We start from the raw sequence: 57,671 nt of genomic DNA, 5'->3' as shown, positions 1-57,671 counted from the left end.
TTGCCCATGGGTTGGATGAAGAAAGAATCCGCAGGCAGATGGAAGAAATACGAAACGTCAGGGAAGAAGAAAAAGATATTCAAATATTTGCCGGTATTGAAATGGATATCCGGCCGGACGGAACGCTTGATATAGAGGATGAAATTCTCGAAGAGCTCGACGTCGTCATTGCTTCCATCCATTCCTCCTTCTCCCAGACGGAAGAAGAAATTATGAAACGGCTGGAGCAGGCGCTGGATCATCCGGAAGTAAACATTATTGCCCATCCGACGGGAAGACTTTTAGGGCGAAGGGACGGATACAAGGTAGATGTAGACCGGCTGATGAAGCGTGCGGGCGAAACAAACACTGCTCTGGAGCTGAACGCCAATCCCAACCGCCTTGATCTTTCGGCCGACTGGCTGAGAAAAGCCGCTGAGCATAATGTTCGTATTGCAATCAATACGGACGCCCATAATCCCGGTATGCTTGATCACATGGACGTGGGCATATCCATTGCCAAAAAAGCACTTCTGCAGCCGGAACAGGTTATAAATACGATGACGGCGGCGCAGCTGAAGGAATGGCTGAAGCGTAAGAAACAATAGAACAACCAAAGAGGTGAGCATTGTTGAATGATAGAACACTCCGTGTGCTGGAATACGAAAAAATGAAAGAGCAGCTGCAGGCTCATGCCGGCTCCACTCTTGCCAAAGAACGGATTGAACAGCTGCAGCCCTACCGGGAGCTCGGGGAAGCGAAGGAAGCACAGAACTTTACTGCGGAAGCGGCCAAAGTAATACGGCTTCGGGGACAGGCGCCTCTCGGCGGCATTCGCCAGATTCACGCCCACGTGCGCCGCGCCCAAATCGGCGGCATGCTGAACGCCGGCGAGCTCACAGAGGTTTCGGACACGCTGTATGCCGGCCGCCGGATACGGTCTTTTATTCTGGATATGACAGAAGAGACGGTTGATCTCCCGCTGCTTGAAGGGCTGGTGCGGCAGATAGTGGCGCTTCCGGAGATTGAAAAGCAGATCCGGGACTGTATAGATGAAAACGGAGCGGTGCTCGACAACGCAAGCTCCGCTCTGCGGGGACTCCGGCAGCAGATGAGAAGCCTCGAGTCCTCGGTGCGTTCGAAGCTTGAACAGTACACCAGGTCGCCGGACCAGCAAAAACGCCTGTCTGATTCCATCGTCACGATACGTAATGACCGGTATGTGCTTCCGGTAAAACAGGAATACCGTTCGTCTTTTGGCGGTATTGTCCACGACCAGTCTTCAACAGGGGCGACTCTTTTCATTGAGCCGCAGGCGGTCGTTTCGATGAATAACGAACTAAGAGAGGCAAGGCTGAAAGAACAGCGGGAAATTGAACGCATTCTCCAGGAGCTGTCTTCATATATTGCGGAAGACGGGGAGGGGATTCTGGTGAATATGAATACGCTGACCGAGCTCGATTTCACATTTGCCAAAGCCTACTATGCAAGAGAGCAGAAAGCGGTGCAGCCGGAGCTGAACAACGAAGGAAGATTCAGATTCATGGAGGCACGGCATCCGCTCATTGACCCGGAAGAAATGGTGCCGCTTGACCTGGAGCTTGGGGAAGAGTTTGGAACCCTTGTCATTACCGGACCCAATACCGGCGGTAAAACCGTGACACTTAAAACGGCCGGTCTGCTGACACTCATGGCCCAGTCAGGGCTGTTTGTTCTTGCAGAAGAAGAAGCAGAGGCCGCTGTATTTTCGAAAGTATTTGCCGATATTGGAGATGAACAGTCGATTGAACAGAGCTTAAGTACGTTTTCTTCCCATATGACGAATATTGTAGATATTGTTAAACAGGTGGACAATGAATCGTTTGTGCTTTTCGATGAGATAGGCGCCGGCACCGATCCGGAGGAAGGCTCGGCTCTTGCCGTCAGCATTCTGGACTATGTCCAGGATGCCGGGGGCAGATTGATTGCCACTACGCACTACAGTGAACTGAAGGGGTATGCGTACAACCGCGACGGGGTAATGAATGCAAGCGTCGAATTTGACGTGGAAACATTAAGGCCAACCTATCGGCTGCTCGTCGGTGTACCGGGTCGAAGCAATGCGTTTGCTATTTCAAGGCAGATCGGCCTGCCGGATTCTATTATTTCCAATGCGGAAAAAGAAATGAGCACAGATACAAAGCAGGTCGAAACAATGATTGCTTCTTTGGATGAACAAAGAAAAGAAACAGAATCGGCATGGCAGGAGGCAGATGAGCTCCGGCAGGAAGCGTCCAGACTCTGGCAGGAATTGAACGCTGCCTGGAATGAAGTGCTGCAAAAACGGGATCAGATTATCGCAAATGCGGAAGGTAAAGCAAAAAGCGAAGTTGATAAGGCGAAAGCCCAGGCGGAGGAAATTATTGCCGAGCTGAAGGAGATGCAGAAGGAAGGCGCGGAAATTAAAGAACACCGCCTGATAGAAGCCCGCCGGCAGATGGAACAGGCAGCTCCTGCGATGACTAAAAAGCAGAAGCAGGTGAAACAAAAAGCCCAGCAAGAACGTACCTTTGAAGTAGGAGATGAAGTAAAGGTGCTTCGCTTCGGGCAGCGCGGACACATCGTGGAAAAGGTAAATGACGGGGAATTTCAGGTACAGCTTGGCATTATGAAAATGACAGCGAAGCCCGAAGAAATGGAAAAGCTCAAATCAGAGCCTGTAAAAGAGCCTAAACGGCAGGTAGCCACGACTTCGACAGCCGCCCCGGCGAAGCCCGAGCTGGATTTACGCGGTGAAAGATACGAAGACGCCGTACAGCGCCTCGAAAAGTACCTCGATGAAGTAGTGCTCGCCGGCTACCGGGAAGTCCATATCATCCATGGAAAAGGCACCGGGGCTCTTCGCAAGGGTGTGAAAGAATATTTAAAAAATCATCCCAGCGTAAAATCCACCAGGGATGGCGGAATGAATGAAGGCGGCATCGGTAACACGGTGGCAGAACTTAAGTAAGCGGAGGGATGCACGTGGATGCGTGGATGGATAATGCTTTTATAAATACAGCTGGCAACTTCAGCGTTGCTGTGCTCTCCCTGGTAATTTTTCTATGGATATTTGAAATTATCACTCCTTACCGTAACTGGGAGGAAATCAAGAAAGGAAATATTGCTGTCGCCCTGGCGACGGGCGGAAAACTGTTTGGGGTAGCCAACATTCTTCATTATTCCATCATGCATAACGACGGTATCCTGTTTATGCTTTTATGGGGTTTTTATGGTTTTGTGTTATTAATTTTAAGCTATTTAATTTTTGAATTTCTTACTCCTATGTTTAAGGTGGATGAGGAAATCAGCAAAGGTAACCGTGCAGTGGGAATCATTTCCTTTATTATTTCAGTGGGGGTTTCTTTTGTAATAGGTGCTGGAATTATCATTTAAATAGAAAAAAATGTAACTTAAAAGCCACAAATAGTTAATTAATTAGGACTATGTATGTGCATTATGGTTGACATCCCTTTACGGATTATGTACATTTATAACTAACTAAAATACTGTGCCAGTGTTACCCAAACGCAATGAAGCGCCTTACTCTGTTACGAGAGTGAGGCGTTTTTAAAGGCATTATATCGGTTGGGTGAAGCAGAAACCGGCATTATGGATGGTTTTGTTTGAAAGGGTGGCAGATATGTATGGGGAGAAATCCAAACAGGAAGCATGCACAGATTATTGAGGCGGGAATCAAAGTAATCGCTGAACATGGTTATCATCAGGCGAAGGTGTCGGATATTGCTAAAGAGGCAAAGGTGGCAGACGGCACGATTTATTTGTATTTTAATAATAAAGAGCACATACTAATTTCCATTTTCGAGGAAAAAATGCAGGAATTCATGCAGAAGCTTGAAATAATCATGCAAAAGGATATTTCTGTTAAAGAGCAGTTGTTTGAAATGGCCCAGCTGCAGCTTGAATTCATGGAAGGCCGTCCGGAGTTCGCTACGCTTGCCCATTTTGAACTTTTGCAGACAAAGGGTGAGATTCATGACAACATGCAGCGCATACTGTCCCCGTTTTTTCAGGCGGTTATCGATATTATAAAGAGAGGAAAAGAGGAACAGGTTTTTTCTCCCTCGCTTTCTATTGAAATCGGAAGAATTTGTTTTATCGGCATACTCAATGAAGCGATTACGACATGGGTAATGGAAAAAGGAAGCTATTCACTGGCAGCCCAGGGGCCGGCCCTTTCGGAAATAGTTTATCAGGCACTGCAGACGGAAATATAATCAGATAGAGCCTTTAAAAATTTTAAGCTAAACGTTAGCCAGTAAAGCACGGGAATGCTATAATAACGAAGAATAATTGCAAGGATAGAGATATAAAGGAGGAACCATTCATGGCTATTGTCAATGTATCGGACCAAAACTTTGCAGGTGAAACGTCTGATGGTGTAGTACTTGCGGACTTTTGGGCACCGTGGTGCGGACCTTGTAAAATGATAGCTCCGGTGCTCGAAGAAATCGACACCGAAATGGGCGAGCAGATTAAAATTGCTAAACTGGATGTTGATGAAAACCAGGAAACAGCCGGAAAATACGGCGTAATGAGCATTCCAACACTAATGATTTTTAAAGACGGCGAAGTCGTTGAGCAGGTTGTCGGCTTCCAGCCTAAGGAACAACTGGTAGAGCTTTTGAACAAACATTTGTAAAACACGAAACTGCTGGTCTCTGGGCCGGCAGTTTTTTGTTTCTCCTTCTTTAAAAAAAGGAAAAGAACACCATAGATATTACACGCCAAGAGGAGTTGGGCATATGACTCAATTAAAAGAAAAGCTGGCGATTCTGCCGGACCAGCCCGGCTGCTATTTAATGAAAAATAAACACGGCACCGTTATATATGTAGGTAAGGCAAAGGTATTGAAAAATCGGGTGAGATCCTATTTCACAGGGTCGCATGATGGAAAAACCCAGCGGCTCGTAATGGAAATTACCGATTTTGAATATATTATGACCTCTTCCAACCTGGAAGCATTAATCCTTGAAATGAATTTAATTAAAAAGTACGAACCAAAATACAACGTGCTTCTTAAAGATGATAAATCCTACCCGTATATTAAAATCACCAACGAAGAGCATCCCCGGCTGATCATTACGAGAAAAATTAAAAAGGATGGGGGAAAATACTTTGGTCCGTACCCAAACGCTGGGGCGGCAAATGAAACGAAGAAGCTGCTTGATCAATTATATCCACTGCGTAAATGCCGGACGATGCCTGACCGGGTCTGTTTGTATTATCATATCGGCCAGTGTCTGGCTCCGTGTGAATTTACGGTGACGAGAGATCAGTACGACGATATGATTCAGCAGATTGCACGGTTTTTAAACAACGGCCACCATGAAATCCGGGCGGAGCTCCAAACAAAAATGGAAGCTGCTTCCGAACAGCTGGAGTTTGAACGTGCCAAAGAGCTGAGGGATCAAATACAGCATATTGATTCCGTAATGGAAAAGCAGAAAATGTCTGTAAAGGATCAGGTGAACCGCGATGTGTTTGCCTACAGCTATGACAAAGGCTGGATGTGCGTGCAGGTATTTTTTGTGAGACAGGGAAAGTTGATCGAAAGGGACGTTTCCCTTTTTCCAATGTATCAGGAGCCCGAGGAGGATTTTCTTACCTTCTTAGGGCAGTTCTACATGCAGGAGCAGCATATGAAGCCGTCGGAAATATTCATTCCGGGCTCGGTGGATGCCTCTATGGCTGAACAGTTCGTAAACGTCCGGGTCCAGCAGCCAAAGCGCGGCCAAAAAAGAGAACTGCTTGAGCTGGCAGAAAAAAATGCCCGGCAGGCGCTCAGCGATCGCTTTGCATTGATTGAACGGGACGAAGAACGGACAATAAATGCGGTAGAACAGCTTGGTGAAGCGATGGGCATTGATACTCCTTACCGCATGGAGGCTTTTGATAACTCGAATATCCAGGGCACCGACCCGGTAGCGGCAATGGTTACTTTTGTGGACGGCAAGCCGTGGAAAAAAGGATACAGAAAGTATAAGGTCCGGGATGTAAAGGGGCCGGATGACTATGCGTCCATGCGTGAGGTTGTGCGAAGAAGATATATCCGCCTATTAAAAGACGAAGCGGCACTGCCGGATCTGATTCTTATTGATGGCGGAAAAGGCCAGTTGAGTGCAGCCGTCAGCGTTATCGAGGATGAGCTTGGTTTAAATATTCCGGTAGCGGGACTTGCCAAAGATGACAAGCACCGCACCTCGGAGCTTATAATGGGAGAAGAGGCTGTCAGAGTGCCCCTTGAACGGCACAGCTCCGCCTTTTATCTGCTGCAGCGTGTACAGGATGAAGTGCACCGTTTTGCAATTACCTTTCACCGCCAGACGCGCGGAAAAACGATGTTTTCTTCTCTTCTGGACGATATCAACGGGATCGGACAAAAGCGCAAGCAGATGCTTCTAAAGCATTTTGGTTCCGTGAAAAAAATGAAGGAGGCATCCTTTGAGGACTTTAAACAGCTTTCACTCCCGGATGACGTTATTACGGAGCTGATGAAAAAGCTGGAGGAGGACTCAACACTTTCGAAGTAAAAAACGTTCGCTGAGGCGCCTCAGCGAACGTTTTGCTATGCGGTCTGGTTTAGACTACTCCCATTTTATATGCATAGTCGTGGATTTTTTCTTTTCTTCTATGTAAGTTTCCGCGTATGTATCCTTCATTTTTGACCACTGTTCTGCCAAAAATCCGCCCTCTAAAGCTTTCGTGAACGAGTCTTCTTTTTCGTAAACAGACAGTTCAGCAATAACGTCTTTTTTTCTTTCTTTTTTCCATACAATCTCTCCCCAGCTGGCATCACGGAAAAAATCAGCGACCTCTTTAGGGGTGCTGCATGGGTAACGGCGGGCGAGCTGTTTGCCGGCCCAGTATAATATCGCATGCTCGTCAGAGCCTAAAATATCAGGAAGAACATTTTTCCGCAGTAATTCGTATCCGAAGGCAGCCGGTTTATTTGTTTCTTCTTCCATTTCCATCACCACTTTCTTCACCTAATATTATACATGCTGGAGTTGGAAATCTCTATAGATTCCCAAAATCATACATGATATACTAATGCACGATTATGACGGAGGGACCGATATGAAAAATATTTTTGCAGAAAAAATGACACCATTTCGCATGATCATCGGTGCCTACGTTTTTTCAATGCTATTGTTCAGCTTACTGCTCTGGCTCCCGATTTCGCATCAGCCGGGGCATGAATTAACATATATAGAAGCTTTGTTTACCTCAGTATCCGCCGTGAGTGTAACAGGTCTGACAGTCATCCAGGTATCTGATACCCTGAGCGCTGTCGGGATTACGTTTTTAGCACTGGCGATGCAGGTAGGCGGCATTGGAATTATGTCTCTGGGCACATTTGTGTGGATGGTTTTTGGAAGAAAAATTAATTTGTCCCAGCGGTTACTGATTATGGTGGACCAAAATCAGTACAAGTTTTCAGGCATGGTCAAGCTGATGAGAAACATATTGCTTCTTGCTTTAGGAATTGAAGCAATGGGTATGCTGATACTCGGTACATACTTTCTTCGTTATTTTGAGTCGACATGGGAAGCTTATTACCAGGGCGGCTTTGCTGCACTAAGTGCTTTTACCAATGCCGGCTTTGATGTAACGGGACAGTCGCTGATCCCATTTGCTGAGGACTACTATGTCCTGTTTGTTGTCATAACTCTGATCTTTGCCGGAGCAATTGGTTTTCCGGTTCTGATGGAGGTAAGGGAGTATTTGACAAACAGGGAGCGGTTTAATTTCAGCCTGTTTACGAAAGTGACGACTACGACGTATTTTCTCGTCTTTGTGCTCGGGGCCGTCAGCATATGGGCGCTTGAATTTGGCTTTTATTATGACGGTATGGCCTGGCATCAGCAGTTTTTCTTCTCGATGTTTAACTCAGCGACGACAAGGAGTGCCGGGTTATCGGTAATGGATGTTTCGGCGTTTTCTCTCCCAACTCTTTTGCTGATGTCCGGATTGATGGTTATTGGGGCGAGTCCGTCGAGTGTCGGAGGAGGTATCCGGACGACGACACTTGCTGTAATGTTTTTAACGATTCGGAGTTTTGCGCTTGGACGCTCGGATGTAAAAGTGTTTAACCGCCAGATTGACCCCGAGGATAAACAGCGGACATTTATTGTTATATCCTTTTTCATTGTAGGCTTATTGGCTGCGATTACTCTAATCAGTGCATTTGAACGTGGAAATGCGGAAGTGGAATTAATTGATATTATTTTTGAAACAAGCTCGGCCTTCGGAACCTGCGGGCTTTCGACCGGGCTGACGGATGATTTTTCCACACCAAGCCATGTCCTGCTCATGTGCCTGATGTTCATCGGACGGGTGGGAATACTGGTATTTTTATTCTCAGTGAAAAAGAAAGAAACGAAATCACATTATAGATATCCAACAGAACGCATAATTATTGGTTAGCCGGAGAGAGAATTATCCGGCTCTCTTAAATTGCCGGATAAAGGGACCGTATAAAGTATGAATAATATGCATTTAAGATGCTGTATACGTTTTCTTGACGGGTAATTTTAGGGGGAGTACAATTAACGTAACGTTTCGTACAATTCCTTGAATAATTCTTTTCCATTTTGTGACTAATTGGTTGTATCGTGCATGCATATGCATTTTGCAAAAGGGAAAAGAGGCAGGAGACACGGCTTGTACACAAGTACATATAAAACAGGAAGCTTTAATTCTGTTTATTGTGCGGGCGGTGGAAAGTTCAGCAGGGGGGTAATGAAGCCGGAAAAGAAAGCAACGCAGAAAACAGGATGGAGAGAATTTTTATGCTAATGGAGGAGGATGAATATGGCTTTAAATAAGGAATTTGCCGCCCGGAGGCTTCACTCGCTTCTTGGTATTATTCCAATTGGACTATTTTTGATGCAGCACTTCGTAGTAAACCATTTCGCGACCAGGAGTGCTGAAGCGTTCAACGGAGCGGCTCACTTTATGGAAAATTTACCGTTTCGTATCTTTTTAGAGATGTTTCTCATTTATATTCCTATACTGTTTCACGGAATTTATGGACTTTTTATCGTATTTCAGGGCAAGGCGAATGCGAAGCGCTTTGGCTACTTTCGTAACTGGATGTACATTTTCCAGCGTATCACCGGGGTATTCCTGTTAGTGTTTATTACCTGGCACGTCTGGGACACATGGGTGCAGGCACAGTTTTTCGGTGCTGATGTAAACTACCAGATGATGGCTGATATCGTAGCGAACCCATGGATGCTCGCATTTTACATTGTAGGTATACTGGCTGCTACATTCCACTTTTCAAACGGTTTATGGTCTTTTCTGGTTACTTGGGGTATTACGGTTACACCAAAAGCCCAGCTGGCTGCAACATACTTCACCCTGGCCGTTTTCGTGGCAATGTCTGTGATTGGCCTTCGTGCTATTTTCGCATTCGTATAAGATCGGTGTTTAAATAAACTAAAGGAGTGAAACATCCGCATGAGTAATGGAAAAGTTATTGTCGTAGGCGGCGGACTGGCAGGACTGATGGCAACAATCAAGGCCGCTGAAGCAGGTTCTCAAGTGGACTTGTTTTCAATTGTACCGGTAAAACGTTCTCACTCTGTCTGTGCTCAGGGCGGCATGAACGGTGCCGTCAATACAAAAGGGGAAGGGGATTCCCCGTGGGAGCACTTTGACGATACTGTATACGGAGGCGACTTTCTTGCAAACCAGCCTCCGGTAAAAGCTATGACCGAAGCAGCTCCGGGGATCATTCACCTGATGGACCGTATGGGCGTTATGTTCAACCGGACCCCTGAAGGACTACTCGACTTCCGCCGTTTTGGCGGGACCCAGTTCCACCGTACAGCTTACGCCGGAGCAACGACCGGCCAGCAGCTGTTGTATGCGCTCGATGAGCAGGTTCGCCGCTATGAAGTGGAAGGACTGGTTAACAAATATGAGGGATGGGAATTTCTTTCGGCCATTCTGGATGAAGAGCAGACCTGTAAAGGGATCGCCGCTCAAAACCTTCGTTCGATGGAAATTGAAACGTTCCGGGCTGACGCGATCATTATGGCTACTGGCGGCCCCGGCATCATTTTCGGTAAATCCACGAACTCTATGATCAACACCGGCTTTGCCGCCTCATCACTTTATCTGCAGGGCGTCAATTATGCCAACGGTGAATTTATCCAGATTCACCCGACTGCAATCCCTGGCGATGACAAACTCCGTCTGATGAGTGAATCTGCGCGCGGGGAAGGCGGACGTATCTGGACATACAAAGACGGTAAGCCATGGTACTTCCTGGAGGAAAAATATCCAGCCTACGGTAACCTGGTTCCGCGCGACATTGCAACACGTGAAATCTTTGATGTCTGTGTTAACCAAAAGCTTGGTATTAACGGAGAAAATATGGTTTACCTGGACCTTTCCCACAAAGATCCGCATGAACTCGACGTGAAGCTTGGCGGGATCATGGAGATCTATGAAAAATTCATGGGCGACGATCCGCGGAAAGTGCCAATGAAAATCTTCCCTGCCGTACACTATTCGATGGGCGGCATGTGGGTTGACTATAACCAAATGACAAACATTCCAGGTATTTTCGCTGCTGGCGAGTGTGACTATACCCAGCACGGCGGTAACCGTCTAGGAGCGAACTCTCTGCTTTCCTCTATATACGGGGGGATGGTTGCCGGGCCGAACGCAGTGGAGTATGCCAACAGTCTGGAAAAATCAGCGGAAGATCTTTCTTCTTCGCTTTTTGAAACAAAGAAACAGGAAGAGCAGCAGGAGTTCGAAAAAATTATGAACATGGACGGCACTGAGAATGCCTACGCACTTCATAACGAACTCGGTGAATGGATGACAAACAACATGACTGTGGTCCGGGAAAATGATAAGCTGCTCGAAACAGACGATAAACTCCAGGAGCTTCTCGAACGCTGGGAGAACATTAACATGCATGACAGCTCCAAATGGAATAACCATGCCGCAATGTTCACCCGTCAGCTTAAAGGAATGATCCACCTGGCCCGCGTGATGACTCTGGGAGCTTATCACCGTAATGAAAGCCGCGGTGCTCACTATAAGCCGGAGTTTCCGGAGCGTAATGATGAAGACTTCCTGAAAACAACGAAGGCCAAGTACAACCCACAAACCAATCATCCGGAATTTGAGTACGAAGAGGTTGACACTTCGCTGATCAAGCCGAGAAAACGGGATTATTCCCAAGGAAAAGCATCTTCTGAGAAGGGAGCAAGTAACTAATGAGTGATGCACAAGCGCAAGAAACGCGTAACGCAGAAGAAACCGATACTAAAAAAGTGAAGTTTATTATTACCCGGCAGGACGACCCGGACAGTCCTTCCTATGATCAGGAATTTGAAGTTCCTTACAGAGAAAATATGAACGTCATTTCCGCCCTGATGGAAATCCGCAGAAACCCTGTCGACAGCCAGGGTAACCAGGCCAACCCTGTCATCTGGGATATGAACTGTCTCGAGGAAGTATGCGGCGCATGCTCGATGATTGTAAATGGTACGGCCCGCCAGTCCTGTACGGCCTTGATTGATCAGCTTGAACAGCCGATCCGTCTGGAGCCGATGAAAACATTCCCGGTAATGAGAGACCTTCAGGTGGACAGAAGCCGGATGTTTGATTCTCTGAAAAAGGTTAAAGCATGGATTCCAATCGACGGTACGTATGATCTTGGTCCCGGACCGAGAATGGCGGAGAATAAACGCCAGTGGTCGTATGAGCTCTCCAAATGTATGACGTGCGGAGTGTGCCTCGAGGCCTGTCCGAACGTAAACGATGACTCTTCATTTATCGGTCCTGCGGCTATTTCCCAGGTTCGCTTGTTCAACTCCCATCCGACAGGGGAAATGAACAAATCCGAGCGTCTGGAAGCCTTGATGGGCGAGGGCGGTATCAGCGGCTGCAGTAACGCCCAAAACTGTGTGGAAGTTTGTCCGAAGGGCATTCCTTTAACGACTTCCATTGCAGCAATGAACCGCGAAACAAATATTCAGTCGTTTAAAAACTTTTTTGGCGGCGGGAACTAATTGATAAAAAGGCAGCCTCCGGGCTGTCTTTTTGTTTATGTTTTATGAAAATGACGTTTCTGGCAAGTCGGAAAAACCTGGCGTCTTTTTGAAGGAGGCGGCCACTGCGTCTATTCTTGTTTCCCTTAAATCAGAGTGGTACAATGTAGAAGTATTTACATACTGTAACCGCTGATAATAGCAGTGCGCTGTATGCTCTGGAGTTATGGAGCAGTTCGCAGTTGCGACTTTATTAAGGGTGAAGTACAATATAAAAAGCCTGCTTTCGAGAAAAACGCACATGGTGCGCATTTCTTAGTGAAAGCGATCTATATTGAAAAGGGGTATGAATCATGCAGGAAAAAACATTTACTATTACAAACGAAACAGGAATCCACGCGCGCCCAGCGACGCAGCTCGTAAACAAAGCCGGTCAGTTTTCTTCAGATATTTCTTTAGAATATAACGGCAAATCGGTAAACCTTAAATCCATCATGGGTGTTATGTCTCTTGGCGTTGGAAAAGGCTCCGAAGTCACGGTTAAAATCGAAGGCAACGACGAAGAAGACGCTATGGAAGCAGTGGATCAGGTGATTAAAGAAGGGCTTGGAGAATAATGAGTGCCAGCCTGACCGGAATTGCTGCCTCAAAAGGAATAGCGATTGCAAAAGCTTTCCTTTTGGAACAACCGGAATTGGATGTAAGTAAACAACCGGTGGATAACGCCCAGGACGAAATTGCAAGATTTAAAGAAGCAGTCCAGGAGTCCAAGCAGGAACTTCAGGTTATTAAAGAAAAAACACTTCAGGACATGGGAGAAGATCAGGCTGAGATTTTCTCTGCGCACCTGCTCGTACTGGAAGACCCTGAGATTATGGACGGCGTCTCCAGTAAAATTACGGAGGAAAGTGCCAATGCAGAATACGCTCTCAGCGAAGTAGCGAACATGTATGTAGATATGTTTGAGAACATGGATAATGAATACATGAAAGAGCGTGCTGCAGATATCCGGGATGTGTCAAAGCGTGTACTCATGCATTTGTTTGGTCTCGAAAATACCAGCCTGGCAACAATTGATCAGGAAGTAGTCGTTATTGCTGACGATCTGACCCCGTCGGATACTGCTCAATTGAATGAGTATGTGCAGGGTTTTGCTACAGATATCGGCGGCCGTACTTCCCACTCTGCGATTATGGCCAGATCGATGGAAATCCCGGCTGTAGTGGGAACGAAAGAAGCAACGGGCACGGTTAATCAGGGCGATCTTTTGATTGTTGACGGCCTTGAAGGCCGGGTAATTATCAACCCGGGCGACGATGAAGTGCAGGAATATAAAGAAAAGCTGGAGCAGTTTAACCGCCAGAAGGAAGAGTGGGCAAAACTGGTCAATGAACCGACAAAAACAGATGACGGACATACGGTGGAATTAGCAGCCAACATTGGCACCCCGAATGATCTCGACGGTGTCCTGGCTAACGGCGCTGAAGGTATTGGTTTGTACCGGACAGAGTTTTTGTATATGGGCAGAAATGAACTTCCTTCCGAAGAAGAGCAGTTTGAAGCCTACAAAGAAGTGCTTGAGCGTATGGAAGGAAAGCCAGTCGTTATCCGTACGCTTGATATCGGTGGTGACAAAGAGCTCCCTTATCTGGACCTGCCAAAAGAAATGAATCCGTTTCTCGGCTTTCGTGCAATCCGTCTCTGTCTCGAAGAGAAGGATATGTTCCGGACGCAGCTACGTGCTCTGCTGCGGGCCAGCTCTTATGGGAAATTAAAAATAATGTTCCCGATGGTGGCAACAGTAGAAGAAGTGCGTGAAGCAAAATCGATGCTTGCAGAAGCCAAAAAAGAGCTGCAGGATGAAAACATTGAAGTCTCGGGGGATATTGAAGTAGGTATTATGGTAGAAATTCCTTCCACAGCGGCAGCAGCAGAAATTTTTGCCAAGGAAGTGGATTTCTTCAGTATTGGGACAAACGACTTGATCCAATACACACTTGCTGCAGACCGGATGAGCGAAAAAGTAGCTCATTTGTATCAGCCTTATCACCCGGCGATTCTTCGTTTAGTTAAAAATGTGATCGATGCTGCTCATAAAGAAGGCAAATGGGCAGGTATGTGCGGCGAAATGGCCGGCGAGCCTGTAGCGGTTCCTCTTCTTTTAGGACTCGGATTGGATGAATTCAGTATGAGTGCGACCTCGGTTCTTCCAGCAAGAACCCAGCTCCGTTCATTGAAAAAATCGGACGCAGAGGGTCTCGTAGAGGAAGCAATGAAATGTTCTACAGCAGATGAAATTGCTGAACTTGTTGAGAGCAGAGGATTTGTCATTCAATAAGCTGAAATGAGAAAAATACAAAAAGCCTGGAACCGTTGGTAGGTTCCGGGCTTTTTTGTGGGTGATGAAACGTGCATTTTCTTGTATACTGAAAAAGTTGATGTTTTTCAGCTGAAAAAGCTGTTGAACAAAAATTATAAAATTGTCAGCAGCAGAGGATCCGCACAGGAAGGGTTAGAAAGCCTGTTTAATTCCAAGCCGGATAAACAAGGTCTGAAAATGGAGAGAAGCGAATATGAAACAACCTATTGGCGTTATTGATTCAGGTCTTGGGGGCCTGACTGTTGCCCGCGAAATTCTAAGGCAACTGCCGAAAGAAGAAATGATATACATAGGGGACACTGCCAGGTGTCCATACGGACCTCGTCCGATTGAAGAAGTAAGGGAGTTTACCTGGCAGATGATTGCACGGCTGCAGTCTGAAAATATCAAAATGCTTGTGATTGCGTGCAACACGGCCACGGCCGTGGTGCTTGAGGAAGTGAAACAAATATTGGATATTCCGGTCGTAGGTGTGATAACACCTGGGGCCATATCCGCGTTGAAGGTGACAAAAACAGATCAGGTAGCCGTGATTGGGACCAGCGGGACCATTCACAGCGGTGCTTACGAACGGGCGTTGAAATCTATTAATGAAGAGGTGGAAATTACCTCTCTTGCCTGCGTACCATTCGTACCGCTCGTAGAGCAGGGACAGTGCGAGGGGAGAGCCGTTCTCGATATTGTGAAGCAGACACTGCTGCCGTTAAAACAAGCTTCATATGATACGCTTATTTTAGGCTGTACTCATTATCCACTGCTCGAAGATGTAATTCAGGAAGCAGTGGGACCGGACATCCAGTTAATTTCCTCCGGTGATGAAACAGCCAGGGAAGTAAGCACACTGCTTAATTATCATGAAACGTTAAATGCGGGAGAAACCCCTCCGTTTCACAGGTTTTACACGACCGGACCCGAAAAGGAATTTCGGAGTATAGCAAACCAATGGATGGACCAGCACATAGAGAAGGTCGTGTCTATTCAACTCGATAATGATGACCGGTTTGCCGGAAGTGAAAAGAAAGGAAGATTGTATGAATCGATTGGACGGAAGGGAATGGAATGAGCTTCGTTCTATTCAAATTGAAACGGATTATTTAAAGCATCCGGAGGGTTCAGTACTTATATCCTTTGGCCAGACAAAGGTAATTTGCACAGCGAGTATTGAAGAACGGGTTCCTCCTTTTATGCGCGGAGAGAAGAGGGGGTGGATCGCAGCCGAATATTCGATGCTGCCAAGAGCGACAGAAACCCGTAATATCCGGGAAGCGGCCAGAGGCAAGCTTACCGGAAGGACGATGGAGATCCAGCGTTTAATCGGACGGGCTCTCCGGGCGGTCGTGGACCTGAAGCTTCTCGGAGAACGCACCGTCTGGATTGACTGTGACGTGATTCAGGCAGACGGGGGAACGCGTACCGCTTCGGTGACAGGAGCTTTTATTGCTCTCGCTATGGCTGTGCAGTCCTACCATGAACAGGGGAAATTTAAAGGCTTCCCTATTACAGATTATTTGGCAGCTGTTTCGGTAGGGCTTAACGCGGAACAGGAAACGATCCTTGACCTTGCCTATGCAGAAGATTCGCAGGCCAATGTAGATATGAACGTAGTAATGACGGGAAAAGGCGAGTACGTAGAAGTACAGGGCACAGGCGAAGAAGCCTCATACACAAGAAGACAGCTTAATAGTATGCTCGACTCTGCGGAGGCAGGAATGTATGAAATCATTCAGCTTCAAAAGCAGGTTATCGGGCCTGCGGCAGCTTCTATCCAGGAGAGCTTTTCAGACGCTGACAGCGGAAGGGAGTTATAAATGAACACGGTAGTAATAGCTACGAAAAATCCGGGAAAAGTCAAAGAGTTTGAACACATGTTTGGCAGCGGGTATAAAGTGGAATCGTTACTGGAGAAAAATATTGATGACATTCCAGAAACCGGATCCACCTTTGAAGAGAATGCGATTATTAAGGCAGAAGCTGTAAGAGATCATCTCAACTGCACGGTAGTTGCAGACGATTCCGGGCTGGAGATTGATGCCTTAGACGGGCGTCCGGGTGTTTACTCCGCACGTTTTGCGGGGGAAGAAAAAGATGATGAAGCGAATATAGAAAAAGTGCTGCATGAAATGAAGCAGGTGCCCCGCAGCGGGCGGAGTGCCCGTTTTGTGTGTGTGCTGGCTGTGGCGTTTCCGGACGGCAGCGTGCATACATTTACGGGGACATGTGAAGGGGAAATAGCAGAAGTGAAAGCCGGACACAACGGCTTTGGCTACGATCCTGTGTTTTACCTGCCGGACTACGGGAAAACGATGGCAGAACTGACTGCAGAAGAAAAGCACCGTATCAGCCACCGGGGCAAGGCACTTGAAAAGCTCCGGGTCCAGGGGAAAAATCTTCTGCAGGACGACTGAAAATAATTTTTACGAATCATAGAGAGCTGGAGGCGGAATGAATGGACATTTTAGTGGTGAGCGACAATCATGGAAGTGAAGAAGTATTAAAGCAGGTACTTGACCGTCATAGGGGTGAGGTAAGTGCTGTACTGCATTGCGGAGATTCGGAAGCATCGCCTGACAATAAGCTGTTAAGCGATGTGCATATCGTCCAGGGCAATGTGGACAGTCCGGGAAACTTTCCTGATGAGTTAACAGTAGATGTAGGCCATATTAAAACGTACCTTACCCACGGTCATTTGTACCAGGTGAAAACGTCTTATGCTTCGCTCTTTTCCAAGGCTGAGCAGATCAATGCCGATCTGGTTTGTTCCGGGCACACACATGTAGCGGGGGCGTTTGAGGAGGATGGAACGATTTTTGTGAATCCAGGCAGCCTGCTTCTTCCGCAGGAGCGTCCTGAGCAGACATATGCTATCGTAAATGTCTCTAACCAGGGGCAGTCGATCAATGTTCATTTCTATGAAAGAGAGTCAGGCAGCGAACTTCTTGAACTTTCGCAAAGCTTTCCGTTTCCAGAGGGAGAATAAAATCCTTCTGGAAACCTTTATTGACTTTTAAGGAAAAATATTTTAACATAATGAATGTCGCAAAAAACAGATGTCCCAGTAGCTCAGCTGGATAGAGCAACAGCCTTCTAAGCTGTAGGCCGCAGGTTCGAGTCCTGCCTGGGACACCATTTCCTAATTAATGATATGTTCAGAGACAGAAGGGACTTCCCTTTCTGTCTCTTTTTATTTATTCCCGTAAGCGGGAAAAGAAGCCGGAGAGATGCTTCAGGGTGCTTTTTCCCGGGTTTTAGAAAAGAAAAGTGTCAGATTATATTTCACGATCGTGGACGATAGAGCTTATATCTGATGCAGAAGTACAAATTATCTAAAAAGTTTATACAAAATGGTTGACCATAAACTGTATTCGGCGTAATATATACGTCAAACGTTAAAAATGTATTCAGAGAAAGAACATTTGCCTTTTGAGGGTGTACACGTTACCCTGTTCATTAAGAAGGCAGACGATAGATTGAAGGGACGCAGAGGTGATATCAGTGGAAGAACAATGGATATTTTTGGATGGAGAGTTCGTCAAAAAGGAAGATGCCAAAATCTCCGTATATGATCATGGTTTTTTATACGGCGACGGTGTCTTCGAGGGCATTCGCGTATATAACGGAAATATTTACAAACTGGATGAACACCTCTTGCGTTTATACCACTCTGCGAAATCGATTATGCTTGATATTCCTCAATCAAAAGAAGATATGACGGAAATTATCAGGCAGACGCTGCAGAAAAATAAACTTGAAGATGCTTATATCCGGCTTGTTGTTTCAAGAGGTGTAGGGAATCTTGGCCTGGATCCGGCATCGTGTGCAAACCCTTCTATTATAGTTATAGCAGAGGAGCTTGCAATCTATCCAAAGGAATTTTACGATCACGGTCTTGAGATTGTGACAGTCGCTACCCGGCGGAACCGGCCGGATGTGCTGAGTCCGAAAGTGAAATCATTAAATTATTTAAACAATATACTGGTGAAGATGGAAGCAAGCCTTGCTGGGGTCAGTGAAGCGTTAATGCTTAACGACCAGGGTTATGTGGCGGAAGGCTCTGCAGACAATATCTTTATTATCAGAAACGGCGTGCTGATGACACCGCCAGGGTACATCGGTGCTTTAGAGGGCATCACCCGGCAGGCGATTCTGGAAATGGCTGAGGATATGGGATATGATGTGCGCGAAGAAGCTTTTACAAGGCACGATGTCTACACCGCAGAAGAAGTTTTTCTGACCGGGACAGCTGCAGAAGTCATTGCCGTTGTAAAGGTGGATGGAAGAGTGATCGGCGATGGCGAGCCGGGAGAAGAGACGGACCGGCTTCTGCGCGCGTTCAGACAAAAGGTAGTGGAAGACGGAGTAAAAGTTTATTCAGACAATTCCCGCATAGAGATTGGCTAATTGCCTGATTAGATGTACAATATAATTAAATAGTATTGATAAATCGACGACAGGGACCAGTAAATAATAGATTTTCCTTCACAGAGAGCTGCCGTGGCTGAAAGAGCAGCAGGAAATCATATTGAACTCCCCCTTGAGAGCTTTCCTGAACCTGAGTAAGGAAGGCCGGATGCCGACACGGCCTCCGTTATGGCAAACCGAACCGGAAAAACGGTTCCTAAGGCAATAAGTGCGAGCTTATTGTAAAAAAGGGTGGTACCGTGAAAAGCAGACGTCTTTTCGCCCCTTTAGAGCAGCAGCAGCTGTCTATTGGAGGTGAAAGGGCGTTTTTTATTATCCGGAGAGGTCCTTTTTAAGGGTGGCGGCATGGACGCAGACATGGAGAAATAAGTGATTTGAGTATAAAAGGAGGAGCGAGTATGAACACAAGAGTGAGAGAAGTAAAAGGGCGCGAATTGAAAGATGAAAACCAGGAAATGAGTGGCTCAAGCATGCTGATCCAGGCGTTGGCCCGGGAAAATGTAGACACCATTTTTGGCTATCCCGGCGGAGCCATTCTTCCGACGTACGATGAAATCTACCGTACCGGTATCCGGCATATCCTCTCCCGTCATGAGCAGGGCGCCATTCATGCAGCAGAAGGATACGCAAGAGTTTCAGGGAAGCCCGGTGTTTGTGTAGTAACATCAGGACCCGGAGCTACAAATGTGGTAACCGGCATTGCCGACGCCATGATTGATTCTCTCCCTCTTGTGGTTGTGACCGGCCAGGTGGCAACATCGGTGATTGGTACGGACGCTTTCCAGGAAGCGGACATCCTGGGCATTACGATGCCGATCACAAAGCACAATTTCCAGGCACGGTCGGTGGAAGACCTTCCGCGAATCATACGGGAAGCATTCCATATTGCCACCACCGGCCGGCCGGGACCAGTCGTGATTGACCTGCCTAAAGACGTATCCATTGCCTCCGGGATGTTTCATTACGATGACGAGCCGGATCTCCCCGGATACCAGCCGACGTACACGCCGAACAAGCTTCAGATCCGTAAGCTTGCTGATGCGGTAACGAAAGCCAAACGCCCGGTTATACTTTCAGGAGCAGGCATTCTGCATGCCGGAGCTTCCCCGGAACTGCTTGAATTCGTTGAACAGCAGCAGATCCCAGTCGCTTCTACGCTCCTTGGGCTTGGCGGGTTTCCAGGTACTCATGAACTGGCCCTCGGCATGGCGGGAATGCACGGAACGTACGCAGCCAATATGGCTCTCCATGAAGCTGATCTGCTTATCAATATAGGTGCCCGCTTCGATGACCGTGTCACCGGTAATCTCGAACACTTTGCCCCGCAGGCAACAGTTGCCCATATTGACGTTGATCCGGCAGAAATCGGTAAAATCATCGAGACGCATATTCCGGTAGTAGGAGACGCCAAAGAAGCACTGCGCCTGTTAAATGAAGTGAATCCGAAGCCGGGGGAAAGCGTGCGCTGGAGAATGAAAGTGGACGAATGGCAGCAGGAGTTCCCGCTCTGGTACAAGGAAGGCTCTGAATATATTAAACCGCAGAAGCTTACAGAGCTTGTTTACGAAAAAACGAACGGTGAAGCAATCATCACGACGGACGTCGGCCAGCACCAGATGTGGGCGGCCCAGTATTACAAATTCGATCATCCGAACGCCTGGGTCACAAGCGGCGGTCTTGGAACGATGGGCTTCGGCTTTCCAGCTGCTATCGGTGCCCAGTTTGCCGAGCCGGACCGTCAGGTGGTAGCTATTCTAGGAGACGCCGGCTTCCAAATGACGATGCAGGAGCTTTCCATCCTGCAGGAGCTGAACCTGCCGGTGAAAGTACTTCTGGTCAACAACGCTTCCCTCGGCATGGTCCGCCAGTGGCAGCAGCTCTTCTATGAAGAGCGGTATTCCAACTCCTTGTTTCCAATCCAGCCGGATTTCGTGAAGATGGCGGAAGCATATGATATTAAAGGATATAAAATCACCGACGAAAATGAAGTAGCGGGAGTGCTTGAAGAAGCATTCAATTACAACGGCCCGGTGCTTATCGACTGCAGAGTACACGAAGAAGAAAACGTGTATCCGATGATCGCTCCAGGGCAGGGGCACCATCAAATGGAAGGAGTGAAACCATGAGGCGGACCATTACAGCGACAGTAAACAATACAACAGGAGTGATGAACCGCATTACGGGTCTTTTTGCCCGCCGTCATTTTAATATTGAAAGCATTACGGTTGGAATGACGGAAAACCCGGAAGTGTCGAGGATGACATTTGTAGTAAATGTGAGCGACCAGCGGGGTCTCGACCAGGTCATCAAACAGCTGAATAAGCAGGTGGATGTATTAAAAGTCCGTGATATTACCGATGAAGCGATTGTAGCCAGAGAACTTGCGATGATTAAAGTCATGACAGTTTCCGGCCAGCGTGGAGAAATATCGGATTTAATTGCCCCGTTCCGGGCCACAGTTATCGATGTGGGCAGAGAAAGCGTCACAATCCAGGTGACCGGAGATACTCCGAAAGTGGAAGCGCTCATCGACCTGTTAAGGCCTTACGGCATTAAAGAAATGGCCCGGACGGGTGTAACGGCCTTTCAACGGGCTACTAAAAAAAGCAGTGATCAAACCAGGTATTCCATTATTAATTAATGAGTATTCATAAAAGGAGAGGTTCCAGCAATGGCAAAGGTATTTTATAACAACGATGTAAATGAGGCAGCACTCCAGGAGAAAACAGTAGCAATCGTAGGGTATGGCTCACAGGGGCACGCTCACGCACAAAACCTCCGGGAAAGCGGCGTTCACGTTATCATTGGGCTCCGTAAAGGAAAGTCGTGGGACAAGGCGTCGGAAGATGGATTTGAAGTATATTCGGTAAAAGAAGCGTCAGCGAAAGCAGACGTTATCATGATCCTGCTTCCGGATGAGTATCAGCCGACGATTTACACAGAAGAAATCAAGCCGGAACTTAAAGCTGGAAAAGCGATCGCGTTTGCGCATGGTTTCAATATTCATTTCAGCCAGATCCAGCCGCCGGAAGACGTGGACGTTTTCATGGTAGCGCCGAAAGGGCCCGGACATATTGTACGGCGGACATTTGAACAGGGAGCCGGAGTACCTGCTCTGTATGCTGTGTACCAGGATGCAAGTGGAAACGCCACAAACTCTGCGCTTGCTTATGCAAAACAAATCGGTGCGGGACGTGCCGGAATTTTGGAAACATCGTTCCAGGAAGAAACAGAAACTGACCTTTTCGGGGAACAGGCTGTTCTTTGCGGCGGAACGTCCGCGCTTGTTAAAGCCGGATTCGAAACGCTTGTTGAGGCCGGGTATCAGCCGGAAATTGCCTATTTTGAGTGTCTGCACGAGCTGAAACTGATCGTTGATTTAATGTATGAAGGCGGTCTTGAAGGCATGCGCTATTCCATTTCAGACACCGCTCAGTGGGGAGATTTTCAGGCTGGTCCGCGCATCGTAACAGAAGATACTAAACAGGCGATGAAAGGCATCCTGACTGATATTCAAACTGGCCGTTTTGCCAAAGGATGGATCGCGGAAAATCAGGCGAACCGCCCAGAGTTCAACGCTACCAACGCCCGGGAAAGAAATCACCTCGTAGAGCAGGTAGGCCGCGAACTCCGCGAAATGATGCCGTTTGTTAACCCAAATTCCAAGGGAGTGTAATGCTGTGAAAAACATTAACGTTTTCGATACGACGCTTCGAGATGGAGAGCAGACGCCGGGGGTCAACCTGAACTTTGAAGAAAAGCTTCAAATTGCGAAACAGCTCGAACGTCTGGGTGTTGATATTATTGAAGCGGGATTTCCAGCTGCTTCTAAAGGCGATCTTCGTTCTGTGAAGGAAATTGCGGATACTGTCAAAAACAGTTCAGTAACCGGATTATCCCGGGCGCTGACTTCTGATATCGATGCCTGCTGGGAAGCGTTAAAAGGAGGAGCAGAGCCAAGAATTCACGTATTTTTGGCCACCTCTCCTATCCACCGTGAGCATAAGCTTCATATGACCCAGGCAGAGGTGATTGAGACAGCGGTTAACGCAGTACGCTATGCAAAAGAGCGTTTTGCCAAAGTCCAGTTTTCTGCAGAGGACGCCTGCCGGACAGAGCTTCCGTTCCTGGCAGAAGTTGTCGAAGCAGTCATTGATGCCGGAGCAGACGTAGTAAATCTGCCGGACACGGTCGGGTTTATTATGCCGGAGGAGATTCGCAGCATGTTCCGCTATATTAAAAGCGAAGTGCCGAACGCAGACAAAGCTGTACTATCTGCGCACTGTCATGACGATCTCGGCATGGCTACTGCCAATTCGCTGGCTGCTGTAGAGGGCGGTGCAGAGCAGGTGGAGTGCACGATTAATGCGGTCGGAGAACGTGCCGGCAATGCTTCGTTGGAAGAAATTGCTGTAGCTCTTCATATCCGTAATGATTTTTACGGTAAATCCACCAATATTACACTGAACGAAATTAAACGGACAAGCAGCCTTGTCAGTTCACTGATGGGGATGCAGGTTCCAAACAATAAAGCCGTTGTCGGCGACAACGCATTTGCCCATGAATCAGGGATTCATCAGGACGGTGTGCTGAAGGAAACATCCACGTATGAAATTATTACGCCGGAGCTCGTCGGTGTAGAAGCGAACCGGATGGTGCTTGGCAAACTTTCCGGACGTCACGCCTTTAAAGAAAAGATTATTTCTCTCGGCTACAATGCCACCGAAGAAGAGATCAATAAAGTATTTAAATCATTCAAAGAGCTTGCAGATAAGAAAAAAGAGATTACAAATGAAGATATTTTTGCTTTAATGGCAGATGAAAAAGCCGGCGATGCAATGAAATATTATTCTCTTGAGACACTGCAGGTGACGTACGGCACCTCAAATATCCCGACAGCCACAGTTACAGTGCTGGACCAGGCAGGAGAGCGTATCGAACACGCAGGTACTGGTTCAGGCAGCGTAGAGGCCCTTTACAATACGCTTGAAAAAATTGTAGGGGAAGGCTTTACGCTCCAGGATTACCGCATCCAGTCCACGACCGGCGGCCGGGACGCTTTGGCAGAAGTATTTGTGCGGCTGGCGCTTGAAGAAACGGAATCCAGTGGACGCGGTACAGATAACGACGTACTTGAAGCTTCCGCAAAAGCATATATTAATGCTGTGAATCGTGTGCTAAATCAGCGTCGTGCAGAAAACCAGCCTAAAGTAGCAAATATATCCACGCCATAAAATAATTACTGAAGCAGCGGACAAGGGAGAGATCGAAATGGAAAAAAAGATTGCGATCCTGCCCGGTGACGGTATCGGACGGGAAGTAGTAGAGGCAGCAGCACAGGTGCTGAAGCAGATTGAAACATCGTTTAACCATTCATTCACATTTGAATATGCAGATATTGGCGGAGGAGCAGTGGATGATTACGATGATCCGCTCCCTGCTCACACGCTCGATATTTGTAAAAGAAGCGATGCTATTCTGCTTGGCGCAGTCGGAGGCCCGGCGTGGGACCACCTTCCGGGAGAAAAACGTCCGGAAAAAGGACTGCTCCGCATTCGAAAAGAATTAGGACTGTTTGCCAATCTGCGCCCGGTCCGCAGTTTCAAAAGTTTGCTGCACAGTTCACCCCTGCGTGAAGAAGTGATCGACGGAGTCGATGTAATGATTGTCCGGGAATTGACCGGAGGACTTTATTTTGGGGAGCCGAGAGAACGCCGGACTATCGACGGTGAAGAAGCAGCGGTGGACACATTGGTTTATAAAAAATCAGAAATCCGGAGGATTGTTCAGCAGGCCTTTGAAATTGCCCGTTTACGCACGCAAAAAGTAATATCAGTCGACAAAGCAAACGTTCTTGAATCAAGCCGCCTTTGGCGGGAAACGGCCGAAGAAACAGCTAAAGACTATCCGGATGTGGAGCTTGAGCATATGCTCGTGGATAACGCGGCCATGCAGATTATGTATGATCCGAAAAAGCTGGATGTCATCGTCACGGAAAACATGTTCGGGGATATTTTAAGCGACGAAGCGTCGATGCTGACAGGTTCACTCGGCATGCTCCCGTCTGCGAGTATGGGGAGTGAAAAGCCCGCTTTGTATGAGCCGGTCCACGGCTCGGCTCCGGACATCGCCGGACAGGGGACAGCGAATCCTCTGGCCACGATTGCTTCGAGTGCAATGATGCTGAAGTATTCCTTTGGACTCCAGCGGGAATCGGATGTAGTGGAGGAAGCTATTGAACAGGTCCTTCAAGAAGGTCTGCTTCCGGCAGACTTAAGCAGAGATAAAACATCTGCTGCCTCAACGGAAGAAGTCACAAAAGCCGTATGCAGTCATATTGCACGGCTGGCAGGAAAATAATAAAAGGAGGAAGTTCCATGAAGCCGAGAACAATCATCGATAAAATTTGGAACGAACATGCTGTTCGTGCCGAAGCGGGCAAACCGAATTTAATGTATGTTGATCTTCATATGGTCCACGAAGTCACGTCCCCGCAGGCATTTGAAGGCCTTCGGCTGAGCGGGCGTCCGGTGAGGCGTCCGGACCTGACCTTTGCAACGATGGACCATAACGTACCGACGCTGAACCGGGAGTCTATTACGGATGCCATTTCAAAAAAACAGATTGATACGCTGTTTGACAACTGTAAGGAATTTGGAGTGGAGCTTGCTGACATTCACAGCCCGAACAATGGTATTGTCCACATTATCGGCCCAGAGCTCGGGCTGACCCAGCCAGGGAAAACGATCGTATGCGGCGACAGCCATACGTCCACCCACGGAGCTTTTGGAGCTCTTGCCTTTGGTATCGGCACAAGTGAAGTGGAGCATGTGCTTGCCACTCAGACGCTTTGGCAGTCTCCTCCAAAAACGATGGAGGTCCATGTGGACGGAAGACTGGGCACCGGGGTCACAGCCAAGGACATTATTTTGTCGATCATCGCTAAATTCGGTGTTGATTTTGGCAGCGGTTATGTACTGGAATATACCGGTGAGGCAATTCGCGGTCTGACGATGGAAGAGCGGATGACGATCTGTAACATGTCCATCGAAGCCGGGGCTCGTGCCGGCCTGATCAGCCCGGACCAGGTGACGTTCGATTACTTGAAGGGCCGCCGGTTCGTGCCGGAAGGCGCAGAATTTGACGAAAAAGTGGAGCAGTGGCGTCAGCTTGCTACAGATGAAGGAGCTGAATACGACGAACGCGTAGTGATCCCTGCAGATGAAATCGAACCGATGGTGACCTGGGGGACCAACCCGTCTCAGGGTGTTGGTATTCACGGTACGGTTCCTTATCCGGAAGATGGCAAAAGTGCCACGGAGAAAAAAGTGATCAAAACATCGCTCGACTATATGGCTTTGGAGCCGGGGACGAAAATTACAGATATTCATGTGCAGCACGTGTTTCTTGGTTCCTGTACCAACGCGCGTATCGGAGATCTTCGTGAGGCTGCTAAAATTATCCGCGGCAATAAAGTAGCTGACGGTATCCGCGCGATGGTGGTGCCCGGCTCTCAGCAGGTAAAACTGCAGGCAGAGGAAGAAGGACTCGATCAGGTATTTAAGGAAGCTGGATTTGAGTGGAGAGACTCCGGGTGCAGTATGTGCCTTGGCATGAACCCTGATTTTGTACCGGAGGGAGAGCGCTGTGCCTCCACGTCCAACAGAAACTTTGAAGGCAGACAGGGAAAAGGTGCAAGAACCCACCTGGTCAGCCCGGCTATGGCAGCAGGGGCTGCTATATACGGACACTTTGTGGATGTACGGAAATTAGATCAAACGGTTTCTTCATAAGGAGGTGGCAGCATGGAAGCACTCACAGTGCACGAAGGAAACACGGCAGTACTTGAACGGGCAAACGTGGACACGGACCAGATTATTCCGAAGCAGTTTTTAAAACGCGTAGAACGTACCGGATTCGGCCAGTTTTTATTTTTCGACTGGCGCTTCAAGTCAGATGGAGAAGAAGACCCTTCCTTTGAGCTGAACTACCCGTCAGCGGCCAATGCCTCAATTTTGATTGCCGATCATAATTTTGGCTCGGGCTCTTCGAGGGAACACGCCCCCTGGGCCCTTCAGGACTATGGGTTTCGCGTTATTATTGCTCCCAGTTATTCAGATATTTTTTACAATAACTGCGTCAAAAACGGAATATTGCCGGTGCGGCTGCCCGAAGATCAGGTTTATGAACTGATGCAGAATGGGAATGATAAAGAATACCACTTGACAGTAGACTTACAGGATCAGCAAATCTTTGATAAGGATGCGGATTTTCAGGCAACATTTGAGATAGATCCCTATTGGAAGGAAATGCTGTTAAATGGATGGGATGAAATTAGTATTACGCTTCAATATGAAGAAGATATTGAAGCTTATGAAAAACGGGTCAAAGTTTAACGGGGAAGGCGGCCCACAGCGGCCGTCTTCATTTTTACATTAAGCTCTAATGAACGCAGTCATTCATACATACATATACTATTTGGTTCTGCCCATACAAAAGGTTTACGATCTACTGGCATAGCGGATTTGCAAAGAAGGAGGCTTCAGATGGATAAAAGGCTGAATCAGAAGGTTGTTTCTTTCCCCGGAACAGCCGGACAATTGGTTAAGCAGGGGCTCGAACAGCTGAAGTCCGGGGAAAAGGAGCAGGCTGTACATGTTTTTCGCCAGGCACTGGTTCATGAGAGTGATAACCCGGACGCCTCCTATGGTCTTCTTTTAGCTTATGCGGAAGCAGGACAGCTGCAGGAAGCAGCCGGGTGGGCAGAAGAACTGCTTAAAGACAACACCAGTGACCTCCTCGAAATTCTGCACGTATACGTACCCGTGTTAGCCCAGCTTGGCAGGTACGACCAGGTAATTGAAACGCTGGATGAAGTACAGAATACAAAAGAAGTGCCTGCCCATCTAAGAGAACAGTTTCAGGAATTATACGCCCTGGCCGACGGCATGACACAGATGGAAGCAGAAATGGAAGAATACGATACAACGCCCGTGGGACGTTCTTCGCTTCCGGTCGAATGGGAAATGGTGCTCCAAATGGGGACGGAGGACCAGAAGCTTCATGTATTAAACGTACTTCGAAAAGAAGGGCCGGAAAAATGGAGGCCTGCCATAAGGGAGCTGCTGGCCCGGCAGGAAACATCGCCATTAATGAAAAGCTTTCTTCTTCTGCTTCTGAAGGACTGGCAGGTCGAAGATGCTGTCTGGGTGCAGAAGCTGGGCAGGAAAGGGGAGTTCGCCCCGTCAACGCTTCCGGCTTTAGAGGAAAGCAGTTCATATAAAGATTCCTCGTTTCTGCTCGACCGTTCACTGGGGGACAAGGATCCAGTTCTTCTGCAGCACGCGAAAGAGCTGCTGCAGCAGCTGCTGTTGTATTACTATCCTTTTCCTCCTTCGGTTCAGATTGAAGTGCTGGCAGCGGTGCTGCATTTTGAGACGTTCCGGCAGTTTGAGCCGCTCCCGGACGAACAGACTATCAGGGATTTTTACGGAGTAGCTGAACCAAGCTTTAAATCGATGCAGCAGGAATACGAAAGAATCCAGGGGTTCATTCAGGAAATCTGAAAAGCCCCTATTTGAAAGTGATGTTTAATCCCTTGTGGGAGTAAGTTTAGCGGAAAATGAATCATTCATTGAAATGGTTTAGTGTTATGTTATAATAGGGTAGTTATTTACACGGTAGAACCTAGTTATTTGGAGGGAATTTGAATGAATGCCAGTTGGGAAAAGAAAGAAGGAAACCAGGGAGTCTTAACCGTAGACGTAGAATCGGAACGGTTTGACAAAGCTCTGGATCAAGCATTTGATAAAGTGAAAAACGATGTATCTATTCCAGGATTTCGTAAAGGGAAAGTACCACGGAAGCTTTTCGAAAGCCGTTTTGGAGTAGAGTCTTTATACCAGGATGCCCTGGATATCCTGCTTCCGGATGTTTATGCCGAAGCAGTTGATGAAGCGGGTATTGAGCCAGTGGACCGCCCGGAAATCGATGTGGAAGAAGTGGAAAAAGGCAAAGACCTGAAATTCACTGCTACAGTAACCGTAAAGCCGGAAGTAGAACTCGGCGAAATTAAAGGGCTGGAAGTAGAAGAGTTTGACACCTCTGTATCAGAAGAAGAGGTAAACCAGGAGCTTGAAAATCTTCAAAGCAAATACGCAGATCTTGCTGTAGTAGAAGAGGGCGAAGTGCAGGACGGAGACACCGCTGTACTCGACTTCGAAGGTTTTGTCGACGGTGAAGCTTTTGAAGGCGGCAGTGCGGAAAACCACTCGCTTGAAATCGGCTCTAATTCCTTCATTCCAGGATTTGAAGAGCAGGTTGTAGGCATGCAGCCGGGAACAGAAAAAGATATTACAGTTACTTTCCCGGAAGAGTACCATGCTGAAAATCTTGCCGGGCAGGAAGCTGTCTTTCATGTTAAGCTTCACGAAATCAAGCGTAAAGAGCTTCCAGAGCTCGACGATGAATTTGCGAAAGACGTAGAAGAGCATGAAGCAGAAACGCTCGACGAGCTTAAACAGGCAGTGCGCCATCAGCTTGAACACGACCGTGAGCATGAAAAAGAACATCACGAGCGCGACGCTGTAGTTGAAGAAGCAGCAGAGAAAGCTTCTGCAGAAATTCCACAGGCAATGATCAATACAGAATCTGACCGCATGCTTCAGGAATTCAGCCAGCGCCTTCAGTCCCAGGGAATGACTCTTGAAATGTACCAGCAGGTTACTGGTACGGACGAAGAAGGCATGAAAGAGCAGTTCCAGCCGGAAGCTGAAAAACGCGTACGCATGAACCTGACTCTTGAAGCTGTAGCTGAGCAGGAAAACCTCGAAGCAAGTGAAGAAGATGTAGAAAATGAACTTCAAAAAATGGCTGATATGTATCAGCGCGATAAAGAAGAAATTCGCAGCCTTATCGAAATGCAGGGCGGCGTGGACATGCTGAAGCAGGATCTTCGTCTGCAGCGTGCTATCGATTATCTGGTCGAGCACAGCAAAACTGTACCGAAGAAAGAAGAACCGGAAGCTGAAGAAGCAGAAAACGAATAAGGCAGAAATGCTGATAAAATCCTGAGGGTGAAGTATGCCTTCAGGATTTTTCCGCCTGAAATGGTCAAAAATCAGCATATTCCGGCTGCTCAGACTAAAGGGTATTGTTTCGATTTCCATAGGAAAGTATGATACAATTCAACTCAAGCGCAATAATTGTGTTATTTAAAAACTTCCTATATAGTAAACGAAGAATTAACATTTGTGTTTAGACAGAGCAGAGAATATGCCGCGTTGAGAAAGTCATCGAAGGGCTTAATCAGACGGATTGATTGTATACATTACACTGCTTCAATGTTTCATATTTAGGTGAGGGGTGAACCAGTTGATTAAATTCAATGAAGAAAAAGGACAATTGAAATGTTCCTTCTGTGGAAAAACTCAGGATCAGGTTCGTAAACTGGTCGCCGGGCCCGGGGTATACATTTGTGATGAATGTATCGAACTGTGCACGGAGATCGTGGAAGAAGAATTAGGTTCAGAAGAAGAAGTGGAATTCGAAGAAATTCCGAAGCCATACGAAATCAATGAAACACTCGATGATTATGTTATCGGCCAGGAAAGAGCGAAAAAATCACTTTCTGTAGCTGTTTATAACCACTATAAGCGTGTGAATTCCACAAAGAAAACCGACGATGTGGAACTGGCTAAAAGTAATATAGCGCTATTAGGCCCGACCGGGAGCGGAAAAACGCTATTAGCACAGACGTTGGCCCGTATTTTGAACGTACCGTTTGCAATCGCAGACGCAACTTCTTTAACAGAAGCAGGATACGTGGGTGAAGACGTGGAAAACATTCTGCTGAAGCTTATCCAAGCAGCTGATTATGATACAGAAAAAGCAGAAAAGGGTATTATTTACATTGATGAGATTGATAAAGTAGCCCGTAAATCAGAAAACCCCTCCATCACTCGTGACGTATCCGGGGAAGGGGTTCAGCAGGCGCTCCTGAAAATTCTGGAAGGCACAACAGCCAGTGTACCTCCGCAGGGAGGCAGAAAGCATCCTCATCAGGAATTTATCCAGATTGATACGAGCAATGTGCTGTTTATCTGCGGCGGTGCATTTGATGGCATCGAACAGATTGTAAAAGAACGCCTTGGCCGTAAAATTATCGGTTTTGGTGCAGAATCTGAAAATGCGGAAATGGGACATGATGAATACATGAGCCGGATTCTTCCGGAAGACCTGCTGCGCTATGGTCTGATTCCTGAATTTATCGGCCGGATCCCTGTCATTTCCAGTCTGTCACAATTAGACGAGGAAGCACTGATTGAGATCCTGACCCAGCCGAAAAACGCGCTCGTTAAGCAGTATCAGAAGCTGCTCGAAATGGATGAAGTCGAGCTTGAATTCACCGAAGATGCGCTGCGTGCGATTTCGCGCAAAGCAATTGAACGCAAGACCGGGGCACGTGGACTGCGTTCCATCATCGAGGGCATCATGCTTGATGTAATGTACGATCTGCCTTCTAAAGAAGACATTGTTTCCTGCACTATTACAGCAGAAAGCGTAGATAGTGACGGATCGCCTCTTCTGAAAACAAAAGATGGCAAAGAAGTAACGTTAAAACAGTACAAACCAAAAGAAAGTGCATAAACGGTTTTTCGCCTGAATGAAAAGGGACCTTATACAGAAACCCCCGCATCCGTATGGTGCGGGGGTTCTGATTATTTATACATAGCATTTATAAACGACTTCCTGTCAATGAGTAATGTTTCATAGACAGTAATTTTATAAATAGGATAAAATAAATAGTATACCTTTAGTACGTAACAACCGGATCACTGCATAACAGTAAACGAACATAATTTGACAATAGAGGTGTTAGCGAATGCCAAATACAACGACGATTTCCATACCGATGCTGCCGCTTCGCGGACTGCTTGTGTTCCCGTCGATGGTGCTTCATTTGGATGTGGGAAGAGATAAATCCGTGGAAGCCCTGGAGCAAGCAAATGCTAAGGACAGCCGGATTCTGCTCGTAACGCAGAAAGATTTATCAGTAGATAACCCAGGCGAAGCTGATGTGTACCATGTCGGTACGGTGGCAAAAATTAAGCAGATGCTGAAGCTTCCAAATGGAACCATCCGTGTACTTGTGGAAGGCTTGGAGCGCGCAGAGATAAAAGAATTTATCGATAAGGATGCTTTTTTTGAAGTGGAAATGGAGGTGCTGCCTACGGAAGAACACGCAGATTCGGCTGAGGAACAGGCGTTAATGAGAAAGGCGCTGGAAGCTTTTGAACAGTATGCCACTGCTTCTAAGCGCATTTCCAGTGAAACGATCCAATCGGTGCAGGACATTGCAGGGGCCGACCGTCTCGCTGATATGATCAGCTCTCATCTTCCGTTAAAAGTAGCAGAGAAGCAGGAGCTGCTCGAGCAATTCACCGCTTCGGAGCGTCTGCGTAAAATTATCGATATTCTGCAGAAAGAACAGGAAGTATTAGGCCTTGAAAATCAAATCGGGCAGCGCGTGAAAAAATCGATGGAAAAAACGCAGCGTGAATACTACCTGCGCGAACAAATGCGGGCGATCCAAAAAGAACTCGGAGAGACTGATGGAAAAGAAAGTGAAGTCGATGAACTCAGAGAAAAAATTCAGCAGGCAAAAATGCCCGAACAGGTTCAGGAAAAAGCTGAGCGGGAGCTTCGCCGCTACGAAAAGATGCCGGGGGCTTCTGCAGAGACTTCCGTTATCCGGACATATATCGAATGGCTTGTGGATATACCGTGGTATGAGGAAACTGAAGACCAGCTTGATATTAAGCGGGCCCAGCGGGTTCTCGATGAAGATCATTACGGACTTGAAAAGGTGAAGGACCGGGTACTTGAGCACTTAGCCGTGCAGCAGCTGACGGAATCCGTGAAAGGCCCGATTCTATGTCTGACCGGACCGCCAGGCGTCGGAAAAACGTCGCTGGCACGTTCTATTGCGCGCTCGCTCGACCGTAATTTCACTAGAATGAGCCTTGGAGGTATCCGGGATGAAGCAGAAATTCGCGGGCATCGCAAAACCTATGTTGGTGCTATGCCTGGTCGCATTATTCAGGGAATGAAAAAAGCTGGTACCGTTAACCCGGTATTTCTGCTTGATGAAATTGACAAAATGGCCAGTGATTTCCGGGGGGACCCTTCTTCAGCGATGCTTGAAGTGCTTGACCCGGAACAAAACAATACGTTTGAAGATCATTATGTAGAAGAGGCCTACGATCTTTCCAAAACAATGTTTATTACTACGGCTAACAATATGAACACTATCCCTGAGCCGCTGCTCGACCGGATGGAGGTTATTAGCATTGCCGGTTACACGGAAATTGAAAAAGAAGGTATTGCTAAAAATCACCTTGTGGAAAAGCAGATTAAGGAAAATGGCTTAACCAAAGGAAGCATCCAGTTCCGGCAGGGAGCTCTTTTAAAATTAATACGCGAGTATACGAGAGAAGCAGGAGTCCGTGGCCTGGAAAGAGAGATAGCAGCGGTGTGCCGGAAAGCAGCAAAGCTGATCGTTATGGGTGAAAACAAAAAAGTAGTAGTCACGCCGGCGAAAATCGAGGAACTGCTTGGGCGTCCGCGGTACCGTTACGGGCGTGCGGAAGAGGAGGACCAGGTGGGCGCAGCTACCGGTCTTGCCTATACGGCGGCCGGCGGAACGACTTTATCTATTGAAGTATCTCTCGCAAAAGGAAACGGCCAGCTTCAGTTAACCGGGAAACTCGGTGATGTCATGAAGGAATCCGCGCAGGCAGCATTCAGCTATATCCGGTCAAAGGCGGATGAATGGGGCGTCGATCCGGATTTTCAGGAAAAATGGGATATTCATATTCACGTGCCGGAAGGAGCCACGCCAAAAGATGGGCCTTCTGCGGGCATCACAATTGCAACAGCCCTGGTATCTGCACTGTCCGGCCGGAAAGTGAAAAAAGAAGTAGGAATGACCGGGGAAATCACTCTGCGCGGCAGAGTGCTCCCAATCGGCGGATTGAAGGAAAAATCAATGAGTGCCCACCGTGCAGGACTGACGACGATCCTGATACCTGCCGATAATGAAAAAGATTTGGAAGATATACCGGAAAGCATTAAAAAAGATATTACATTTATTACGGTGAAGCATCTCGATGAAGTGTTAATAGAAGCATTGGAGGAGAAAAATGAAAGTTCATAAATCGGAGCTGGTTATAAGTGCGGTCAGCCCTAAACAGTACCCTGAAGGGGGACTTCCGGAAATAGCTCTGGCTGGAAGGTCCAATGTGGGGAAATCTTCGTTTATTAATTCCCTGTTAGCAAGAAAGAACCTGGCCCGGACTTCTTCAAAGCCCGGTAAAACGCGTACACTCAATTTCTATAATATCGAAGACCGCTTTTTGTTCGTAGACGTTCCCGGCTATGGCTATGCGAAAGTATCAAAAAGCGAACGGGCAGCCTGGGGCGAAATGATGGAGGAGTATCTCAAAAGCAGAGAAGTCCTGAAAGCTGCTTTTATGATTATTGATTTTCGCCACGAGCCGACAAAAGATGATATAGCCATGTACGATTACTTGAAATTTCATGAGCTGCCGGTAGTTATTATTGCAACAAAAGCGGACAAAATCACGAAAAATAAACGCCCCCGTCATTTAAAGCGTGTTAAAGAAACACTTAAGCTGAAGCCGGAGGACCAGACGGTCGTGTTTTCTGCAGAAACCGCCCAGGGCAAAGATGAAGCGTGGCGGGCCATTGAGCAGTTTATTTGAAAATAATGCGTGGAAAATATACATTGGAATAGTGAGTAAAAGACAGAGACAGCAGAAAAAACTGTCAGCCCTTGTTCACAAATTGATGCCAAAAGGCAAATAGTTGTGTGATACAATGGGTTGTGTGAAGAGTGGAACGTATAAATAGAGCTGAAGATTTGGTGGTTGCATTAAACATGGTACTGATGACGCAGGGGGTGAAGATACGAACATGCATATTATTGTCGCTGGATTAGACTATAAAACAACTCCAGTTGAAACGAGAGAACGATTGGCTTTTCAGGAGGATACACTTCCTCAGGCACTGCAGGAGCTTCGTGACATGAAAAGTATCCTGGAATGCGTCATCGTATCTACCTGTAACCGGACAGAGGTGTATGCAGTCGTCGACCAGCTGCATACAGGAAGACATTTTGTGAAAAAATTTCTGGGCCGCTGGTTCGAAATGCCACAGGAAGACTTTGGGCCATTTTTAAATATACGCGAAAATGATGCAGCGGTGCAGCATTTGTTTCAGGTTGCAAGTGGTCTTGATTCCATGGTGATTGGTGAAACACAAATACTGGGCCAGGTGAAAAGCGCCCTCGCTACAGCCCATGAGAATGAAACGACCGGCACGATATTTAATGAACTGTTTAAACGTGCGGTCACGTATTCCAAACGGGCCCATCACGAAACAGAAATTAACGACAATCCTGTATCAGTCAGCTATGCAGCTGTTGAGCTTGGTAAAAAAGTTGTCGGCTCGTTCAAAAACAAGCGGGTGCTTGTTTTGGGTGCCGGAAAAATGAGCGAATTGACAGCTAAGCATCTGCATTCCGGTGGTGCTGCCGAAGTGACGGTGTTTAACCGGACGTATGAAAAAGCAGAACAGATTGCTGCGCAGTTTAACGGAAAAGCTAAACCAATGGAGGAGCTGACTGACGCGCTTGCACAGGCGGATGTTTTAATTTCCTCCACCGGCTCGGATTCCTACGTGCTGAGTAAAGAGCAGGTGGCCTCTGCCAACAAAAAAAGAAAAGGCAAACCGCTGTTTATGGTTGATATTGCAGTCCCAAGAGACTTGGATCCGGCATTGAATCAGCTCGATAACGTTTTTTTGTATGACATTGATGATCTGCAGGATATTGTGAATTCCAATATGGAAGAACGCAAAAAAGCTGCAGCACTGATGGAGAGAATGATCCATGCTGAAGTCTCGGATTTCAAGGACTGGGTGCATACTCTCGGAGTGGTGCCAGTGATTTCAGCTCTTCGGACAAAAGCTCTGGCTATTCAGGCAGATACCATGGATAGTGTGGAACGGAAGCTTCCGGAGCTTACCGAACGGGAAAAGAAAGTGCTGCGTAAGCACACGAAAAGCATTATCAATCAAATGATCAAGGATCCGATAACGAAAGCTAAAGAAATGGCTGATAACAACGATGCAGAAGAAATGCTGCAGCTGTTTACTGAAATCTTTGCTCTTGAAGAGGAAGTAGAAGAAGCCAGAGCAGCAGAGGAGCGTCAAATACGCAAGGAAGAGGCGGAAGAGGAATGGAATTCCTCCAGAGAATCGCGCGGTTTCCGCCTTCCATATGCTTACGCGACAGATGTCGCTGTTCGTTCCTAAGAGAGGGGCGTCAGGATGGTTGCAGCCGAAGGAATTATTTATATCGTAACGATTGTACTATACGGCCTGAGCGTCCTTTGCTACTTCGTTGATTTTTCTCAAACCAACCGGAAGGTGAACCGATTCGCCTTCTGGTTGCTTTCTATTGTCTGGGCTTCGCAGACGGCCTTTTTAGTACTTAGAATATTTATGTATGATCGTGCACCAGTAATCACGCCTTTTGAAGGCATGTATTTCTATGCGTGGTCGCTTGTAACCATTTCACTTATTGTGAACTGGTTTTTTCGAATGGATGTCCTGGTTTTCTTTCTAAATGTAATAGGCTTTCTGCTGATGACGTTCAGTTCTTTTTCGTTTAACGGCGATATTCCAAACGAGCTTGAGATGCTGCTGTTGTCTGAGACGCTCGTAGTGCATATTATTTTTATTCTGCTCTCTTATGCTTCGTTTACACTGGCATTTGTATTCTCCGCAATGTATGTGCTGCAGCATCAGCTTTTAAAAAGAAAGCAGTGGGGGAAACGGTTAATCAGGATGGAAAATCTGCCGAAAATGGAAAAGCTGGCAGGCACGACCACCATCATCGGAGTTCCTCTTTTATTTGCAGGACTGGTGTTTGGTTTTCTCTGGGCAGGGAAATGGTACGACTCTCTCCCCTGGCAGGACGCAAAAGTCATCGGTTCGATCATTCTGCTTGGCTTTTACAGTACGTATATATATTTACTGGCCGTTCATCACTGGCGCGGGTACCGGATGGCGCTTTTAAACGTTGCCTGCTTTGTCGTTTTACTCATTAACTATTTTATTTCCAGTGATTTGAGTCAGTTTCATATATGGTACTTATAATAACTATGGATGCTTAGAAAGGAATGGCTAAACGCATGCGCACAATCACCCTGGGTACTAGAAAAAGTAATCTGGCATTAAAACAAACGGAGTGGGTGCAGCAGGAGCTTGAAAAGCTGGATCTGCCCTACCGCTTTGAAGTGAAAAAAATCTCTACAAAAGGGGACCGTGTTCTGGACCGGACGCTATCTAAAGTCGGCGGAAAGGGCCTGTTTGTAAAGGAAATTGAGCAGGCGCTTACAGACGGTGAGATTGATATAGCCGTACACAGTATGAAGGACCTTCCGGGAGAGATGGCGGAAGGCTTCGAAGTGGGCGCTGTCACTAACCGGGTGGACCCACGGGATGCCTATATTGCAAACGATCATGTAAAATTTCATAATCTGCCGCTTGGAGCAGTAGTTGGTACGAGCAGTCTGCGGCGCACATCCCAGATTAAAGCAGAGCGCCCGGATTTAAACGTCCAGTGGATTCGGGGCAATATTGAAACACGGCTCCGGAAGCTGCGTGAGGAAAGCTTTGACGCCATTATTTTAGCCGCCGCCGGCCTGGAGCGCATGGGCTGGAGTGATGAGATTGTCACGGAATTTCTCGAGCCGAATATGTGTGTGCCGGCCGTAGGACAGGGCGCACTTGGGATTGAGTGCCGCAGCGGGGACGAAGATATATTAAAGATTATTCAACACCTTCATGACGAGCCGGTAGCGGTATGCGTGGCTGCCGAGCGGGCCTTCCTGAAAGCTGTAGAGGGAGGATGCGCGGTGCCGATTGGCGGATACGCCACGCTTAATAAGCAGGGTAATGTGCAATTAACTGCAATGATTGGATCCACGGATGGACGCAAAATACTAAAAGAAAAGCTCACGGGTGACAAACCGGAAGAAATGGGCAGAGAGGCTGCTCATGCCCTGCTTGGACGGGGAGGCAAAGAAATTCTGGAGCAGGCCCGGGAAGAGATGGGGGAAGAATAGTGACAGCAACAGTACTGGTGACAAGAGGAGCCGGCCAGAACGCAAGTCTGGTGCAGGGTCTTCAGTCTGCAGGCTGTTGTGCCAGGGCGGTGCCGGTTATTACTACCGTACCGGTACAAAGCAGGGAAAAGGCAATGGCGGAGCGGTGGCGGAGCGGTAATATTGACTGGATGCTTATAACAAGCGTGAATACCGTCTATTACCTGACGGAATGGCAAAAACGGCATGGTCTGGGTATTCCAGCCGGCTTAAAAACGGCTGCTGTCGGGCCAAAGACCAAGCAGGCGCTGGAACAGGAAGGCTTTCGGGTAGAACTGATGCCAGAAAAATATAAAGCCGTTTCGCTGGCTGAAGCAGCCGGACGGGTAGTCGGCGCCCGGGAAAACGTGCTTCTTCCTCAAAGCAACCAGGCGGCCGATACCTTGCACCGGTCGCTTGCAGCCCGGGGCCTAAACGTGTGGGTATGGCATTTGTATACGACGGTACCGAAAGAAAAAAATGAGCCTCTTCTCCAGGCTGTTTTAAAAAATCGGGAGGTTGACGTACTTACGGCCGCAAGTCCTTCCTCTGTAGAGGCCCTGTACCGGCTGGCAGGGGCTTACCGGCAGTTGCTGCTGGCTATGCCCGTGGTGGCAATCGGCCCCTCGACCGGAAAAGCTGCCCGCGAAACCGGGTTTAAGTATGTTTACGAAGCAGATATTCATTCCGTGGAAGGAATGATAGAAAAAACCAAGGAAATTATTTAGGAGGCTTCACATTGGCTGATTTACATTTCCGCCGGCACCGCAGATTGCGGACGACGCCTGGTATACGAGCAATGGTAAGAGAAAACGAATTAAGACCCAACGATTTAATTTATCCTATTTTTGTCGTCGAAGGGGAAAATGTGCGCAAAGAAGTACCGTCCATGCCGGGAGTCTATCACGTTTCCCTGGATCATTTGGATTCAGAAATGGACGAATTGGAATCTCTCGGTATTCCGAGCGTCATCGTATTTGGCGTTCCTCATGAGGAGGAAAAAGATGCCGAAGGAACGCCGGCTTTTCTGAAGGACGGGATTGTCCAGCGGGCTATCCGGCAGATTAAAGAAAATCATCCGGCACTGACGGTGATTGCGGATACCTGCCTGTGCCAGTATACAGACCACGGGCACTGCGGGGTTATTCATAACGGTTATGTGGATAACGATGAGTCGCTGAGGAATTTAACAGAAACCGCGGTCTCCCAGGCAGAAGCCGGGGCAGATATTATTGCGCCGTCGAACATGATGGACGGGTTTACAGCGGCTATCCGGGAGGGGCTCGATAAAGCAGGGCACGTGACAGTGCCGCTGATGTCCTATACGGTTAAATATGCCAGTGCCTTTTACGGCCCGTTTCGTGACGCAGCTCACAGCACTCCTTCGTTTGGGGACCGGAAAACCTACCAGATGGATCCTCCGAACCGGCTTGAATCGTTAAAAGAAGCGGAAACTGATGTGGAAGAAGGAGCCGACTTTCTTATTGTGAAGCCGGCCCTTGCTTATCTCGATATCGTAAGAGAAGTGAAAGAGCGCACTGGATATCCGGTGGTAGCGTATAACGTTTCCGGGGAATATGCGATGATTAAAGCTGCCGCCCAGAACGGATGGGTGAATGAAAAGGATATTGTTATGGAAAAGCTCACCAGTATGAAACGTGCCGGAGCTGATCTGATTGTGACGTATTTCGCCAAAGATGCTGTGCGCTATATGCAGGAAGACAATAAATGATGGAAACAAGCTCTGGAAGGTGTTCAGTCCAGGGCTTGTTTTCGTTATACTAAGGACGGGAATAGCAAAAAAGATAACTTTTAAGTATCCAGGAGGTATGACATGAAATCGTATCATAATTCAATACATGCACATGAACGCGCAAAAAAAGTAATGCCGGGAGGAGTCAGCAGTCCCGTGCGGACCTATGAATCGGTCGGCCATCCGGCTGTTTATATGGACGAAGGTAAAGGCTCCCGCATTAAAGACATCGACGGAAACGAATACATTGATTACGTGATGTCCTGGGGACCGCTTCTTCTCGGACATGCAAATGAGCATGTCGTTGACAGCTTAAAAATTGTAGCCGAGAAAGGTACGAGCTTCGGTGCTTCGCACGTAACAGAAGCCGGTCTGGCGGAACTTGTCGTGGACCGGGTGCCTTCCATTGAAGTCGTCCGGATGGTGAACTCCGGCACAGAAGCGACCATGAGTACGCTGCGTCTTGCCCGCGGGTTTACCGGCCGGGACAAAATTGTAAAAATGGAGGGCTGCTATCACGGTCACGGAGATTCTCTTCTCATTCGTGCCGGCTCCGGCGTCGCTACACTTGGCCTCCCGGACAGCCCGGGCGTCCCTGGTTCGATTGCGCAGAATACGCTTACCGTTCCGTACAACGATCTCGACAGCCTGCAGAAGGCGTTTGATGAATACGGAGATGAAATCGCCGGAGTTATTCTCGAGCCTGTCACCGGGAACATGGGGGTTGTCACTCCTGGTGAAGGATTTTTGGAAGGCGTTCGTGACATTACGAACCAATACGGCAGTCTGCTGATTTTTGATGAAGTTATGAGCGGCTTCCGTGTGGATTATAACAGCGCCCAGGGGCATTACGGGGTGACCCCGGACCTCACGTGTCTTGGAAAGGTGATCGGCGGCGGGCTTCCGGTGGGAGCCTACGGCGGCCGTGCCGATATCATGCAGCAGATTGCCCCGGATGGACCTATTTATCAGGCAGGCACCCTTTCCGGCAATCCGCTGGCGATGACAGCCGGGCTTGAAACACTCAGACAAGTGGATGAAAGCAGCTATGAAACGTTTAGCGCCCGGGCAGCACAGCTTGAAGAAGGACTGAACCGGGCGGCCGCAAAGCACGGAATCCCTCATCAAATCAATCGTGCCGGAGCGATGATCGGCCTGTTCTTTACCGATGAACCTGTGGTGGATTTTGCTTCTGCGAAGAAATCAGACCTGGGGATGTTCGCTCGTTATTTCCGTGGAATGATGGCAGAAGGCATATCGCTGCCCCCTTCGCAGTTTGAAGGACTGTTTTTATCGACAGAGCACAGCGAAGAAGATATCGATAAGACCATTGAGGCGGCTGACCGCGTCTTTGCAAGCCTTGCGGCAAATAAAGAACACGGGGACGATAGTTGACGCATGCGTGTTTGTTTCGTAAAATAAAGACACTCACTCAATATTAATAATAAATGCAGGAACAGGGAGGAGTACGCGCGAAGGTCCGTTGTACAGAAAAAAGGATCCAGGGCTGAGAGATTCTTTAACGACCCGTGCGGAAAGTCGCCCTCGAGCTTCTTTTCTGAACGCACAAAGTAAGAAAAGACGGTAGCCGCCGTTATGGTAAAGTGCCTGCTTTAGAGCAGGTATTAAGGTGGTACCGCGAAAACTCTTCGTCCTTACTTGGGATGAAGAGTTTTTTTATGAGAAGAAAGGGGATTTGTATGGGAAAACAAGAAACGGAAATGGCAAAAAAATACGATCCGAAAGAAACGGAAAGCCGCTGGTATGACTTCTGGAAAGAAACAGGACAGTTTGAGGCAGGCCAGACAGATGGCACGCCGTATACAATTGTTATTCCGCCGCCGAACGTGACCGGACGGCTTCACCTTGGCCACGCCTGGGATACGACGCTTCAGGATATTTTAATCCGGATGAAGCGCATGCAGGGGTATGATACTTTATGGCTGCCGGGCATGGATCATGCCGGGATTGCTACCCAGTCCAAGGTGGAGGCACAGCTGAAGGAAGAAGGCACGAGCCGCTATGAACTTGGACGGGAAGCATTCCTTGAAAAAACGTGGGGCTGGAAGGAGGAATATGCCGATTTCATCCGAAGCCAGTGGGCCAAGCTCGGGCTTTCGCTCGACTATTCGAAAGAGCGTTTCACGCTTGATGAAGGGCTGTCGGAAGCGGTACGGGAAGTCTTTGTTTCGTTGTACGAAAGGGAGCTTATCTACCGGGGTGAATACATTATCAACTGGGACCCGCAAACGCAGACGGCGCTTTCAGATATCGAAGTGGAATATAAAGAAGTGCAGGGTCACTTTTACCATATGCGCTACCCGGTTAAAGGCGAAAACACTTCAATCGAAGTAGCGACGACCCGGCCGGAGACGATGCTTGGTGACACGGCAGTCGCAGTACATCCGGAGGACGGGCGTTATAAGCATCTTATCGGAAAAACGGCCGTGCTGCCGGTCATCGGAAGAGAAATTCCGATCATCGCAGACGACTATGTGGACATGGATTTTGGTTCCGGGGCAGTGAAAATTACGCCTGCGCATGATCCGAATGATTTTGAAATGGGCAACCGTCATGACCTGCCGCGCGTGCTTGTGATGAATGAAGACGGAAGCATGAATGAAAATGCCGGAATTTATGAAGGCATGGACCGCTTTGCCTGCCGCCGGCAGCTGACGAAGGATCTGCAGGCAGAGAACATTCTGTTTGATATTGAAGAACATATGCACTCTGTCGGCCATTCCGAGCGGAGCGGCGCCGTGGTTGAACCGTATCTTTCCACGCAGTGGTTTGTAAACATGGGGCCGCTTGCAAAGCAGGCAGTAGAGCTCCAGCAGAAGGAAGAAAAAGTCAACTTTGTGCCGGAACGCTTTGAAAAGACGTATCTGCAGTGGATGGAAAATATCCGGGACTGGTGTATTTCGCGCCAGCTCTGGTGGGGACACCGCATCCCCGCCTGGTACCATAAAGAAACAGGCGAAATTTATGTAGGACGCACGGCACCGGAAAACCCGGATGAATGGAAACAGGATGAGGACGTGCTTGATACGTGGTTCAGCTCGGCTTTATGGCCGTTTTCCACCATGGGATGGCCGGAAGAAAGCTCGGACTATGCGCGCTACTACCCGACCAGTGCGCTTGTGACCGGCTACGACATCATTTTCTTCTGGGTGTCGCGGATGATTTTTCAGGGGCTGGAGTTTACCGGTGAACGCCCGTTTGAGGACGTGCTTATTCACGGGCTGGTACGTGACAGTGAAGGACGGAAAATGAGTAAATCCCTCGGCAACGGGGTAGACCCGATGGATGTTATCGATCAGTACGGGGCGGATGCTCTGCGCTTTCTGCTTGCGACAGGTACAACACCGGGCAACGATATTCGTTTCCAGTGGGAAAAGGTAGAGGCCAACTGGAATTTCGGCAATAAAATATGGAACGCCGCCCGGTTTACACTGATGAATGTGGAAGGGATAACGGCGGAAGATATCGAGCTCGAAGGCACAAAAACGATTGCGGACCGCTGGATCTTACACCGGCTGCAGGAAACAAAGCAGAATGCCACCCAATTGATGGAGAAATACGAGTTCGGGGAAGCCGGAAGGACGCTCTATAACTTTATTTGGGATGACCTTTGTGACTGGTACATTGAAATGGCCAAGCTGCCGCTGTACGGTGAAGAGGAACAGCCAAAACGCATGGCCCAGTCTGTGCTTGTTCATGTATTTGACCAGACGATGCGCATGCTTCACCCGATGATGCCATTTATTACGGAAGAAATCTGGCAGCATCTTCCTCACGAAGGAACGTCGATTATGAGTGCCTCCTGGCCGGCAGCGGATTCGCAGCTGTTTGACGAGGAAGCGGTGCGCGATATGGAATTAATTCAGGAGGTTATTCGTTCGGTCCGGAATACGCGGGCGGAAATGAACGTTCCACCGAGTAAAGCGGTGCCGATGAGCCTTAAGCCGTCCAACGGCCAGGCCTCGGAAAGACTCGAACGGGGGCGTGACTATATTGTACGGTTTGGAAACCCGGATACGCTGACTATCGATGCAACTCTGGAAGCTCCGGAAAAATCCATATCCCATGTATTGAGCGGGGCGGAAATCTTTCTGCCGCTTGAAGGCCTGATTAATGTGGACGAAGAAATAGAGCGGCTGCAGCGGGAAAAAGACAAGCTCGATAAAGAAGTGGAGCGGGTCACGAAAAAGCTGAACAACGAAGGATTTGTCAGCAAAGCGCCCGCGCATGTCGTTGAGGAAGAAAAAGAAAAGCAGAAGGATTACGAGCAAAAAAGAGAAAAAGTAACAGCCAGAATGGAAGAACTGCAAAAAAGCTAAGCAGCAGACGCCCCCGGCGAGGGGGCCTGCTGCATGGCTGTTTAAAGGGAGGTCTACTTTGCACACATACAAGGAAGCAGAAGCATGGGTGCACTCACTCGAAACATTTGGCATCCGCCCGGGACTTGACCGGATGAATATGATGCTTGAAGCTGTCGGCAATCCGGAACGCCGGCTGAAAGGTATTCATGTCGGCGGAACGAACGGCAAAGGATCCACTGCGGCATTTACGAGAAATATTATGACAGAAGCAGGCATTGTTTGCGGGTCGTTCACATCGCCGTATATCCATCATTTTCGTGAGCGTATTGCGACAGACGGAGAGCCAATCAGCGAGGAGGATTTTTTGGAGCTGGCTGCCGTTCTTCGTCCGGTAGTAGAAAGTATCGCCCGCACACCGTTTGGGTCACCGACGGAGTTTGAAGTGATCACTGTTATCGCGGCAATGTATTTTGCCAGAAAAACGTTCCCGGACGTCGTCATATGGGAGGTTGGCCTTGGCGGTCGTCTGGACGCCACAAACGCCATCCACCCTATGGTAAGCATTATTACAAACATTGGTCACGATCATCAGGGTATCCTCGGGGACACGCTCGAAGAAGTAGCCCGGGAAAAAGCCGGTATTATTAAAGGCGGGGTGCCTGTAGTGACATGTGAGCAGAATGAAGAGCTCGCCGGCATTTTTGAGGAAGCTGCCGATTACCAGCGCTCGAAATTTTATCAGCTTGGCCGTCAGTTTCACGTTCGCCGCCTCGAGCCGTTAGAGTCAGGAACCCGGTTTTCCTTTTATTCCCTTCTCGGAGATATGGAAGATCTCGAGGTCTCCATGCTCGGGGAGCACCAGGTGGAGAATGCGGCAGCAGCAGTAATTACGACGCGTTACCTAAAAATGTATTACGCGCTGCCCGCAGAAGATGAACACATCCGCGCCGGCCTGAAAAAAGCATCCTGGCCGGGGAGGCTTGAAAAGGCGCCTGGCGAAGAGCATGTTCTTTTCGACGGTGCTCATAATGAAGAGGGAATGAAAAGCCTCAAGGAAGCGTTGGCTAAGCATTATCCAAACAGCCGTTTTCATTTTATTGTCGGAATGAAAACGGACAAATTACAAGCACCGGTGCTTGATCAGCTGGACGGCCTGGAGATAGAATCCATCACGGCGGTTCCGTTTGATTTTCCGCAGGCAGCAGCACCGGAGGATATTGCTGAAGCGAATACAGCAGATGTTCAAAAAGCAGCAAGCTGGCAGGAAGCATGGGAAAAGGCAAATACAGCCCGGGATCAGGAAGACGTGATCGTCTTTGCCGGCTCTTTGTATTTCATCTCCCAGCTGACGCAGGAGTGGAGTCAATAAGAAAACGAAGGCAGAAGCATGCGGCTTCTGCTTTTTATTATATTTTTAAGCTGATTAAAGGGAAACCATGCTATAATAAGAAAAAAATGGAAGAGGTGTTGTGATGAACATATTGCTCGCTGTATATTTTACAGCGGCAGGGATGGTAGTGAGTTCTTTTTGTAGCGCCGCAGGTATGCGACTAGCTGCCGGCGGATCCGTGTGGGCGCCCCCATCGCGCTGCCCGGTATGTATCCAGCCGATTAAAAAAAGAGATTTAGTCCCCTGCTGTTCGTATCTGTATCTGGGCGGTAAATGCCGCTTCTGCAAAACCCGTATTTCCGCGATTTATCCTCTTATGGAAGGCGCCGGTGGTGTCTTGTTTTTCCTCGCTTACGTCCACTTCGGACTAACTGCAGAACTTGCTGCAGCTTTACTTCTTATTTCCTACCTTTTCATTATTACCATCAGCGATATTACAGCTATGATCATTCCGGACCGGGTATCGTTTTTGTTTTTTCTTGGAGCGGTGCTTTTAAAATTTTTCTGGCTGGAGGAGCCTGCCTGGAGCGAGAGCTTCATAGGTGCATTCACCGGCTTATTTCTTATATCAGCCATTATTCTGGCCACGAGGGGAGGGATGGGTGGCGGCGACCTGAAAATATTTGTTGTTCTCGGGTTTTTCTTCGGTCCGCAACTTCTTGCTGTTAATTTTATAGCTGCTGTGTTCACCGCTTCTATCGTTATTTTTCTTTTATATCCATTTAGTATTTTCAAAAAAGGAGTGCCGTTCCCATTTGCCCCGGCCATCGCGGCCGGCAGCTTACTTACTTTATTTGCCGGAGAAGCATGCCTGAAATGGTACCTGGCTTTTTTGTAACCCCCGTTTTAACCCCCCCACACATAAAGGAGACGATCACTGATGAAAACGACTGCCATCCCCGATGGGAGAGAAATGTTCAGACCCCGCGAGAAAATGGAACAAAAAGGAGCAGAGGCACTGACGGAACAGGAACTGCTGGCGGTGCTTCTTCGCACAGGTACAAAGCAGGCACCGGTGCTGGAGCTGGCTGCCGAGGTGCTGGAGCGTTTCGATGCTCTGCCGTTACTGAAAGAAGCCACCCGGGAAGAACTGATGGAAATTCCGGGTATTGGAAAAGCAAAAGCCCTGGAGCTGCAGGCAGCACTTGAATTGGGAAAGCGCATTTTTCGTTATTCATATCCCGACAGGTACGTTGTGCGTTCACCTGAAGACGCAGCAGAATACATGATGGAAGACTTGAGATTTTTACAGCAGGAGCATTTTGTCGTACTGTGTCTGAATACTAAAAATCAAATTATTCATAAGCAGACATTATTTATCGGCAGTCTGAATTCAAGCATTGTCCACCCAAGGGAACTGTTCAAAGAAGCGCTGCGACGATCCGCAGCATCAATTATCTGCCTTCATAATCACCCGTCCGGCGATCCGGCTCCGAGCAGTGAGGATATTCAGGTAACTAAACGGGTGGCAGAATGCGGCCGGCTGCTCGGAATCGAACTGCTTGATCATGTCATTGTTGGCGATCAGTGCTTCAAGAGCATGAAAGAACAGGGGTTTATGTAAAACAGGGGGTTGTGAAAATAAGCCTATCCTAAAAAAAACAGGTGCATTGACCCTATGTTTTTCAAATATTTTTCAGTATAATAAAAAATAGTGCATGCATGAACAGCTTTAATTTAATGCATAATAACGGGCGGGCGTCAGATGGGAGGAAAACCTGAAGATGAAATCGTTCATCCAGGGCCCGCTGAACGTGCCCGCTACATAACGGAATACAAAGGGTAGCGAAAAAGGCATTATTCAACATAATAAATCATTAGATGATCTAATGAATCATACCTGCTGAAAAGAACGACCGTGTATTTTGCAAGACGAGAGGAGATAAACATAGATGTTTGGAACGAGAGACCTGGGGATCGATTTAGGTACGGCAAATACGCTCGTTTACGCCAGAGGAGAAGGTGTTATTCTTCGCGAGCCCTCGGTGGTGGCTATCCGGACAGATACGGGAAATATTGAAGCTGTAGGCCGCAGTGCGCAAAATATGATCGGGCGTACACCGGGGAACATTACAGCAATACGTCCAATGAAAGACGGCGTCATTGCTGATTTTGATACCACGGCGACCATGATGGAATATTTTATTGGTCAGTCGGTTAAAAAACGTTCGATATTCTCGAGAAAGCCAAACGTGATGGTATGCGTGCCGTCAGGTATTACGGCAGTTGAAAAGAGGGCCGTGGAGGATGCAACAAAACAGGCTGGGGCAAGAGAGGCCTATACGATCGAAGAACCGTTTGCAGCGGCGATTGGAGCCGATCTTCCTGTGTGGGAGCCTACAGGGAGCATGGTCGTTGATATCGGGGGCGGAACGACAGAAGTGGCTATCATCTCTCTTGGTGGAATTGTGACGAGTCAATCTATCCGCATTGCCGGAGATGAAATGGATGAAGCAATCATTCAGTATATCCGAAAAACGTACAACGTCATAGTGGGAGAGCGCACCTCGGAAGCCATTAAGCTTGAAGTTGGTGCTGCTTCTCCTCCCGCAGAAAGTGAAGATAATGGTACAATGGAAATCCGCGGAAGAGATGTAGTGACCGGGCTTCCAAAAACAGTTACAATTACCTCTGAAGAGATTGCTGGATGTTTGAAAGATACGGTCTCCACTATCATTGATACGGTGAAAAGTACACTTGAACAGACTCCTCCGGAATTAGCAGCGGATATTATGGACCGTGGTATCCTGTTAACAGGGGGAGGGGCTCTTCTGCGGCACATTGACCGGGTTCTCAGCGAAGAAACGAACATGCCGGTATTAGTATCGGAGGAGCCTTTGGACTGTGTGGCACTTGGTACAGGACGCGCTTTAGAAAATATTCATTTGTTCCGCTCGAAAGCAGGTATTACATCCCGCTCAGGCCGGAATGCTTAATCTATCTTTAGAGTAGGTGGGGAACCATGCCGCACTTTTTTAACAACAAGCGATTAATCATCTTGATGGTAAGCATTATTCTTCTTGTTATACTCATAGGGTTTTCCATGAGAGAACGGGAATCGGTGCCGTGGCCGGAAGAGTTTGTAAGAGACTCTGTAGGCGTTTTTCAATCGACTATCAGCCGCCCGGCTCACTTTGCAGCTAATCGCTTCGAAGCTGTGGAAAATTTATTGGATACATACGAGGAAAATAAAACCCTCAAGCAGCAGCTGGAAAAATACGCTGCCACGTCGGCAGAGCTTGAAAACACCCGTCAGGAAAATGAAACACTCCGGGAGTCGGCCAACACGCAGGAAATGCTGAGCGACTATGAAAGCCGCCAGGCGCTTGTCGTTTACCGGAACCCTGATCGCTGGACACAGACGATAGGTATTAATCAGGGCACCCAGAACGGTGTTGAACAGGATATGGCTGTAGTTACGAATGAAGGTCTTATCGGACGGGTGGCAGAGGCTTCCGAATTTTCCTCTACTGTCCAATTATTATCCGACGGAGAACGGACAAACCGTATCAGCGCCAGTGTGACGGCCGGTGACGAGACGGTTAATGCTTTCATTGAGGGATGGGACGAAGACCGGGATGGCCTTATGCTCCGGAAAATCCGCAGTGATGCAGAAATCGAAGAGGGTCAGCAGGTAGTTACTTCAGGAATGGGCGGAGCGTTTCCAAGCGGCATTCCAATCGGGGAAGTGGAGAGCGTGGAACCCGATGAATACGGTTTAACGTATAACGCCCTTATTGAACCAGCGGCAGACTTCAGTGATTTAACGTATGTGAACGTTCTGGACCGGAACATTGAAGATCTGAGTGAAGAATTTCCTTCGCTCGAAGAAGACCAGGAGCAGGAGGACGAAGAGGAAGAAGCCGTGGACCCAGTCGGTGAAGAAGGCGGCGGGGGCTCATGACACGCTTTCTTATCCCCGTAGCTATCTTTTGTTTATTTCTTATTGAAGGAACATGGTTTGAAATCCTCTTTCCGCAGGAAAATGAAAGTGGATGGGTGTGGATGCCGAGATTTGCGCTTATTGGAGTAATTTTGACCAGCATATACCGTGGCCCGGTTGCAGGGGTATGGGCAGGTATTTTCGTTGGGTTTCTCTATGATTTCACGTACACGCAAATTCTCGGTGTTTATACGTTCTGCTTCGGCTTTATTGCGTACGTGAGCTCCTACTCTCTGCCAGTGGTCCGGAACAGCTATGGATGGCAGTGGCTTATCATATTCTGTGCGCTTTTCGTATTTGAACTGCTAATTTATTTTATTTATTTTTTGCTGGGCATTGCCGAACTCTCTTTTGGGGAGTTTTTAGTGAAGCGGATGATTGCTTCGTGGCTTATTAACGGGGCTGCTGCTTTACTGCTGCTCGTTCCTTTCCGCCGTATTTTTGAATGGATTGAAGACGAAGAAAAAATCAGGCAGCGATAATTTTTAAAAAAGAAGTGGTTTGCTGTTTATTCCTGTGAAATGAAACCGTATAATGGAAAGAACGACATTTACTAAGAATGGAGAGCGCTTAAGGGTTCAGGGGTGAAAATATGACGAATAACAATGGAAATTATGTAACGATTAAAGGTACTAAAGAAGGACTAACCATTGTATTAAATGATCAGTGCTCTTTTCATGAACTTCTTGAGGAATTGAAGAAGAAGATTGAACGGGAGCAGCGTTTGTTTGAAAACGGGCCGCAAGTAGAAGTCCGTGTGGACGCCGGGAACCGTTATTTGAGTAAAAGTCACGAAGAAGAAATTACGGAAGTTCTGAACAAAACGGGTTCAGTGCGGGTGCATGAAGTTCATTCGAACGTGATGACAAAAGATGAAGCGCAAGAGGTAATTGAAAAAGCAACAGTAACGTCCGTCACACAGATTGTCCGTTCGGGGCAGGTACTCCGCAAAACAGGCGATATTCTTATTATCGGCGATGTTAATCCTGGCGGAGTGGTTGAAGCCACGGGTAACATCTATGTTATCGGGGCATTAAAAGGAATAGCGAGAGCCGGCACAGAGGGAGAAAGTCATGCTGTGGTTTGTGCCTCTGTGATGATTCCTAAACAAATTTCTATCTCGGATACGTATTTCTACGCGCCGGAAAAACATGAAAAGCAGGAGCAGAAGCCTGCGATTGAAGGACCGGGGTATGCGTATGTTACCGGAGAAGAATATAAGGCAATTGCATTTGAGGAAACAAAAATGCTCGGGCATTATTTACGCTCGGTCTCATATACATAAGCATGTCAGGCCGAAAACAACTTCCGGACACCGTTAGCCGGATTGAGAAGCATGTAAGGTCTGAAAGGAGGAACCGTTGGTGGGAGAGGCAATAGTAATTACATCCGGAAAAGGCGGAGTCGGGAAAACCACGACTTCTGCCAACATCGGTACAGCACTTGCACTGCAGGGACAGAAAGTATGTTTGATTGATACAGATATCGGACTCCGGAATTTGGATGTCGTTATGGGTCTGGAAAACCGGATTATTTACGATCTGGTGGATGCTGCGGAAGGACGCTGCAAGGTGCAGCAGGCATTAATCCGTGATAAAAGGTTCGACTGCCTGCATTTGCTGCCGGCAGCACAGACAAAGGATAAATCTGCGGTGAATCCCGAACAAATGGAGGAAATCGTGGAAACGCTCCGCCCGGAATACGATTTTATTCTTATCGATTGCCCGGCCGGTATTGAGCAGGGATTTAAAAACGCTGTGTCCGGCGCGGACAAAGCGATCGTTGTTACCACTCCGGATACGGCAGCCGTGAGAGATGCTGACCGGATCATCGGTTTGCTTGAAAACGAAGATATTGAACCGCCAAAGCTGGTAGTGAACCGGGTGCGGAGTGATCTTTCACGGGAAGGCAACGTACTGGATGTGGAAGACGTCGTAGCTACACTCGCAGTGGATCTGCTCGGCATGATTGTAGACGAAGAGCATGTGTTAAAAGCAGCACATAAAGGGGAGCCGATTGCGATGAATCCAAACAGCAGGGCTTCGCTTGGGTATCGTAACATTGCCCGCCGGCTGCTCGGGGAATCGGTGCCGCTGATGGCAGTGGAAGAAAAGAAAAGCTTTTTCTCCAAGGTGAAAAGTTTATTCGGAATAAAATCGTAACAGGCTGAGGACGGGGAGTATGCTTCCTGTCCTTTTTGTGCAGATGAGTCAATTTTGTTTTCTTTAAGACCTGCGTGGTATAATAGCAGTGAAAGGGCATGCTGTTTTGAAGTTGATTCCCGAATCGCCTGTCTTTCTTATAAAGGTTTTTGCAGAATGAAAGGCTTCGAGTATCTATCCGAATGCGCGAAGGAGGAATCACTGATGACTGTTATAGAAAAGCACCCTTATCTTTCCGATGAAGAACGCCAAAAACTGGCTCTTTTAAATAAACAAATGCAGGAAGCGGCTTCCGAACAGGAGTTGAAGCGGCTTACCACGCAGATTGCCCTGCTTCATGAAAAGGCTAAGGTCAGAGAAGAAAATAAGTCTAACTGAATGGCTGCCACTTGATAGTGGCAGTTTTTTCCTTTTGGAAAGAAATGTGCCACTGGAGGAACGTTCGATGGAATTAATTGCAAATATGAAAGCCGGGGAAGCAAGAGCGGCCCTGAAACATAATGGAAGAGTGACAGAGTTCTTTTTTGAGTCGGCAATGGATGACACGGCAGCCGGAGACATCTATAAAGGAAGAGTAGTGGATGTACTGCCGGGCATGGATGCTGCATTTATAGATATCGGCAAAGGGAAAAAAGGGTACCTGCACCGGGATAATATTATGTCGTACCGGCTGCTGAAAGAGCCGCTTGCTGAAAAAAGGCAGAGGGGAATTAAGGATTTTATCAAAAAGGGCGAATATTTATTTGTTCAGGTCGTAAAAGAAGAAACGGCCAGCAAGGGTGCCAAGCTTAAAGAGAATTTGTCACTGCCGGGAAAATACTGTGTGTATCTGCCGGATGAGCCGGGCCTGTTTATTTCACAGAAGGTGGAGGCAGCCGTGAAGGAAGAATGGCTTGAACAGGAAAAGGCGCTGCCATTGAATGGAGACGGCCTGATTGTGCGTACGGAGGGAACGTCACAGTCGCTGGATGTGATAAAGAAGGAGGTCTCCCAGCTGCAGAGCCTGTGGCAGGATATGGTTCTTCGGGGAGAAAAGCTGTCCTCTCCGGGGAAAGTATCACAGGAGGAGCACTTTTTAACAAAATGTCTGGCATATGCTCCTATGGAATATGTGAAAAGAGTCGCTGTGGATACAAGAGAAGCGATGGAGACGGCAAAAGCACAATTCAGCGGATGGGAGCCCGAAAAGCGTCCGGAATTTGTGCTTTTTGAGCGTCCGGAAAATATTTTCTCGAAAGAAAATGTGGATGTCGATCTCGAGCGTGCCTTAAAGCCTGTAGCCTGGCTGAAAAGCGGAGGATTTTTGCAGATTGAAAAGACAGAAATGTGTATCACAATAGATGTGAATACGGGAAGATTTACCGGAAAACATGATCTCGGGCACACGATTGTAAAAACAAACCTCGAAGCTGCCGGAGAAGTAATGCACCAATTGCGTGTAAGAAATCTTTCCGGGATGATAATGATTGACTTTATACGGATGGATGAAGAAAAAGACCGGCAGCATTTAATGCAGGTATTGGAAGAAAAAGCCGCTGAAGATCCGCAGAAAATCCGGATTGCCGGCTTCTCCCGTCTTGGCGTTGTGGAGGTGACCCGTCAGCGTTCCCGTCAGAGTCTCGAGGAACACCTGCTCGAGCCCTTCGGTACAGAGTACGGCAAAGGGTGGAGACTATCGGAAAAAGAACTGGTGGAAAGATCAAAACGAACGCTCGGGGCCTGGGTGGAAGAAGACGTAGACGCGATCGTACTGGAAGTGCCTGACCGGCTCCTTGTCCGGGAGGGCAGGGCATTGTATGATGACCTTCAGCAAATAGCCCCGGGACGCTTATTTATCGTTTCTGAACCGAAGGAGCAGGAGGTTATTGTCCGCTACGCAGGAAGCCTTGAAGTGGCGGAACAAAGAAATCAGGCTTTGAAAGCTCAAATGAAGCAGCGGGGAATTGACTTTCGTTTTTAATATATGCTATTATTTGTAACGTTAGTTGTTTGGAAGCACCCAAACTACAACCGCACAAGAACAGGTTTAAGCCCTGGAAAGGCACCTGTATTGGCGAGTCTAAGTGATTAGGAGGTGCAGAGATGTACGCAATTATTGAAACTGGTGGAAAACAGTTAAAAGTAGAAGAAGGCCAGACTATCTTCGTTGAAAAATTAGACGCAGAAGCTGGAGAGAACGTGACGTTCGGCAATGTAGTATTTGTCGGAGGCGACGATGTAAAAGTTGGTTCTCCTTTTGTTGAGGGAGCTAAAGTTACGGGCAAAGTAGAAAGACAGGGCCGTAACAAAAAAATCATCGTTTTCAAATTTAAGAAACGTAAAAACTACCGCCGTAAGCAGGGCCATCGTCAGCCTTACACAAAAGTTACAATCAACAGCATTGACGCGTAGTTATGATACGGGTCACTGTGAGCCGTGATGACTCAGAGCGTATTCGTTCTGTTACCATGACCGGCCATGCTGAATCAGGTCCCTACGGCTATGATTTGGTATGTGCCGGCGCCTCGGCAGTATCTTTTGGGGCTGTAAACGCGATGGCATCTCTCTGCCATACAGATCCTGTAGTGGATTTAGGCACAGAAGGCGGTTATTTTCAGTGTGTGCTTCCGGAAGAAAGCACCGAAGAGGATAAGCGTCAAATGCAGCTTTTGGCAGAGGGCATGATTATCTCTTTGGAGACCATTGCTGATCAGTACGGTGAATTTATATCAATTGAAGAGCATAGGAGGTGAATGTTGATGTTGAAATTAGACCTGCAGTTCTTTGCTCAGAAAAAAGGGGTAGGTAGTACAAAAAACGGTCGTGACTCCATTTCCAAGCGTTTGGGTACCAAGCGCGCCGATGGCCAGCACGTAACCGGTGGTTCTATCCTCGTCCGCCAGCGCGGTTCGAAAATTTTCCCTGGCAACAATGTCGGTAAAGGTGGAGATGATACTCTTTTCTCCAAAATCGACGGTGTTGTAAAATTTGAGCGTGTCGGGAAAAAACGTAAACGCGTGAGCGTTTATGCAAAAGAAGCGTAAGGCTTGTATCCGTTCAAACAGATATTTTCTGTTTGAACGGATTTTTTTATTGAAGGGGGTCAGAAAGATGCAGGTAACAATTATTGGTTTTTGGCATGCATTTCCGGAAGCCGGGGAAGCAGCTTCCGGTTATCTGCTTGAAGAAGATGGTTTTCAGCTTTTGCTTGACTGTGGAAGCGGAGTGATTTCCCAGCTGCAGCATTATACAGAGCTTAGCGGCATCGACGCCGTACTGCTGTCCCACTATCATCAGGATCATGTGGGGGATTTCGGAGCTTTTCAGTACTACCGTCTGCTGGAGCCTGTCCTTTGGCCGGAAAAGCAGCATGAGACCGCGGTTTACGCGCACCGGGAGGATGAAGAAGGCTTCCAGCGCCTGTTTTATAAAGAAGCAGTACAGCCGACAGAATACCGGGCAGAGGAGTCATTTACCGCCGGTCCTTTTACGATCACACCAGTACCGGTAAAGCATGCTGTACCGTGCTTTGGGTTCCGGATTGAAACAGCTGCCGGCCGCCTGTTTTTCACTGCAGATACTTCATATACACCAGAGCTTGAACAGGCAGCTGCGCATGTGGACGTGCTTATTGCAGAATCCAGCTTTTATGCCGGGCAGGATGGCTCGTTTGCCGGCCACATGAATTCAGAGGAAGCAGCGGAGCTTGCCAAAAGGGCTCAAGCAGGTAAATTAATATTAACCCACCTGCCTCATTTCGGAGACCATACACAGCTGAAAAGAGAAGCGGAAAGAATTTTCACAGGAACCGTGGAGCTCGCAGCAGGAGGGCTCAAAATAAATATCAGCTGAGGCAGTTAATCATTTCTTCCGGGAAATGATTTTTTTGCGGTTAAATGAGAGCGGTACCGCATGTGCCTTTACATATTCTTAACAATCAAGCTATTTTCTCTTAACATTTAAGTCCTATACTAAGCATTGGGAGCAAAAAGAGTTGCTTTGCCATTAGTACATAAACAAAGAGGAGGAAGTTGCTTTGAAACTCAAAACAGTATGGTTGGTTCCAACATTAGCCTCAATGGCAGTATTTGCATCTGCATGCGGCGGAGGGGGAGAAGAGCCCGGCGGCTCGGAAGAAAGCTCCGGCAGTGAAGGAAGCGGAGAAGAAAGTGCAGGCCAGGAAGGCGGTTCCGGAGATATTGCTATTGATGGTTCCTCCACGGTCTTTCCAATTATGGAAGCCGTATCGGAGGAATTCGGTAAAGAAAATGAAGATATAGACGCGCCGGTGGGAGTTTCTGGCTCCGGTGGTGGTTTTGAGCGTTTCATTGCTGGCGAAACGGACCTTAACAACGCCTCCCGTGAAATTTCAGAAGAGGAGCAGCAGGCTCTCGAGGATGAAGGAATTGAATACACTGAACTTACGATGGCTTATGACGGCATCACTGTCGCGGTAAATCCCGAAAATGATTTTGTGGATGAATTGACCTATGATCAGCTTGACCAGATCTACTCCGATGACAGTGACGCAGAAACGTGGTCCGATATTAACGAAGAATGGCCGGACGAAGAGTTGGATCTTTATGCTCCAGGTACGGATTCCGGTACGCACGATTATTTTGTGGAGAACGTGCTTGGCGGCGATGATCTTTCCCGTAACGCTTCAACATCCGAAGACGACAACGTTCTCGTTAACGGGGTATCAGGAAGTCAGGGAGCTATTGGGTTCTTTGGGTATTCCTACTACAGTGAAAACGAAGACGACTTAAAAGCTGTACCAGTTACAGATGACGATGAAGAAGCTGTAGAGCCTTCGCCGGAAACGATCACTGATGAATCTTATCCACTGGCACGTCCATTGTTTACTTACTTCAAAAATTCTTCGGTGGCAGATGATGAAGATGTAGAGGCTTATGTGCGCTTTGCCAATGAGAATGCCGGGGGTCTAGCAGAAGAAGTAGGCTATGCAGCAGCACCTGACAGTGCTTATGAAGAAAACGAAGAAAAAATTGATGAAGTGGCCGGAGAGTAAATAAAAGGCAGTAAAAGGCAAAAAGCGAGGAAGCTTTGACTTCCTTGCTTTTGTACTTGCCTGAAAGAAATCATCTGTTAAGGGGATGGACAGCAAAATGGAAGATCGTTCAAAGCTCTCGATCAGCGAAAGAATCGAACAGAAAACAAAAGGCTCCGGCTCTTCAAGCTTTATGGAAAAATTGATGCCGGCTATCTTTTTATCGTGTGCAATTATTTCGATATTAACCACTGTAGGTATCGTCTTCACTTTACTGTTTGAAACAGTGACCTTTTTCCGGGGGGTGCCGTTTGCTGATTTTTTTGCTTCAACTGAATGGTATCCATTCTTTTCAGAGCCGCAGTACGGCATTTGGCCATTAGTGAACGGTACGCTGATGATTGCAGGTATTGCCATGATGGTATCTATTCCTTTTGGGCTGGGGGCTGCCATTTATTTGAGTGAGTATGCGTCAGAAAAAGTCCGTAAAACAGTTAAGCCAGTTTTAGAAGTATTGGCTGGTATTCCAACTATTGTGTATGGTTTTTTTGCTCTTACGTTTGTTACACCGATTCTAAGGGCCGTTATACCTGGTGTGGATGTTTTTAACGCATTAAGTCCAGGGATTATAGTAGGCGTTATGATTATTCCAATGATTGCAAGCCTCTCAGAGGACGCAATGAGTTCGGTGCCCAATTCGATCCGGGAAGGGGCTTTTGCTTTAGGGGCCACGCGCATGGAGGTCACGGTGAAGGTAGTTATGCCAGCCGCCTTATCGGGGATCATTGCCTCCTTTGTGCTCGGCGTTTCACGTGCAGTCGGTGAAACGATGATTGTGTCAGTGGCAGGCGGTGCAAGCCCGAGTATGGGAATTGACCCGACAGGAGCAGTGCAGACAATGACAGCGTACATTGTGCAGGTGGTCAAAGGAGACGCTGGTTTTGGAACACCGATTTATTACAGTATTTATGCTGTAGGTATGACATTATTTGTGTTTACCCTGGCGATGAACCTGTTGGCCCATTACATTTCTCGACGA

At 47.8% G+C, this 57,671-nt stretch carries 53 protein-coding genes, 1 tRNA gene and 3 other annotated features (2 of these 57 cut by a window edge); of the genes, 53 read left to right on the top strand and 1 reads right to left on the bottom strand.

The features are described from left to right. The 6 genes from polX to uvrC form a co-directional block, all read left to right on the top strand. On the top strand, nucleotides 1-587 hold the 3' portion of the coding sequence (gene polX / locus ACTTK7_RS02755; protein ID WP_462865586.1) for a DNA polymerase/3'-5' exonuclease PolX. It extends 1,129 nt beyond the left edge of the window; 587 of the gene's 1,716 nt are visible here — the last part of the coding sequence; the start codon falls outside the window, past its left edge; it ends in the stop codon at nucleotides 585-587. Nucleotides 588-610: 23 nt separating this feature from the next. Beyond that, a complete protein-coding gene (locus ACTTK7_RS02750; RefSeq protein ID WP_462865585.1) occupies nucleotides 611-2,968 on the top strand; it encodes an endonuclease MutS2 in 2,358 nt (785 codons plus the stop codon). Between the two features lie 26 nt (nucleotides 2,969-2,994). Next, nucleotides 2,995-3,393 (top strand): DUF350 domain-containing protein, encoded by a 399-nt coding sequence (locus tag ACTTK7_RS02745; RefSeq protein ID WP_462865583.1) that lies wholly within the window; start codon nucleotides 2,995-2,997, stop codon nucleotides 3,391-3,393. Between the two features lie 251 nt (nucleotides 3,394-3,644). Beyond that, nucleotides 3,645-4,235, top strand: coding sequence for a TetR/AcrR family transcriptional regulator (locus ACTTK7_RS02740; RefSeq protein ID WP_462865582.1), 591 nt, complete (start codon nucleotides 3,645-3,647; stop codon nucleotides 4,233-4,235). Nucleotides 4,236-4,345: 110 nt separating this feature from the next. Next, complete coding sequence (trxA, locus tag ACTTK7_RS02735) at nucleotides 4,346-4,660, top strand: thioredoxin (RefSeq protein WP_022793132.1); 315 nt, start codon at nucleotides 4,346-4,348, stop codon at nucleotides 4,658-4,660. 103 nt (nucleotides 4,661-4,763) lie between these two features. After that, nucleotides 4,764-6,551: an excinuclease ABC subunit UvrC gene (gene uvrC, locus ACTTK7_RS02730; protein ID WP_462865580.1), complete on the top strand. Its 1,788-nt coding sequence runs from the start codon at nucleotides 4,764-4,766 to the stop codon at nucleotides 6,549-6,551. 54 nt (nucleotides 6,552-6,605) lie between these two features. Here the strand turns inward: uvrC and ACTTK7_RS02725 are convergent, their stop codons facing one another. Next, nucleotides 6,606-6,992 carry a DUF2507 domain-containing protein gene (locus ACTTK7_RS02725; protein ID WP_462865665.1) on the bottom strand — a complete coding sequence of 129 codons (387 nt, stop codon included), beginning with the start codon at nucleotides 6,990-6,992 and terminating at the stop codon, nucleotides 6,606-6,608. Between the two features lie 106 nt (nucleotides 6,993-7,098). On the opposite strand from ACTTK7_RS02725, the gene ACTTK7_RS02720 reads away from it, so the two are divergent. The 47 genes from ACTTK7_RS02720 to pstC all read left to right on the top strand — a co-directional run. Next, nucleotides 7,099-8,448: a TrkH family potassium uptake protein gene (locus ACTTK7_RS02720; RefSeq protein WP_462865579.1), complete on the top strand. Its 1,350-nt coding sequence runs from the start codon at nucleotides 7,099-7,101 to the stop codon at nucleotides 8,446-8,448. 387 nt (nucleotides 8,449-8,835) lie between these two features. Next, a complete protein-coding gene (locus tag ACTTK7_RS02715) occupies nucleotides 8,836-9,447 on the top strand; it encodes a succinate dehydrogenase cytochrome b558 subunit (RefSeq protein WP_322526517.1) in 612 nt (203 codons plus the stop codon). Between the two features lie 39 nt (nucleotides 9,448-9,486). Then, on the top strand, nucleotides 9,487-11,265 hold the full coding sequence (gene sdhA, locus ACTTK7_RS02710; protein ID WP_462865577.1) for a succinate dehydrogenase flavoprotein subunit: 1,779 nt from the start codon (nucleotides 9,487-9,489) through the stop codon (nucleotides 11,263-11,265). Beyond that, on the top strand, nucleotides 11,265-12,062 hold the full coding sequence (gene sdhB, locus ACTTK7_RS02705) for a succinate dehydrogenase iron-sulfur subunit (protein WP_322526515.1): 798 nt from the start codon (nucleotides 11,265-11,267) through the stop codon (nucleotides 12,060-12,062). The genes sdhA and sdhB overlap by 1 nt, the downstream gene beginning before the upstream one ends. Before the next feature lie 332 nt (nucleotides 12,063-12,394). After that, nucleotides 12,395-12,658, top strand: a complete 264-nt coding sequence (locus tag ACTTK7_RS02700; protein ID WP_298783538.1) for a phosphocarrier protein HPr — start codon at nucleotides 12,395-12,397, stop codon at nucleotides 12,656-12,658. Further along, nucleotides 12,658-14,379: a phosphoenolpyruvate--protein phosphotransferase gene (gene ptsP / locus ACTTK7_RS02695; RefSeq protein WP_462865575.1), complete on the top strand. Its 1,722-nt coding sequence runs from the start codon at nucleotides 12,658-12,660 to the stop codon at nucleotides 14,377-14,379. The genes ACTTK7_RS02700 and ptsP overlap by 1 nt, the downstream gene beginning before the upstream one ends. Nucleotides 14,380-14,614: 235 nt before the next feature. Next, nucleotides 14,615-15,484, top strand: a complete 870-nt coding sequence (gene racE, locus ACTTK7_RS02690; RefSeq protein ID WP_462865574.1) for a glutamate racemase — start codon at nucleotides 14,615-14,617, stop codon at nucleotides 15,482-15,484. After that, nucleotides 15,453-16,229, top strand: coding sequence for a ribonuclease PH (gene rph / locus ACTTK7_RS02685; protein ID WP_462865573.1), 777 nt, complete (start codon nucleotides 15,453-15,455; stop codon nucleotides 16,227-16,229). The genes racE and rph overlap by 32 nt, the downstream gene beginning before the upstream one ends. Then, nucleotides 16,230-16,826 carry an XTP/dITP diphosphatase gene (locus ACTTK7_RS02680; RefSeq protein ID WP_462865571.1) on the top strand — a complete coding sequence of 199 codons (597 nt, stop codon included), beginning with the start codon at nucleotides 16,230-16,232 and terminating at the stop codon, nucleotides 16,824-16,826. A 41-nt stretch (nucleotides 16,827-16,867) separates the two neighbouring features. Next, nucleotides 16,868-17,398 carry a metallophosphoesterase family protein gene (locus ACTTK7_RS02675; RefSeq protein ID WP_462865569.1) on the top strand — a complete coding sequence of 177 codons (531 nt, stop codon included), beginning with the start codon at nucleotides 16,868-16,870 and terminating at the stop codon, nucleotides 17,396-17,398. A gap of 72 nt (nucleotides 17,399-17,470) precedes the next feature. Then, nucleotides 17,471-17,547: transfer RNA gene (locus tag ACTTK7_RS02670), tRNA-Arg, on the top strand. A gap of 366 nt (nucleotides 17,548-17,913) precedes the next feature. Then, the gene (gene ilvE / locus ACTTK7_RS02665; RefSeq protein WP_462865664.1) at nucleotides 17,914-18,819 is read left to right on the top strand and encodes a branched-chain-amino-acid transaminase; all 906 of its coding nucleotides are present in this window, start codon (nucleotides 17,914-17,916) and stop codon (nucleotides 18,817-18,819) included. Between the two features lie 37 nt (nucleotides 18,820-18,856). Beyond that, nucleotides 18,857-19,109 (top strand) — a binding site (T-box leader). A 129-nt stretch (nucleotides 19,110-19,238) separates the two neighbouring features. Beyond that, on the top strand, nucleotides 19,239-20,966 hold the full coding sequence (gene ilvB, locus ACTTK7_RS02660) for an acetolactate synthase large subunit (protein ID WP_462865567.1): 1,728 nt from the start codon (nucleotides 19,239-19,241) through the stop codon (nucleotides 20,964-20,966). Then, nucleotides 20,963-21,481: an acetolactate synthase small subunit gene (gene ilvN, locus ACTTK7_RS02655; RefSeq protein ID WP_322526507.1), complete on the top strand. Its 519-nt coding sequence runs from the start codon at nucleotides 20,963-20,965 to the stop codon at nucleotides 21,479-21,481. The genes ilvB and ilvN overlap by 4 nt, the downstream gene beginning before the upstream one ends. A gap of 30 nt (nucleotides 21,482-21,511) precedes the next feature. Next, nucleotides 21,512-22,516, top strand: a complete 1,005-nt coding sequence (gene ilvC, locus ACTTK7_RS02650) for a ketol-acid reductoisomerase (protein WP_322526506.1) — start codon at nucleotides 21,512-21,514, stop codon at nucleotides 22,514-22,516. A gap of 4 nt (nucleotides 22,517-22,520) precedes the next feature. Beyond that, complete coding sequence (locus tag ACTTK7_RS02645; RefSeq protein ID WP_462865565.1) at nucleotides 22,521-24,074, top strand: 2-isopropylmalate synthase; 1,554 nt, start codon at nucleotides 22,521-22,523, stop codon at nucleotides 24,072-24,074. Nucleotides 24,075-24,111: 37 nt separating this feature from the next. Then, the gene (leuB, locus tag ACTTK7_RS02640) at nucleotides 24,112-25,200 is read left to right on the top strand and encodes a 3-isopropylmalate dehydrogenase (protein WP_322526504.1); all 1,089 of its coding nucleotides are present in this window, start codon (nucleotides 24,112-24,114) and stop codon (nucleotides 25,198-25,200) included. Between the two features lie 17 nt (nucleotides 25,201-25,217). After that, on the top strand, nucleotides 25,218-26,633 hold the full coding sequence (gene leuC / locus ACTTK7_RS02635) for a 3-isopropylmalate dehydratase large subunit (protein ID WP_462865563.1): 1,416 nt from the start codon (nucleotides 25,218-25,220) through the stop codon (nucleotides 26,631-26,633). Between the two features lie 12 nt (nucleotides 26,634-26,645). Next, the gene (leuD, locus tag ACTTK7_RS02630) at nucleotides 26,646-27,236 is read left to right on the top strand and encodes a 3-isopropylmalate dehydratase small subunit (protein ID WP_462865561.1); all 591 of its coding nucleotides are present in this window, start codon (nucleotides 26,646-26,648) and stop codon (nucleotides 27,234-27,236) included. Between the two features lie 150 nt (nucleotides 27,237-27,386). Next, nucleotides 27,387-28,406 carry a tetratricopeptide repeat protein gene (locus tag ACTTK7_RS02625; RefSeq protein WP_462865560.1) on the top strand — a complete coding sequence of 340 codons (1,020 nt, stop codon included), beginning with the start codon at nucleotides 27,387-27,389 and terminating at the stop codon, nucleotides 28,404-28,406. Nucleotides 28,407-28,550: 144 nt separating this feature from the next. Beyond that, a complete protein-coding gene (gene tig, locus ACTTK7_RS02620) occupies nucleotides 28,551-29,888 on the top strand; it encodes a trigger factor (protein WP_322526500.1) in 1,338 nt (445 codons plus the stop codon). A gap of 325 nt (nucleotides 29,889-30,213) precedes the next feature. Continuing rightward, nucleotides 30,214-31,488 carry an ATP-dependent protease ATP-binding subunit ClpX gene (gene clpX / locus ACTTK7_RS02615; RefSeq protein WP_462865558.1) on the top strand — a complete coding sequence of 425 codons (1,275 nt, stop codon included), beginning with the start codon at nucleotides 30,214-30,216 and terminating at the stop codon, nucleotides 31,486-31,488. Nucleotides 31,489-31,723: 235 nt separating this feature from the next. Next, the gene (gene lon / locus ACTTK7_RS02610) at nucleotides 31,724-34,057 is read left to right on the top strand and encodes an endopeptidase La (protein ID WP_462865556.1); all 2,334 of its coding nucleotides are present in this window, start codon (nucleotides 31,724-31,726) and stop codon (nucleotides 34,055-34,057) included. Beyond that, a complete protein-coding gene (yihA, locus tag ACTTK7_RS02605) occupies nucleotides 34,044-34,625 on the top strand; it encodes a ribosome biogenesis GTP-binding protein YihA/YsxC (protein WP_322526498.1) in 582 nt (193 codons plus the stop codon). The genes lon and yihA overlap by 14 nt, the downstream gene beginning before the upstream one ends. Nucleotides 34,626-34,836: 211 nt before the next feature. After that, complete coding sequence (gene hemA / locus ACTTK7_RS02600; protein WP_462865554.1) at nucleotides 34,837-36,237, top strand: glutamyl-tRNA reductase; 1,401 nt, start codon at nucleotides 34,837-34,839, stop codon at nucleotides 36,235-36,237. A 15-nt stretch (nucleotides 36,238-36,252) separates the two neighbouring features. Further along, the gene (locus ACTTK7_RS02595) at nucleotides 36,253-37,083 is read left to right on the top strand and encodes a cytochrome C assembly family protein (RefSeq protein ID WP_462865552.1); all 831 of its coding nucleotides are present in this window, start codon (nucleotides 36,253-36,255) and stop codon (nucleotides 37,081-37,083) included. Nucleotides 37,084-37,118: 35 nt separating this feature from the next. Then, nucleotides 37,119-38,054, top strand: a complete 936-nt coding sequence (gene hemC / locus ACTTK7_RS02590) for a hydroxymethylbilane synthase (RefSeq protein WP_462865662.1) — start codon at nucleotides 37,119-37,121, stop codon at nucleotides 38,052-38,054. Continuing rightward, on the top strand, nucleotides 38,054-38,800 hold the full coding sequence (locus ACTTK7_RS02585; RefSeq protein WP_462865550.1) for a uroporphyrinogen-III synthase: 747 nt from the start codon (nucleotides 38,054-38,056) through the stop codon (nucleotides 38,798-38,800). The genes hemC and ACTTK7_RS02585 overlap by 1 nt, the downstream gene beginning before the upstream one ends. 11 nt (nucleotides 38,801-38,811) lie before the next feature. Continuing rightward, nucleotides 38,812-39,804, top strand: a complete 993-nt coding sequence (gene hemB, locus ACTTK7_RS02580) for a porphobilinogen synthase (protein WP_462865549.1) — start codon at nucleotides 38,812-38,814, stop codon at nucleotides 39,802-39,804. Nucleotides 39,805-39,906: 102 nt separating this feature from the next. Further along, nucleotides 39,907-41,220, top strand: a complete 1,314-nt coding sequence (hemL, locus tag ACTTK7_RS02575) for a glutamate-1-semialdehyde 2,1-aminomutase (protein WP_462865547.1) — start codon at nucleotides 39,907-39,909, stop codon at nucleotides 41,218-41,220. Nucleotides 41,221-41,269: 49 nt separating this feature from the next. Then, nucleotides 41,270-41,485: a binding site (T-box leader), on the top strand. Between the two features lie 40 nt (nucleotides 41,486-41,525). Then, the gene (locus ACTTK7_RS02570) at nucleotides 41,526-44,165 is read left to right on the top strand and encodes a valine--tRNA ligase (protein WP_462865545.1); all 2,640 of its coding nucleotides are present in this window, start codon (nucleotides 41,526-41,528) and stop codon (nucleotides 44,163-44,165) included. A 58-nt stretch (nucleotides 44,166-44,223) separates the two neighbouring features. After that, nucleotides 44,224-45,516 (top strand): bifunctional folylpolyglutamate synthase/dihydrofolate synthase, encoded by a 1,293-nt coding sequence (locus ACTTK7_RS02565; RefSeq protein WP_462865543.1) that lies wholly within the window; start codon nucleotides 44,224-44,226, stop codon nucleotides 45,514-45,516. A gap of 103 nt (nucleotides 45,517-45,619) precedes the next feature. Continuing rightward, nucleotides 45,620-46,375: a prepilin peptidase gene (locus ACTTK7_RS02560; RefSeq protein ID WP_462865542.1), complete on the top strand. Its 756-nt coding sequence runs from the start codon at nucleotides 45,620-45,622 to the stop codon at nucleotides 46,373-46,375. A 42-nt stretch (nucleotides 46,376-46,417) separates the two neighbouring features. Next, a complete protein-coding gene (radC, locus tag ACTTK7_RS02555; RefSeq protein WP_462865540.1) occupies nucleotides 46,418-47,101 on the top strand; it encodes a RadC family protein in 684 nt (227 codons plus the stop codon). A gap of 328 nt (nucleotides 47,102-47,429) precedes the next feature. Continuing rightward, nucleotides 47,430-48,473: a rod shape-determining protein gene (locus ACTTK7_RS02550; protein WP_462865538.1), complete on the top strand. Its 1,044-nt coding sequence runs from the start codon at nucleotides 47,430-47,432 to the stop codon at nucleotides 48,471-48,473. A gap of 26 nt (nucleotides 48,474-48,499) precedes the next feature. Continuing rightward, the gene (gene mreC, locus ACTTK7_RS02545) at nucleotides 48,500-49,441 is read left to right on the top strand and encodes a rod shape-determining protein MreC (RefSeq protein ID WP_462865536.1); all 942 of its coding nucleotides are present in this window, start codon (nucleotides 48,500-48,502) and stop codon (nucleotides 49,439-49,441) included. Continuing rightward, the gene (gene mreD / locus ACTTK7_RS02540; protein ID WP_462865534.1) at nucleotides 49,438-49,962 is read left to right on the top strand and encodes a rod shape-determining protein MreD; all 525 of its coding nucleotides are present in this window, start codon (nucleotides 49,438-49,440) and stop codon (nucleotides 49,960-49,962) included. Before mreC ends, mreD begins: the two co-directional genes overlap by 4 nt. Before the next feature lie 110 nt (nucleotides 49,963-50,072). Then, the gene (minC, locus tag ACTTK7_RS02535) at nucleotides 50,073-50,765 is read left to right on the top strand and encodes a septum site-determining protein MinC (protein WP_322526485.1); all 693 of its coding nucleotides are present in this window, start codon (nucleotides 50,073-50,075) and stop codon (nucleotides 50,763-50,765) included. A gap of 79 nt (nucleotides 50,766-50,844) precedes the next feature. Further along, the gene (gene minD / locus ACTTK7_RS02530; RefSeq protein WP_319631120.1) at nucleotides 50,845-51,642 is read left to right on the top strand and encodes a septum site-determining protein MinD; all 798 of its coding nucleotides are present in this window, start codon (nucleotides 50,845-50,847) and stop codon (nucleotides 51,640-51,642) included. A gap of 204 nt (nucleotides 51,643-51,846) precedes the next feature. Beyond that, nucleotides 51,847-52,020 (top strand): hypothetical protein, encoded by a 174-nt coding sequence (locus tag ACTTK7_RS02525; protein WP_022793174.1) that lies wholly within the window; start codon nucleotides 51,847-51,849, stop codon nucleotides 52,018-52,020. Nucleotides 52,021-52,087: 67 nt separating this feature from the next. After that, nucleotides 52,088-53,602, top strand: a complete 1,515-nt coding sequence (locus ACTTK7_RS02520; RefSeq protein ID WP_462865532.1) for an Rne/Rng family ribonuclease — start codon at nucleotides 52,088-52,090, stop codon at nucleotides 53,600-53,602. A gap of 38 nt (nucleotides 53,603-53,640) precedes the next feature. Further along, nucleotides 53,641-53,713, top strand: a sequence feature (ribosomal protein L21 leader region). An 11-nt stretch (nucleotides 53,714-53,724) separates the two neighbouring features. Next, complete coding sequence (rplU, locus tag ACTTK7_RS02515) at nucleotides 53,725-54,033, top strand: 50S ribosomal protein L21 (RefSeq protein ID WP_322526483.1); 309 nt, start codon at nucleotides 53,725-53,727, stop codon at nucleotides 54,031-54,033. Between the two features lie 2 nt (nucleotides 54,034-54,035). Further along, nucleotides 54,036-54,374 carry a ribosomal-processing cysteine protease Prp gene (locus ACTTK7_RS02510; RefSeq protein ID WP_462865531.1) on the top strand — a complete coding sequence of 113 codons (339 nt, stop codon included), beginning with the start codon at nucleotides 54,036-54,038 and terminating at the stop codon, nucleotides 54,372-54,374. Between the two features lie 6 nt (nucleotides 54,375-54,380). Beyond that, nucleotides 54,381-54,665 carry a 50S ribosomal protein L27 gene (gene rpmA / locus ACTTK7_RS02505; RefSeq protein WP_022793178.1) on the top strand — a complete coding sequence of 95 codons (285 nt, stop codon included), beginning with the start codon at nucleotides 54,381-54,383 and terminating at the stop codon, nucleotides 54,663-54,665. Between the two features lie 67 nt (nucleotides 54,666-54,732). Continuing rightward, nucleotides 54,733-55,473 (top strand): MBL fold metallo-hydrolase, encoded by a 741-nt coding sequence (locus ACTTK7_RS02500; protein WP_462865529.1) that lies wholly within the window; start codon nucleotides 54,733-54,735, stop codon nucleotides 55,471-55,473. Nucleotides 55,474-55,657: 184 nt separating this feature from the next. Further along, on the top strand, nucleotides 55,658-56,653 hold the full coding sequence (locus ACTTK7_RS02495) for a PstS family phosphate ABC transporter substrate-binding protein (protein WP_462865528.1): 996 nt from the start codon (nucleotides 55,658-55,660) through the stop codon (nucleotides 56,651-56,653). 85 nt (nucleotides 56,654-56,738) lie between these two features. Next, nucleotides 56,739-57,671, top strand: partial view of a phosphate ABC transporter permease subunit PstC gene (gene pstC, locus ACTTK7_RS02490; RefSeq protein ID WP_462865526.1) — the 5' portion only. Its footprint extends 18 nt past the window's final position; the window shows 933 of its 951 coding nt (coding positions 1-933); it begins with the start codon at nucleotides 56,739-56,741; the stop codon falls past the right edge of the window.

The organism is Marinococcus tarijensis (genome assembly GCF_054971385.1).
This window is presented reverse-complemented; position numbering and strand designations above follow the sequence as displayed.

Coding starts and splice junctions, on each gene's coding strand:
- ACTTK7_RS02525 (WP_022793174.1), top strand. CDS start 51,847: ATGACTGTTATAGAAAAGCACCCTTATCTTTCCGATGAAGAACGCCAA.
- ACTTK7_RS02720 (WP_462865579.1), top strand. CDS start 7,099: ATGAAAAATATTTTTGCAGAAAAAATGACACCATTTCGCATGATCATC.
- ilvN (WP_322526507.1), top strand. CDS start 20,963: ATGAGGCGGACCATTACAGCGACAGTAAACAATACAACAGGAGTGATG.
- ACTTK7_RS02510 (WP_462865531.1), top strand. CDS start 54,036: ATGATACGGGTCACTGTGAGCCGTGATGACTCAGAGCGTATTCGTTCT.
- mreD (WP_462865534.1), top strand. CDS start 49,438: ATGACACGCTTTCTTATCCCCGTAGCTATCTTTTGTTTATTTCTTATT.
- ACTTK7_RS02700 (WP_298783538.1), top strand. CDS start 12,395: ATGCAGGAAAAAACATTTACTATTACAAACGAAACAGGAATCCACGCG.
- ACTTK7_RS02625 (WP_462865560.1), top strand. CDS start 27,387: ATGGATAAAAGGCTGAATCAGAAGGTTGTTTCTTTCCCCGGAACAGCC.
- yihA (WP_322526498.1), top strand. CDS start 34,044: ATGAAAGTTCATAAATCGGAGCTGGTTATAAGTGCGGTCAGCCCTAAA.
- ACTTK7_RS02500 (WP_462865529.1), top strand. CDS start 54,733: ATGCAGGTAACAATTATTGGTTTTTGGCATGCATTTCCGGAAGCCGGG.
- ACTTK7_RS02595 (WP_462865552.1), top strand. CDS start 36,253: ATGGTTGCAGCCGAAGGAATTATTTATATCGTAACGATTGTACTATAC.
- ACTTK7_RS02715 (WP_322526517.1), top strand. CDS start 8,836: ATGGCTTTAAATAAGGAATTTGCCGCCCGGAGGCTTCACTCGCTTCTT.
- uvrC (WP_462865580.1), top strand. CDS start 4,764: ATGACTCAATTAAAAGAAAAGCTGGCGATTCTGCCGGACCAGCCCGGC.
- leuC (WP_462865563.1), top strand. CDS start 25,218: ATGAAGCCGAGAACAATCATCGATAAAATTTGGAACGAACATGCTGTT.
- mreC (WP_462865536.1), top strand. CDS start 48,500: ATGCCGCACTTTTTTAACAACAAGCGATTAATCATCTTGATGGTAAGC.
- ilvB (WP_462865567.1), top strand. CDS start 19,239: ATGAACACAAGAGTGAGAGAAGTAAAAGGGCGCGAATTGAAAGATGAA.
- hemL (WP_462865547.1), top strand. CDS start 39,907: ATGAAATCGTATCATAATTCAATACATGCACATGAACGCGCAAAAAAA.
- sdhB (WP_322526515.1), top strand. CDS start 11,265: ATGAGTGATGCACAAGCGCAAGAAACGCGTAACGCAGAAGAAACCGAT.
- ptsP (WP_462865575.1), top strand. CDS start 12,658: ATGAGTGCCAGCCTGACCGGAATTGCTGCCTCAAAAGGAATAGCGATT.
- minC (WP_322526485.1), top strand. CDS start 50,073: ATGACGAATAACAATGGAAATTATGTAACGATTAAAGGTACTAAAGAA.
- ACTTK7_RS02675 (WP_462865569.1), top strand. CDS start 16,868: ATGGACATTTTAGTGGTGAGCGACAATCATGGAAGTGAAGAAGTATTA.
- ACTTK7_RS02680 (WP_462865571.1), top strand. CDS start 16,230: ATGAACACGGTAGTAATAGCTACGAAAAATCCGGGAAAAGTCAAAGAG.
- hemA (WP_462865554.1), top strand. CDS start 34,837: ATGCATATTATTGTCGCTGGATTAGACTATAAAACAACTCCAGTTGAA.
- sdhA (WP_462865577.1), top strand. CDS start 9,487: ATGAGTAATGGAAAAGTTATTGTCGTAGGCGGCGGACTGGCAGGACTG.
- ilvC (WP_322526506.1), top strand. CDS start 21,512: ATGGCAAAGGTATTTTATAACAACGATGTAAATGAGGCAGCACTCCAG.
- ACTTK7_RS02520 (WP_462865532.1), top strand. CDS start 52,088: ATGGAATTAATTGCAAATATGAAAGCCGGGGAAGCAAGAGCGGCCCTG.
- trxA (WP_022793132.1), top strand. CDS start 4,346: ATGGCTATTGTCAATGTATCGGACCAAAACTTTGCAGGTGAAACGTCT.
- hemC (WP_462865662.1), top strand. CDS start 37,119: ATGCGCACAATCACCCTGGGTACTAGAAAAAGTAATCTGGCATTAAAA.
- leuB (WP_322526504.1), top strand. CDS start 24,112: ATGGAAAAAAAGATTGCGATCCTGCCCGGTGACGGTATCGGACGGGAA.
- ACTTK7_RS02570 (WP_462865545.1), top strand. CDS start 41,526: ATGGGAAAACAAGAAACGGAAATGGCAAAAAAATACGATCCGAAAGAA.
- rpmA (WP_022793178.1), top strand. CDS start 54,381: ATGTTGAAATTAGACCTGCAGTTCTTTGCTCAGAAAAAAGGGGTAGGT.
- leuD (WP_462865561.1), top strand. CDS start 26,646: ATGGAAGCACTCACAGTGCACGAAGGAAACACGGCAGTACTTGAACGG.
- rplU (WP_322526483.1), top strand. CDS start 53,725: ATGTACGCAATTATTGAAACTGGTGGAAAACAGTTAAAAGTAGAAGAA.
- lon (WP_462865556.1), top strand. CDS start 31,724: ATGCCAAATACAACGACGATTTCCATACCGATGCTGCCGCTTCGCGGA.
- racE (WP_462865574.1), top strand. CDS start 14,615: ATGAAACAACCTATTGGCGTTATTGATTCAGGTCTTGGGGGCCTGACT.
- radC (WP_462865540.1), top strand. CDS start 46,418: ATGAAAACGACTGCCATCCCCGATGGGAGAGAAATGTTCAGACCCCGC.
- tig (WP_322526500.1), top strand. CDS start 28,551: ATGAATGCCAGTTGGGAAAAGAAAGAAGGAAACCAGGGAGTCTTAACC.
- ACTTK7_RS02740 (WP_462865582.1), top strand. CDS start 3,645: ATGGGGAGAAATCCAAACAGGAAGCATGCACAGATTATTGAGGCGGGA.
- ACTTK7_RS02560 (WP_462865542.1), top strand. CDS start 45,620: ATGAACATATTGCTCGCTGTATATTTTACAGCGGCAGGGATGGTAGTG.
- ACTTK7_RS02725 (WP_462865665.1), bottom strand. CDS start 6,992: ATGGAAATGGAAGAAGAAACAAATAAACCGGCTGCCTTCGGATACGAA.
- ACTTK7_RS02745 (WP_462865583.1), top strand. CDS start 2,995: ATGGATAATGCTTTTATAAATACAGCTGGCAACTTCAGCGTTGCTGTG.
- ACTTK7_RS02550 (WP_462865538.1), top strand. CDS start 47,430: ATGTTTGGAACGAGAGACCTGGGGATCGATTTAGGTACGGCAAATACG.
- rph (WP_462865573.1), top strand. CDS start 15,453: ATGAATCGATTGGACGGAAGGGAATGGAATGAGCTTCGTTCTATTCAA.